This is a genomic window from Staphylococcus sp. SA22 (genome assembly GCF_054165785.1).
The window spans coordinates 298,584-342,954 of record NZ_JBSZQY010000002.1 but is presented as its reverse complement, the minus strand read 5'-3'; the positions used below and the strand labels follow the sequence as shown (position 1 = coordinate 342,954).

Below are 44,371 nucleotides of genomic sequence, written 5' to 3'. Positions count from 1 at the left end.
TGCCCTTTTAGGGCTGGCCAGTAAGGAAGGCTTATAGCCGCAGAACAAACCACCCGTTCACACGGGTGGTTTTGATTATTGATAATACATTAGCACATATATATAAGTTTAAACATACAGATTTCAACTATTTACCAAATCACGTCTTATGTATACGGGAATATACTGAAGATAAACGAAAAATTCCAAGCTTAAACCGATAAGCTTGGAATTTTTTATTAATTTATAAACGTAACAATGTATTAAGAAATCGCAAAGAATTGATCGAATTCGTTTGTGTTAATAATATGTCCTACAAAGAAACTACCGAATTCACCGTATCGTGCTGTTGTTTCATCAAAGCGCATTTCGTATACAATTTTTTTGAATTGTAATACGTCATCTGAGAACAATGTTACGCCCCATTCGAAATCATCAAACCCTACAGAACCAGTAATAAATTGTTTGATTTTGCCAGCATATTTTCTACCAATCATACCATGGTCATACATTAATTTTTGGCGTTCTTCCATAGTTAACATGTACCAGTTATAAGTTTCATTACGACGTTTGTTCATTGGATAGAAACAAATATAATCAGAATGTGGTAATTCTGGGTATAATCTTGCTTTGATATGAGGGTTCTCATAAGGATCTTCATCAGATTTACCAGCTAAATAATTGCTCAATTCAATGACTGATACATATGAATATGTAGGGATTAAGAAGTCAGCAATGCGCAATTTGTTAAATTCATTTTCAATATGATTTAAAGACTTCATTTCAGGACGTAAGAACCATAATAACAAATCTGCTTTTTGACCAGTTATATTATAAATAGCTTGATCACCAGATTTTGATGATCTTACAGTTGCTGTATTTTCTAAAAATGATTGAAATTCAGTGACAAGTGCATCGCGTTCGTCCTTTGGAACTAGACGTAATGATGCCCAATCAACTGCATAAAATAAATGTAGACTATACCAACCATCTAATGTTTCGGCTGCTTGACTCATGTTTATCGCTCCTTTTCAAAAATCATCAGTTCTTTATAAATTTTATCATAAAGCAAAGGGGTAACGATAAAATTATGATTACAAATTGGTGACGTGGCATTATGAAATAAAATGGCGTATAATTATACCGTGAATGATTAATAAGATTTATATTACAGGAGGACATTATGGCTGATTTATTAAATGTATTAAAAGACAAACTTTCTGGTAAAAACGTTAAAATCGTATTACCTGAAGGAGAGGACGAGCGTGTTCTAACAGCTGCAACACAATTACAAGCAACAGATTATGTTACACCAATCGTGTTAGGTGATGAGACTAAGGTTCAATCTTTAGCGCAAAAACTTAATCTTGATATTTCTAATATTGAATTAATTAATCCTGCGACAAGTGAATTGAAAGCTGAATTAGTTCAATCATTTGTTGAACGACGTAAAGGGAAAGCGACTGAAGAACAAGCACAAGAATTATTAAACAATGTGAACTACTTCGGTACAATGCTTGTTTATGCTGGTAAAGCAGATGGTCTAGTTAGTGGTGCAGCACATTCAACAGGCGACACTGTGCGTCCAGCTTTACAAATCATCAAAACGAAACCAGGTGTATCAAGAACATCAGGTATCTTCTTTATGATTAAAGGTGATGAACAATACATCTTTGGTGATTGTGCAATCAATCCAGAACTTGATTCACAAGGACTTGCAGAAATTGCAGTAGAAAGTGCAAAATCAGCATTAAGCTTTGGCATGGATCCAAAAGTTGCAATGTTAAGCTTTTCAACAAAAGGGTCTGCTAAATCAGACGACGTGACAAAAGTTCAAGAAGCTGTCAAATTAGCACAACAAAAAGCTGAAGAAGAAAAATTAGAAGCAATCATTGATGGCGAATTCCAATTTGATGCTGCGATTGTACCAGGTGTTGCTGAGAAAAAAGCGCCAGGTGCTAAATTACAAGGTGATGCAAATGTCTTTGTATTCCCAAGTTTAGAAGCTGGTAATATTGGTTACAAAATTGCACAACGTTTAGGTGGATATGATGCAGTTGGTCCAGTATTACAAGGTTTAAATTCTCCAGTAAATGACTTATCACGTGGCTGCTCAATTGAAGATGTATACAATCTTTCAATTATTACAGCAGCGCAAGCCTTACAATAACGATGGATTTAGCGAGTAAATATTTTAATGGCGTCAACTGGCGATATATCGACCATTCTTCTGGATTAGAGCCTATGCAATCTTTCGCATTCGATGATACATTTTGCGAAAGTGTGGGCAAAGATATATCAGATAATGTTGTGCGTACTTGGATTCATCAACATACTGTTATTCTTGGTATTCATGATTCAAGATTGCCGTTTTTAAAAGATGGCATTGATTATTTAACGAATGAGATTGGTTATAATGCCATTGTTAGAAATTCTGGTGGCTTAGGTGTCGTTCTAGATCAAGGTGTATTAAATATATCGCTGATGTTCAAAGGACAAACAGAAACAACGATTGATGAAGCGTTTACTGTGATGTACCTCTTAATTAGCAAAATGTTCGAAGATGAGAATGTTGATATTGATACGATGGAAATTGAACATTCTTATTGCCCAGGAAAATTTGACTTAAGTATCGATGGTAAGAAATTTGCAGGCATATCGCAACGAAGAGTTAGAGGCGGTATTGCTGTACAAATTTATCTTTGTGTTGAAGGCTCTGGTTCAGAACGTGCATTGATGATGCAAACATTTTATGAACATGCTTTAAAAGGTGAAGTGACTAAATTTAAATATCCTGAAATTGAACCATCTTGTATGGCCTCATTAGAGACATTGCTTAACAAAACGATTACTGTTCAAGATGTAATGTTTTTACTATTATATGCAATCAAAGATCTTGGCGGTGTATTAAATATGACGCCCATTACTCAAGAAGAATGGCAAAGATACGATACGTATTTTGATAAAATGATTGAAAGAAACAAGAAAATGATAGACCAAATGCAATAGTTAAATATTTAACAGCCCCTTTCAAGTTATCGTTTGGGGCTGTTATTTTTGAAAGTATCCATAAATAGCATAAATATGTTATTGACCTAATATTTAAATTGAACATCATTAAATTAAAAGTAATGATATGATTGAAATAATAAATTTAATAAGAAAATTTCATGTTTTACGTATTAAATAGATTGAGAATAGGGTATATATGATGCGTATGACTATGAAAGAACGAACCTTCCATTAAAATGTTCTAATACTTTAGTAGTAAATCTATATATTCCAATTATTATTTGTAGTATTATAGGTAGGGTGGAAAATTATAAATTGTAGGGCTATTTTATAAAAAGATAAAGAATCTGAAATATCACTCGATAAGATTTAAACTTTGAAGTAAACGAAAGTTAGTTTTATACTAATCAAGTTAAGTCAAATATTAATTCAAATTAAAGATTATACATAATATGAATAATGTGAGATAAAGACTGCAATGAAATTTAACGCGAATGCGTATGCAACTTAGAATATGATGTCTTTTACTAATAAATAAAAATAATGAATCAAGTATAGGATAAATATAAAAGGTGATATTGACATGACAAGAAAAGGATATGGGGAATCGACAGGTAAGATTATTTTAATAGGAGAACATGCTGTTACATTTGGAGAGCCTGCTATTGCAGTACCGTTTAACGCAGGTAAAATCAAAGTTTTAATAGAAGCCTTAGAGAGCGGGAACTATTCGTCTATTAAAAGCGATGTTTACGATGGTATGTTATATGATGCGCCTGACCATCTTAAGTCTTTGGTGAACCGTTTTGTAGAATTAAATAATATTACAGAGCCGCTAGCAGTAACGATCCAAACGAATTTACCACCATCACGTGGATTAGGATCGAGTGCAGCTGTCGCGGTTGCTTTTGTTCGTGCAAGTTATGATTTTTTAGGAAAATCATTAACGAAAGAAGAACTCATTGAAAAGGCTAATTGGGCAGAGCAAATTGCACATGGTAAACCAAGTGGTATTGATACGCAAACGATTGTATCAGGCAAACCAGTTTGGTTCCAAAAAGGTCATGCTGAAACGTTGAAAACGTTAAGTTTAGACGGCTATATGGTTGTTATAGATACTGGTGTGAAAGGTTCAACAAGACAAGCAGTAGAAGATGTTCATAAACTTTGTGAGGACCCTCAGTACATGTCACATGTAAAACATATCGGTAAGTTAGTTTTACGTGCGAGTGATGTGATTGAACATCATAACTTTGAAGCCTTAGCGGATATTTTTAATGAATGTCATGCGGATTTAAAGGCGTTGACAGTTAGTCATGATAAAATAGAACAATTAATGAAAATTGGTAAAGAAAATGGTGCGATTGCTGGAAAACTTACTGGTGCTGGTCGTGGCGGCAGTATGTTATTGCTTGCCAAAGATTTACCAACAGCGAAAAATATTGTAAAAGCTGTAGAAAAAGCTGGTGCAGCACATACTTGGATTGAGAATTTAGGAGGTTAATGCGTTGATTAAAAGTGGCAAAGCACGTGCACATACGAATATTGCACTTATAAAATATTGGGGTAAAAAAGATGAAGCACTAATCATTCCAATGAATAATAGCATATCTGTTACATTAGAAAAATTTTACACTGAAACGAAAGTCACTTTTAACGACCAGTTAACACAGGATCAATTTTGGTTGAATGGTGAAAAGGTTAGTGGCAAAGAATTAGAGAAAATTTCAAAATATATGGATATTGTCAGAAATAGAGCTGGCATCGATTGGTATGCAGAAATTGAAAGCGACAATTTTGTACCAACAGCAGCAGGGTTGGCTTCATCAGCAAGCGCATATGCAGCTTTAGCAGCAGCTTGTAATCAAGCACTAGACTTGCAGCTGTCAGATAAGGATTTATCGAGATTGGCGCGAATTGGTTCGGGTTCTGCGTCACGTAGTATTTATGGTGGATTTGCAGAATGGGAAAAAGGGTATAGTGATGAGACGTCATATGCCGTTCCACTTGAATCGAATCATTTTGAAGATGACCTTGCCATGATATTTGTTGTGATTAATCAACATTCTAAAAAGGTACCTAGTCGATATGGTATGTCATTGACACGAAACACATCAAGGTTTTATCAATATTGGTTAGATCATATTGATGAAGATTTAGCTGAAGCAAAAGCAGCGATTCAAGACAAAGATTTTAAACGCCTTGGTGAAGTAATTGAAGAAAATGGTTTGCGTATGCATGCCACGAATTTAGGATCAACACCGCCGTTCACATATCTTGTGCAAGAAAGTTATGATGTAATGGCGCTCGTTCACGAATGCCGAGAAGCGGGGTATCCGTGCTATTTTACGATGGATGCGGGTCCTAATGTGAAAATACTTGTAGAAAAGAAAAACAAGCAACAGATTATAGATAAATTATTAACACAGTTTGATAATAACCAAATTATTGATAGTGACATTATTGCCACAGGAATTGAAATAATTGAGTAAGGAAGAGATAAAATGATTCAGGTCAAAGCACCCGGAAAACTTTATATTGCTGGAGAATATGCTGTAACAGAACCAGGATATAAATCTGTACTTATTGCGTTAGATCGTTTTGTAACTGCTACTATTGAAGAAGCAGACCAATATAAAGGTACCATTCATTCAAAAGCATTACATCATAACCCAGTTACATTTAGTAGAGATGAAGATAGTATTGTCATTTCAGATCCACATGCAGCAAAGCAATTAAATTATGTGGTCACAGCTATTGAAATATTTGAACAATACGCGAAAAGTTGCGATATAGCGATGAAGCATTTTCATCTGACTATTGACAGTAATTTAGATGATTCAAATGGTCATAAATATGGATTAGGTTCAAGTGCAGCAGTACTTGTGTCAGTTATAAAAGTATTAAATGAATTTTATGATATGAAGTTATCTAATTTATATATTTATAAACTAGCAGTGATTGCAAATATGAAGTTACAAAGTTTAAGTTCATGCGGAGATATTGCTGTGAGTGTATATAGTGGATGGTTAGCGTATAGTACTTTTGATCATGAATGGGTCAAGCATCAAATTGAAGATACTACGGTTGAAGAAGTTTTAATCAAAAACTGGCCTGGATTGCACATCGAACCATTACAAGCACCTGAAAATATGGAAGTACTTATCGGTTGGACTGGCTCACCGGCGTCATCACCACACTTTGTTAGCGAAGTGAAACGTTTGAAATCAGATCCTTCATTTTACGGTGACTTCTTAGAAGATTCACATCGTTGTGTTGAAAAACTTATTCATGCTTTTAAAACAAATAACATTAAAGGTGTGCAAAAGATGGTGCGTCAGAATCGTACAATTATTCAACGTATGGATAAAGAAGCTACAGTTGATATAGAAACGGAAAAGCTAAAATATTTGTGTGATATTGCTGAAAAGTATCACGGCGCATCTAAAACATCAGGCGCTGGTGGTGGAGACTGTGGTATTACAATTATCAATAAAGATGTAGATAAAGAAAAAATTTATGATGAATGGACAAAACATGGTATTAAACCATTAAAATTTAATATTTATCATGGGCAATAAATGATTTGATAGGGGAGCAATCATCTAATTTAATTAGAAGATAAATGCTCCATTTTTTATTGCCAGCCGTGTTACGTATCTTGAAAAAAATATTAAAAAGAGTAAAATAGATAGAGTTAACGAAAAAATTAATGAAATCGACGATATAGATATGATAAAGAAAGGTGGGTAGCAATATGAAAAATACATTCCTTATTTGTGATGAATGTCAGGCAGTCAATATTAGAACGTTACAAAAGAAGTTGGAAAAATTAGATCCCGATGCTGAAATCGTGATAGGTTGTCAATCTTATTGTGGACCTGGACGCCGAAAAACATTCACTTTTGTTAATAACCGCCCACTGGCTGCGCTTACTGAAGAAGAATTAATCGAAAAAGTTTCTCAACAATTAAAGAAACCACGTGATCCTGAAGAAGAAGAGCGTTTAAGAAAACGACATGAAGAACGTAAACGTCGTAAAGAAGAACAAGATAGAAAGCTTAAAGAAAAATTAGAAAAGCGAAAAGCACAACAATAAAGCCTGATGGCAGCATCATTCAATGCGTGCCACCAGGTTTTTCTGTTTTGTCTAGAAATTAAATAAATCATTAAATGATTCGGCCATCGTAGGATGCGTATAAATATTATCTCGTAATACGGTATATGGAATGTTTTGATCAATCGCAATTTTAATTATATTAATTAATTCTTCAGATTGCTTACCATATAATGTAGCACCTAAAATCATATTATTTTCATTATTAATGACTACTTTAAATAAACCTCTTGGATCATTGTTAATTTTGTGACGAGGTATAGCACTTACTAAAAGTTGATGTTCAGTGTAATCATAATGTTGAACGGCAGCTTCTTTACTAGTTAATCCAACACGTGATAATGGTGGATCTATAAATACTGTATAAGGTACGCTGCCTCTATTGTCAGTCGTACGTGACTGATTACCATATAACGCTGATTTGATAATTCGATAATCATCTAAAGATATATACGTAAATTGAAGTCCGCCTTTAACATCACCTGCAGCATAAATATGCGGCACAGTTGTTTGAAGATGAGCATTGACTTTAATTTCGCCTTTGTCGCCTAATTCGATATCAGTATTTTCTAAAGCTAAATCCGTATTCGGTTTGCGTCCGATAGCCAAAAGTACTGCATCAGCCTCAAAGTTACCAACGTTAGTATGGACTGTTGTATGATGATCGTCAGATGACAATTCAGTCGTTTCAACATTTGTATACAATGCAATGCCTTTATTTTCTAAGTCAGTAATAGCATGCGCAACGACATCTTGATCTTCGCGTGGCATAAATGATTCACCACGTTCTAATACTGTTACCTTACTACCTAAATTCGCAAACATTGAAGCAAATTCTAAGGCGATATAACCGCCACCTACAATAACGAGGTGCTTAGGTTGATAGTTAATGTTTAATAAACCTGTTGAATCGAAGACATGTTTAGCTTGATCAAGGCCTTTTATGTTAGGAATGACAGAGGTAGCACCGGTATTAATAATGATATGAGGTGCAGTAATACTATCGACGATATCGCCATGCTGATCTAATAAATTCACTTCAGTATTAGATTTAAACTGCGCTTTAAAATCCAGTACATCAATGTTGTTATCGTCTGCTAATAAGTGGTAATTTTTATTGTTTAGCGCATTGACAACATCGTTTTTACGGTTATAACTTGCTTCAAAGGATTTGCCTTCTAATCCATCATGTACAAGTGTTTTCGAAGGTATACATCCTATATTGATACAAGTGCCTCCATACATTTTCGAAGATTGTTCGATAACTGCGACGTGTTGACCTGTTGATGCAGCGTATTTCGCTAAAGTTTTGCCAGCTTTCCCAAATCCTATTACAATTAAATCATATGTTTTCATGACATAAATCCTCCTTTTGAATGTCTTCAATGACATCTTTGATTGTTTTTTCTTTATAAAAATTAATAATGATATTCTGTTCGTCTTGTTGATAATGTGACATGGTAGTTGCAATATTACGAGCAATTTGACAGTGACTGCCTTCGTCGCCAGTAAATAGTCGTGTGTGATGTTCTTTCTCTAAGACAAAATGTTTATATAATGTTGCTAAAGAGACATCAGCGCTACGAGCATTTGCTAAATAACCGCCATCTTTACCTCGTATTGTGTCAATCATTTTTAAATCGACAAGTTGAGTCGTCACGCGTCGTAATTGAACAGGATTTAAACAAGTTAATTCTGCTAATGAACTACTATTGAATTTTTCTGAATGATGCTTAGTTAAAAAAGCTAATACATGCACGGCAATGTTAAATTCTAAATTCAATGTTTCTCACCTCGTAATTGTAACTGTATTAGTTACAATTAAAAATCATTTTGCTCAATGTGTCAATACTTATGTTTGAAAAGTGTTGAATTAGGTGTGTTTATTGTGATGAGTTATTATTTGAAAGTTGTTGCATTAACGGTGAGATTGCACAATTGAAATTTTAATTATGTATGAACTGATAGATATGAAATGAATATTGAAAATAAGGGCAATAAAATTTTGAATGATGATGTTGTATGATTTTGTAAACTTGTTCGTATTTTAGAGACGTTTTGATATTTCGCATGATGAGGAAGTACTTTTAACAACTAGTGACATATTTAAATCGTAAATATATTTTGAGATATTAATATATATTAGGTTAAGGATGTTGTAGCAATAAAATTAAAATATTGAAAGATAATTTTTATTGATTAATTGCGAATATACAAAGACACCATTATATCCATATGCTAAAATAAGAAAAAGGCGACATGTTATCTCAATTTACCTGCATCTAGGCTCCTTTACATAAGAAATAATCATCGCCGAGTTTTAAAATTTTACAACTTTATAGATGTAAAAAGCATTTAATTATAAATAGTTTGAAAATCATATATTTTTGAAAAAGGAGCATGCCGATGAGTATTGACATGTATTTAGACAGATCTCGAAACCAAGCTTCAAGTGTGGGTAATTTGAGTCAAACAATGAATTCAAATTATGATGCGTTGGAAAAAGCAATTACTCAATTTATCAATGATGATGCGCTTAAAGGTAAAGCTTATACGTCAGCTAAGCAATTTTTTAGTACGGTGTTAATTCCATTATCAACAAGTATGAAAACATTGAGTGATTTAACGAAGCAAGCTTGCGATAATTTTGTGTCACGTTATACGAGTGAGGTTGATAGCATATCTTTAAAAGAATCAGAGCTTGAAGAAGATATCAGATCATTAAGTCAACAAATTACGCGATATGAAAATTTGAATAACAATTTGAAAAAGCATGCTTCCGATAATCAGCAAGCCATTTCATCGAACCAACAAATAATACGAACATTAGGTCAACAAAAACATGAATTAGAAGAGAAGCTACGCAAATTGCGTGAGTTTAATCAAAAATCACCAGAAATATTTAAAGAAGTTGAAGAATTTCAAAAAATTGTCCAACAAGGACTTACCCAAGCGCAGAATTTTTGGAACTTTTCAACAAATCAATTTAATATTCCTTCAGGCAAAGAACTTGATTGGGCCAAAGCAAGTCATGAAAAATATTTGAAAGTTGCTATGGGGAAAATTGAACAAAAAGCAGAGAAAGAAACTTTAAATAAAGCAGACTTTGCTGTTATAAAGGCATATGCCAAAGAACATCCAGAAGACGATATCCCGAAAAGTATAATGAAATATATAAATGACAATAAAGATAGTATTAAACGAGATATAGGATTAGATATTACGTCAACACTTTTAGAGCAAGGCGGTATAAATGCAAGTAAATTCGGTGTATTTATCAATACAGCAGGTGAAGTGAAAGGCCCAGCCGGTCCAAATTCATTTGTGGAAGTCAAACGTACATCAGGTAATGTGTTTATAGAAAATGGTAGTAAATTTGCAAAAGGCGGAAAATACCTAGGCAAAGGTGTTGCAGGTGTAGGATTTGGTATAGGTATGTATGATGATCTTGCAAATGATGATAAAACATTTGGTGAGGCGTTGTCGCATAATGCTTTAACTACAGGAATAGGTACTGGTGCTGGAATTGCTATTACTGCAGCACTCGCGACTAATCCGGTTGGATGGACAGTATTAGCTGGTTTTGCTGTAGGTACACTTTTTACATTTATAACAGATTGGGCTTATCAAAATAATATAGCTGGTATAAAGGATAAAGCAGACTGGGTAGGACATAAAATAGACGACGGTATCGATGTTGCTAAAAAATCTACAGAAAAAGCTATAGATAGTGTTGGGAATGTTGTTGGTCAAGCTACAAAAAGTATTTCTGATCATATAAACCCTATGAAATGGAGCTGGTAAATATTGCTTTGTGAAACTGAAAATATTAATAAAAATCCCAAATATAAAATTATCAAATACAAAGATGAATATTTGATGATTGATTTAGTAAGCACATGGTTAGCACTCTTTTTCCCAATGATTAATTGGCTGATTCCAAAAAAGTACGTCAAAATCAGCGAAAAAGATTTTGAAACTTTAAACATTGTGAAGCCAACTAAAATCAATTCTTTTTGGCCAGTGGCAGGAAGTACGGTCTTATTTGGTGTTATGTTAAGAAGGTATTCCCATTTATTTATCGTTAAATATGAATATAGTATAGTAATTTTAATTTGTTGCATCATAATACTAGGTATTTTTCTGTTTTTTCTATATTTAAATCAAAAGTTAAAGTTACAAATCTATAATGAAAACAAAAATAAAAGCAATAAGATAATCATATTTCCCACTTTAAAGAGTCTTTGTTTATCAATAGTTTTATATATTTATTTAGGTGGTGGTTCATTATTTACTATTTATATGTTACTGATGATTGAAGTTCAAAATATAATATTATTTATAACTTTGTTTGTAATATTTCTGTTTTTCTTATTTTTAAATATGTGCTCACTATATGACAATAAAGTTCATGTATTATTTAAATCAAATGAAATTGAAAAATTTTAATAAGAATAATAAACAAAGGAATGGTAGTGATAAGTATTGCTATGCGAATCTAAAATCATCAATAAAAAACCAAAATATAGAATTATTAAATATAATGATGAGTACTTAATGATCGATATAATAAGCACTTGGATTAGTTTATTTTTTCCTTTTATTAATTGGTTCATCCCCAAAAGATACGTCAAAATTAGTAGAGAAGAGTTTGAAAATTTAAATATTGTTAAACCTGCTAAAAAGAATGTTTTTTGGCCAGTTGCAGGTATCTCTACTTTATTCGCAGTTACATTAAGAAAGTATACGCATTTACTTGACACTCAACTTGATAAAAAATTAGTTATTGCCATATGTTGCATCACATTTATAGGGATTTTAATATTTTATGTACGCCTAATTAAAAAATCATCTTTAAATATTTATAATACTAAAAATAAAAGGTCAAAAATTTTTTTAATACCTACACTAAAAAATTTTTGTTTCACATTGTTCGGATATGTTTTTTTAATTTTTTGGACAGTGATTTTCTCATATGCTCTATTATCAATGAGTTACCAAAACATAATAGTATATTTTGCTTGGATTATAATGACAATGCTTTTCTTTCTAGTGAATATGGCTTCGATAGGTAATAAAAATGTTCATGTCATACTTAAAAAGCATTAGCAAACGCTAAATTCAAAGTCAACTGAGTTATAACAGAAACTATAAAAATCCGCATATTATAAAGGATATCAAACAATAATATTTTAACTTAGCAATATATTCAATATTCTAAATTCATGAGATTAGCTGATTAATTGTTTGAACTTAAAAAGGTATGAAGTGGGCGAGATAAAAATGTTATGTGAGTCCTGGAATATAAATAAGAACCCGAGATATAAAATTATAAAATATAAGAACGAGTATTTAATGATTGATGTAACTAGTTCTTGGATTTTCTTTTTCATTCCAATGCTTAATTGGGGTGTACCTAAGAAATTTGCTAAGATTAGTCAAAGTGAGTTTGAAGAATTAAATACATTTACACCGAAAAATAGTAGCTCAGCTGGATGGATAGCAGGTGGGGGATCAGTTTTATTGGCAGTATTGACGAGAAAATATATACAGTTGTTAAATATACAAATTAATCAAATTGCTGTGAATATTTTATGCTGTCTCGTACTTTTGGGGGTTTTCCTTTCAGCTTTATATATTAATTCGAAATCTAAGTTAAACGTTTATGATAGAAATAACTGTGATGAAAAGATAATTTTAATACCAACTTTTAAAAATTTATGCTTAATGCTTCTTTCGTATATTATTTTTGGTGGTATAAGCATACTTGCTTTTTATATGTTTATCACAGAAGGTATTCAAAACATCATTTTATTTATTACTTGGATTATGCTTGTAATAATGTTCTTACTTAGTAATGTAGCTTTGGTAGTCAATAAAAAAGTATATGTTATAAAAAGGTAGAAAAATGACTAACAATATTATGTTAACCGTTCTTCAAATAAAGATTACTAAGTAAAAGTAGGAAGTGATAAACAGTGCTTTGCGAATCTAGAGTCATTAATCAAAACCCTAAATATAGAATTATTAAATACAATAATGAATATTTCATGGTTGATTTAGTAAGTACTTGGATTGCTTATTTTTTGCCCATGATTAATTGGTTTATTCCCAAAAAGTACGCGAAAATTAGTAGAAAAGAATTTGAAAGTTTAAATATTGTCAAACCCGCTAAAAATAATACTTTCTGGCCTGTTGCAGGATTTGCAGTGTTATTAACAACCTTAACAAGAAAATATATTTATTTGCTTAATATCCATTTAGAAAAAGAAATAGTTATATTAACATGCTGTATGATACTTCTAGGTGTTTTCGCATTATTTATATATATAAATACAAAATTGAAGTTACATATTTTTGATAAAAATAAAAGTAATAACGAAAAGATCATATTAATACCTACATTTAAAAATATTTGTTTATCTTTTTTTGCTTATATATTTTTTGGTGGATTGTCAACAATGGCTCTGAGTATGTTAGTAACTTCATCCCCTCAAAATATAATAGAATTTCTTGCTTTAATTGGCATGACTGCATGCTTCTTTCTACTGAATATGTCATCGGTTTTAGATAAAAATATTCATGTTATTTTAAAAACAAATAAGTAGTAAAATTGATTAACTTAGGTAGTATCGGATACTTAAATGTTGGTCCATAAAAAGCAATGATTTTAAATCGAGGAGCTATCTTAGAACAGGGAAATAAAAAAGCCAAAGTTATAAAAAGCGAATTAATAACTAATTATATTATGTTAGCCACTCTTCAAATAAAAAATAATTAGAATAAGGTGGAATTGATAATCAATGCTATGCGAATCTAAAATCATCAATAAAAACCCAAAATATAGAATTATTAAATATCATGATGAGTACTTAATGATCGATATAATAAGCACTTGGATTAGTTTATTTTTTCCATTTATTAATTGGTTCATCCCAAAAGAATATGTCAAAATTAGTAGAGAAGAGTTTGAAAATTTAAATATTGTTAAACCTGCTAAAAAGAATGTTTTTTGGCCAGTTGCAGGTATCTCTGCTTTATTCGCAGTTACATTAAGAAAGTATACACATTTACTTGACACTCAACTTGATAGAAAATTAGTTATTGCCATATGTTGCATCACATTTATAGGGATTTTAACATTTTATGTACGCCTAATTAAAAAATCATCTTTAAATATTTATAATACTAAAAATAAAAGGTCAAAAATTATCTTAATACCAACACTAAAAAATTTTTGTTTCACATTGTTTATATATGTTTTTTTATTTTATGGACAGTTATTTTCTCATATGCTCTATTATCAATGAGTTATCAAAACATAATAGTATATTTTGCTTGGATTGCAGTTATAATGGTTTTTTTCTAGTGAATATAGCTTTAATTATAGATAAAAACATTCATGTCATACTTAAAAACCAATAGAAATTACCAAATTGAATTTGTAATGGCTTTAATGTTGTCGTTCTTAAATGATTTTTCAATTTCTGATTCAAAAGTACATGTAATTTAAAGGCTAACGAGCAATCGCGCTATGTGAATTTCAACTAAAGCAATACTTATTTTAACTGAGTTCTACATAACGTTTTTCTAATACACCGCCTAAATTCAAACCCTAATTCTAACATTTGGAAGTTGTATTAAATCATGGTAGTGTGATAGTGGAAAAGTTATAAAGATAAGGAGCTGGGTCTAATGAAGCAATTTGTAAACTTAGGTAAATCTGATGTTGAAGTGTTTCCAATCGCACTTGGGACGAACGCAGTAGGTGGGCATAATTTATATCCGAACTTAGATGAAGAACAAGGAAAAGATGTTGTTCGTCAAGCCATTAATCATGGTATTAATTTATTAGATACGGCATATATTTATGGACCAGAACGTTCTGAAGAATTGGTTGGAGAAGTTGTTAAAGAATATCCTCGAGAACAAATTAAAATTGCTACGAAAGGGTCTCATGAATTTGATGAAAATCAAGAAGTACATCAGAACAATCAACCTGAATATTTAAAACAACAAGTTGAGAATAGTTTGAAACGTCTACAAACTGATTATATCGATTTATATTATATTCATTTTCCGGATGACAACACTCCGAAAGATCAAGCAGTTGCAGCATTACAAGAGCTTAAGGAACAAGGGAAGATTAAAGCTATTGGTGTATCAAATTTCACATTAGATCAACTTAAAGAAGCAAATAAAGATGGTTACGTTGATGTTGTACAGTTAGAATATAATTTATTGCATCGCGAAAATGAGGCAGTATTACAATATTGTGTTGATCACCAAATCACATTTATTCCATATTTCCCATTAGCATCCGGTATTTTAGCTGGAAAATATGATGAGAACACTAAATTTAGTGACCATCGTACTACACGTCGTGATTTTAAACCAGGTGTATTTGAAGAAAATGTGCGTCGCGTAAAAGCTTTGGAAAGCCTAGCTGCAGCACATCAAACTTCAATTGCGAACATTGTATTAGCATTTTATTTAACGAGACCAGCTATTGATGTGATTATTCCTGGTGCAAAACGTGCAGAACAAGTCATTGAAAATATTAAAGCTGCAGATATCGTTTTATCAGATGATGAGATTCAATATATCGATGAACTGTTTCCAATTGAAGACTAAATGAATTGTATTTAATGGTGACATATGTATCTAATTCATCATGAATTAGCCCCGTATCACAAACGACGTTATATAAGGCATGACGAAATTTCGTCAAATTTATATAAAAGTTGTAAGCGTTTTACTATCCGGTAGGCAAAGCTTATGATAGTATAATTAGGTAACGAAAAGCACAGATATTTATTAATCAAAAGTGAGGTTAGGCTAAAATGATTACTGTTTTGTTTGGTGGGAGTAGACCAAACGGTAATACTGCACAATTAACAAAATTCGCTTTGCAAGATTTAGAGTATCAATGGATTGACGTGACACAACATCAGTTTAAACCGATACGTGACGTGAGACATACAACAGAGACTATTACTTCATATGACGATGACTATTTGCCGATTCTAGATAAAATATTGGCTAGTGATACAATTATTTTTGCATCACCAGTGTATTGGTATAGCATTTCAGCACCATTGAAAGCATTTATCGAACATTGGTCAGAAACATTACAAGATAAACGATATCCTAATTTTAAGGCACAAATGGCTGAAAAGGATTTTAGAGTTATTTTAGTTGGTGGAGATTGTCCAAAAATAAAAGCGAAGCCAGCAATTACGCAAATGAAATATAGTTTAGACTTTTTAGGTGCCACTTTAAATGGTTATATTATTGGAACTGCTGAAAAGCCTGGTGACATCATGAAAGACAACTATGCCTTAGCACGTGCAACTGAGTGGAATAGTATATTGCAATAAGACATACCTCATACTAAACGAAGTGATTTTTTGCTTCGTTATTTTTTTATTTTTAATTTTAACGGAAAATATAAATATATAAATTGAATAGACAATCATTGTTTATTAAGTATTGAGCAAGTTGTGGTATAATGCCGTTATTAAAACTTGTTAATAAGGGGAGAAAGTCATGTTCAAGGTAAGACAAGCAACTGAAAAAGATGTTGTTCAAATTAGAGATGTCGCAACTAAAGCTTGGTTTAATACATACTTAAATATATACGCTGCGACAACAGTTAATCACTTGTTAGAAGCTTCATATAATGAACATCATTTAAAGAAAAGACTTCAAGAACAATTATTCTTAGTCGTTGAAGAAGGTAATGACATCGTTGGCTTTGCTAACTTTATTTACGGTGAAGAATTATATTTATCAGCTCATTATGTTAAACCAGAATCGCAACATACAGGTTATGGTACAGCATTGTTAAATGAAGGATTATCACGTTTTGAAGATAAATTTGAAGGTGTTTACTTAGAAGTAGATAATAAAAATGAAGAAGCAGTAGCTTACTATAAAGAGCAAGGTTTTACAATCTTACGCTCTTATGAGCCAGAAATGTATGGCGAAAAGTTAGACTTAGCACTTATGTACAAAGCATTTTAAGTAAATTAAATATTATATTAAACGAAAAGGAGGGGAATAATGACTAACGCATATGTAGATTTAAAATTAGTAGAAGAAAAAGTTTTTAAAGACCCGATACATCGATATATTCATGTTGAAGATCAATTGATATGGGATTTAATTAAAACTAAGGAATTCCAAAGGTTACGTCGAATTAGACAATTAGGAACACTGTACCTATCTTTTCATACAGCAGAACATAGTCGCTTTGGACATTCTTTAGGTGTGTATGAAATAGTTAGACGATTAATTGATGAGTCATTTATTGGTCATGATGCATGGGACAATAAAGATAGACCGTTGGCATTATGTGCTGCATTATTACATGATTTAGGACATGGTCCATTTTCACATAGTTTTGAAAAAATATTTAATACAGACCATGAAGCATACACACAAGCGATTATTACTGGAGATACTGAGGTGAATGCTGTATTACGTAAAGTGTCGCCTGAGTTTCCAAGAGAAGTTGCGGAAGTAATTAATAAAACGCATCATAATAAATTGGTCATTTCGATGATTTCTTCACAAATCGATGCGGATAGAATGGATTATTTACAACGTGATGCGTATTTCACAGGTGTATCATATGGTGCTTTTGATATGGAACGTATTTTAAGATTAATGCGACCTTCTAAAGATGAAGTACTAATCAAAGAAAGTGGTATGCATGCAGTTGAAAACTTTATTATGAGTCGTTATCAAATGTATTGGCAAATTTATTTCCACCCAGTTAGTCGTGGTGGAGAAGTGCTGCTTAATAATTGTTTGAAACGCGCAAAACAGCTTTATAATGAAGGCTATGAATTTAAGTTGCATCCACATGATTTTATTCCATTTTTTGAAGAGACAGTTACGATTGAACAATATGTTGAACTCGATGAAGCGGTAGTTACGTATTATTTGGAAAAATGGACAAAAGAAGATGATGCTATTTTAAGTGATTTAGCAAGTCGATTTATTAATCGAGACTTATTTAAATATATTCCATTTGATGGCTCAATTATTACAATATCAGAACTGCAAGAACTGTTTGAAGCAGGTGGTATTAATCCAGATTATTATTTTGTGAGTGAAGCATTTTCGGATTTGCCATATGACTATGATCGACCGGGGTCAAATCGCAAACCGATTCATTTATTGAGACAAGATGGTACGATTAGAGAAATAAGCAATCAATCTTTAGTCATTCATAGTATTACAGGCATTAATCGCCAAGACTATAAATTATATTATCCTAGAGAAATGGTTGCAAAGATTAAAGATAAGACAATTAGAGAAGCTATTGAAAATTTGATTAATGAGCTTAATTAAACAGGGCTAAAATTGTTATCGTTAAATATGGAGGTTATATCATTGTCTGAGAAAAAAGGCTTTAATTTTAATATCATAAAAAATGACCCTCTAGATGGTCATAAAGGTACAAATATTGGTTCGATTAGCTTAGACAATATTGCACCAGTTTTTATCGATGTTGCTAACAAAGAAGCATTTATTGATATTGGAGGCATGCATGCTCGCGCCAAAGTTGAAAAAGGCGTGAAATGGATTACTGATAAAGCTGCTGTTGAAGGCGATGAAGCTAAAGAATATTGGTTGTGTTGGGTAACAACAGAACGTAATGAACAAGGACCATATTATGCTGGTTTAACAGCGTGCTATTTATTAGTGAATAAAGCAATTCGTCGTGGTTATAAAAGTATGCCTGAACATGTTAATATGATGGATAAATCAATGAAACATCATATTATCATTGATCAAATTGGTGACGAGAATAAAGCTATTTTAAAAGACTTTTTAATGAACCATGATGAAGGTATGTGGAAGCATTCTTCTGACGCTTTACATCAAGCATTTAATTAAATATTAGAAACTAAAATTTCCCAATTAATCTATAAAGATATGATTCATTTCTCAATGACGACGTAAATCTTGAGGTGAAAATAAAGTCTTAGATTGATTGGGAGTTTTTTTAATTTTTTTGAAATTAAATTAATCTGTAGTTAATAAAAAATTTGAATAACTGACACATTTTTTTGATCATAGCTATATACTTTGTGAATTAATTCACATTATAATAAGAGTGAAGATAAGAGTATTATAAATTATCTTTAAATAAATATATGTGAAGTAAAAATTACACGTTAGCATATCGATTATGTTATTTCTTTTAACATATTAACTAGGGAAACGTTAAAAGTTAACGGTTGATATCTAACTAAAAACAAAGTCACAGTAGTATATTTTAATCTGGCGTCTATTACAAATAAAAATTACATCTATAATTATTCGTTTTCATTTTTGAAAGTAATCGCCAATTAATATCATACATACTGGAGTGACTATAAGGAGGACATTATTATGAGAGCAGCAGTTGTAACGAAAGATCACAAAGTAAGTATTGAGGACAAAAAGTTAAGAGCTTTAAAACCTGGTGAAGCATTGGTACAAACGGAATATTGTGGTGTTTGTCATACCGATTTACATGTTAAGAATGCTGATTTTGGTGATGTTACAGGCGTTACTTTAGGTCATGAAGGTATTGGTAAAGTCATCGAAGTTGCAGAAGATGTAGAATCATTAAAAATTGGAGACCGTGTGTCTATCGCTTGGATGTTCGAAAGCTGTGGAAGATGTGAATATTGTACAACAGGTCGTGAAACACTTTGCCGTAGTGTGAAAAATGCTGGTTATACAGTAGATGGTGCAATGGCTGAACAAGTTATTGTTACTGCAGACTATGCTGTGAAAGTACCTGAAAAATTAGATCCAGCAGCAGCGTCTTCTATTACATGCGCAGGTGTGACAACTTATAAAGCTGTAAAAGTAAGTAATGTAAAACCTGGACAATGGTTAGGTGTTTTTGGTATAGGTGGTTTAGGAAACCTAGCTTTACAATATGCTAAAAACGTTATGGGGGCTAAAATTGTTGCCTTCGATATTAATGATGATAAATTAGCATTCGCGAAAGAATTAGGTGCAGATGCTATTATTAATTCTAAAGATGTTGATCCAGTTGCAGAAGTTATGAAATTAACTGATAACAAAGGATTAGATGCAACAGTGGTAACTTCAGTTGCTAAGACGCCATTTAACCAAGCGGTTGATGTTGTAAAAGCTGGTGCAATAGTTGTTGCTGTTGGTTTACCTGTTGATAAAATGAACTTAGATATCCCAAGATTAGTGCTTGATGGTATTGAAGTAGTAGGTTCACTTGTTGGTACAAGACAAGACTTACGTGAAGCGTTTGAATTTGCTGCTGAAAATAAAGTAACACCTAAAGTTCAATTAAGAAAATTAGAAGAAATCAATGATATTTTTGAAGAAATGGAAAATGGTACTATAACTGGTAGAATGGTTATTAAATTTTAAAAATATCAACTGACTATATAGATAAAGAAGGTAGTGCTCTAAACACTATCATTATAATCAAACACGAGGTTTTCATGTAAGATGGTGAAAATCTCGTGTTTTTTGGTTTTGAGGTGTTGTTTGTATTTTATAAAATGGCTTAAATATATGAAGTATTGATTAAGTATGGAATTGTTAATTAAATGAACCTATTTAGCTTTAAGAAGGCATAACAAGATGACCTTATTTTATGCTATAATATTTCTATTATGCGAAGATTAAGGTGAGTAGTAAATTGGATAAAAAAGTAAATATTCATACAAAGCAAGTGTTGAAACAGCACAACGAAAAAGAAAAATTTGAATTTACTACTGAAGGAACTTGGCAACAAAGGCAATCTAACTTTATTCGGTATGTAGAACAAATTGAGGATGCAACAGTTAATGTTACAATAAAAGTGGATGATGATAGCGTTAAGTTGATTCGTAAAGGCGACATTAATATGAATTTGCATTTTGTTGAAGGACAAACGACAACAACTTTTTACGATATATCGGCTGGACGAATTCCACTAGAAGTTAAAACATTACGCATTTTACATTTCGTAAGTGGAGACGGTGGCAAGTTAAAGATTCATTATGAATTATATCAAGATAATGAAAAAATGGGTTCTTATCAATATGAAATTAACTATAAGGAGATAGGCGAATGAATATTATTGATCAAGTGAAACAAACATTAGTAGAAGAAATTGCAGCAAGTATTAACAAAGCAGGATTAGCAGATGAGATTCCTGATATTAAAATTGAAGTTCCTAAAGATACAAAAAATGGAGATTATGCTACTAATATTGCGATGGTACTGACTAAGATTGCAAAGCGTAATCCTCGTGAAATTGCTCAAGCGATTGTTGATAACTTAGACACTGAAAAAGCACATGTAAAACAAATTGACATTGCTGGTCCAGGATTCATTAATTTTTACTTAGATAATCAGTATTTAACAGCAATTATTCCTGAAGCAATTGAAAAAGGTGGTCAATTTGGATATGTAAATGAATCAAAAGGTCAAAATGTATTGCTTGAGTATGTTTCAGCTAACCCTACAGGAGATTTACATATTGGTCATGCTAGAAATGCAGCAGTTGGTGATGCTTTAGCTAATATTTTAACTGCAGCTGGCTATAATGTAACACGTGAATATTATATTAATGATGCTGGTAATCAAATTACTAACTTAGCGCGTTCGATTGAAACACGTTTCTTTGAAGCTTTAGGTGACAATAGTTATTCAATGCCAGAAGATGGCTATAATGGCAAAGATATTATTGAAATAGGCAAAGATTTAGCAGAGAAACACCCTGAAATTAAAGATTATTCTGAAGAAGCACGTTTGAAAGAATTTAGAAAATTAGGCGTAGAATACGAAATGGCTAAACTGAAAAATGATTTAGCAGAGTTCAATACGCATTTTGATAATTGGTTTAGTGAAACATCTTTATATGAAAAAGGTGAAATTCTTGAAGTTTTAGCAAAAATGAAAGAATTAGGTTATACGTATGAAGCTGATGGCGCTACATGGTTACGTACAACTGATTTTAAAGACGACAAAGACAGAGTATTAATTAAAAATGACGGTACATATACGTATTTCTTACCAGATATTGCGTACCACTTCGATAAAGTTAAACGTGGTAATGACATTTTAATCGATTTATTTGGTGCTGATCATCATGGTTATATTAATCGTTTGAAAGCATCTCTTGAAACGTTTGGTGTAGATAGTAATCGTTTAGAAATTCAAATCATGCAAATGGTTCGTTTAATGGAAAATGGTAAAGAAGTGAAGATGAGTAAACGTACTGGTAATGCGATTACATTAAGAGAAATTATGGATGAAGTTGGCGTTGACGCTGCACGTTATTTCTTAACTATGCGTAGTCCTGATAGTCACTTTGATTTTGATATGGAATTAGCGAAAGAGCAATCTCAAGACAATCCAGTTTACTATGCTCAATATGCACATGCGCGTATTTGTTCAATTTTAAAACAAGCGAAAGAGCAAGGAATTGAGGTAGCTGCTACGAATGATTTTACAACGATTACAAATGAAAAAGCGATTGAATTGTTGAAAAAAGTAGCTGATTTCGAACCTACAATTGAAAGTGCTGCTGAGCATAGATCAGCACATAGAATTACTAATTATATTCAAGATTTAGCTTCTCATTTCCATAAATTCTATAATGCTGAAAAAGTGTTAACAGATGATATTGAAAAAACAAAAGCACATGTTGCTATGATTGAAGCGGTCAGAATTACATTGAAAAATGCATTGGCAATGGTCGGTGTAAGCGCACCTGAATCAATGTAAGAACATTTATATACACTCCAACGTAGAGTTTCTCGAAAGATACTTTGTGTTGGAGTGTTTTTTATTAGGTATGTGACATATTGGGAATGCTTAGTATGTGAATAAGGTTAAAGGAATACAGTTGGCTTGCTTGCGCAGCAACTGCATAAGAGCCCCTAATCGCTAAAGCTCAAGGGGGTTAAAGAATACAGTTGGTTTGCTTGCGCACAACTGCATAAGAGCCCCTAATCGCTAAAGCTCAAGGGGCTCTAAAAGGAGGATGTAAATGTTAGGAACTGATGAATTGTATAAATTGTTATATAGGCATATGGGACCTCAAAATTGGTGGCCTGCTGATAATGACATTGAAATGATGTTAGGTGCAATTTTGGTTCAAAATACTAGATGGCGAAATGCAGAAATTGCATTGAATCAAATTAAAGAGCACACGCATTTTAATGCAAATCATATATTAGAACTACCTATTGAAACGTTACAATCATTGATTCATTCAAGTGGCTTTTATAAAAGTAAATCACTGACGATTAAAACATTATTAACATGGTTAGCACGACATCATTTCAATTATCAAGAGATTAATGAGCGATATAAAGCTGAATTAAGAAAAGAATTATTATCTTTGAAAGGTATTGGAAGTGAAACAGCAGATGTCTTACTTGTTTATATATTCGGACGTATTGAATTTATTCCAGATAGCTATACAAGAAAAATATATGATAAATTAGGATATGAAAACACTAAAAGTTATGATCAATTAAAAAAAGTAGTCACATTACCAAATCATTTTACAAATCAAGATGCTAATGAATTTCATGCTCTGTTAGATGTATTTGGTAAACATTACTTTAGAGATAAAGATATAAAGAATTATGATTTTTTAGAACCTTACTTTAAAAAGTAAACGCTGTGAAGTTAGATAGATGAGTTTATATGAAATATAAAAAATAATTTACTATTTTCTTTTAGTATGTGGACTTATATAATAAATAGAAGCATATAAAGAAAAAAAGTTGTTTGTTTGTGCAGTAACTGCATAAATCCCTCTAATCGCTAAAGATGAAGAGGAACGCAGTTGGATGCTAAGGCACAACTGCATAAAAGCCTCTAATCACTAAAGCGAAGGGGAACGCAGTTGAATGCTACCGCACAACTGCATAAATCCCTCTAATCGCTAAAGCGAAAAGTGGGATTAAAAAGGAGATGTGATAATGTGAAGAAATCGTTAATTGCTTTTATTTTGATTTTTATGCTTGTTCTGAGTGGCTGTGGTATGAAAGATAATGATAAACAAGGTAGCGATGATAATGGCTCGTCTAAATCGCCGTACCATAGAATTGTTTCGTTAATGCCTAGTAATACTGAAATTTTATATGAATTAGGATTAGGTAAATACATAGTTGGTGTTTCAACGGTTGATGATTATCCAAAAGATGTGAAAAAGGGTAAGAAACAATTTGATGCTTTGAATCTAAATAAAGAGGAACTTTTAAAGGCAAAGCCAGATCTAATTCTTGCGCATGAGTCGCAAAAGGCAACTGCAAATAAAGTATTGTCATCATTAGAGAAACAAGGCATCAAAGTAGTGTATGTTAAAGATGCACAATCAATTGATGAAACTTACAACACATTTAAGCAAATTGGGAAATTAACGCATCATGATAAGCAGGCTGAACAACTTGTTGAGGAAACTAAAGATAATATCGATAAAGTCATAGATTCAATTCCTGCTCATCATAAAAAATCAAAAGTATTTATTGAGGTTTCATCAAAGCCTGAAATATATACAGCAGGGAAGCATACATTTTTCAATGATATGTTAGAAAAATTAGAAGCCCAAAATGTTTATAGTGACATTAATGGTTGGAACCCTGTAACGAAGGAAAGTATTATTAAAAAGAACCCAGATATATTAATTTCGACGGAAGCTAAGACAAGATCAGATTATATGGATATCATCAAAAAAAGAGGTGGATTCAATAAAATTAATGCTGTCAAGAATACACGTATTGAAGTTGTAAATGGTGATGAAGTGTCAAGACCAGGTCCACGTATTGATGAAGGATTAAAAGAATTAAGAGATGCAATTTATAGAAAATAAACCATTCTAATTATGCCCCTTATTGCTACATGTAGTAAAAATTACATGTTTGAGATAAGGGGTTTTTAAAATATATTTAGTGAATGATAGCAACGCGAGTATGTGATTGCTATAATAAATGTAATTATCGATGAAAGAAAAGAGAATGCTATGACATTTAATAAAGTATTATTGAGCTGGATAGTCATATTGATTATAACAACTAGCATATATCTATTTTGGCAGTTGGGGGATATCAATGATGTATTTAACCAGTCTATTTTAATCAATGTTAGATTACCGAGATTATTAGAAGCATTGTTGACAGGTATGATATTAACTGTTGCAGGTCTTATATTTCAAACAGTTTTAAATAATGCATTGGCAGATAGCTTTACGTTAGGATTGGCAAGCGGTGCTACATTTGGTTCAGGATTAGCATTATTTTTAGGATTATCAACGTTATGGATTCCTGTATTTTCAATAACATTTAGTTTGATAACATTAATAACTGTATTAGTCATTACGTCGGTATTGAGCCAAGGATATCCAGTTAGAATCTTAATATTAAGTGGTTTAATGATTGGTGCATTATTCAATTCACTTCTATATTTTTTGATTTTATTAAAACCTTGCAAATTAAATACAATTGCCAATTATCTGTTTGGTGGTTTTGGTGATGCAGAATACTCAAATGTATCCATAATAGCAATCACATTTATCATTGCACTGTTTGGTATATTTATCATTCTTAATCAACTAAAGTTATTGCAATTAGGAGAACTAAAAAGTCAGTCGCTAGGCTTAAATGTTCAATTGATTACATATATCGCGTTATGTATAGCTTCTATGATAACGGCGATAAATGTCGCATATGTTGGCATCATTGGATTCATTGGTATGGTGATACCACAACTCATTAGAAAATGGCAGTGGAAACAATCATTAGGTAGACAATTGGCTTTGAATATTGTAATTGGAGGACAAATAATGGTTGTGGCAGATTTTATTGGTAGTCATATATTGTCACCAGTACAAATACCGGCAAGTATTATCATTGCATTAATTGGTATACCAGTGTTATTTTACATGCTAATATCGCAGTCGAAACGGTTACACTAGCACATGACTTTTGCTAAAATAAAAATAACTATAAACATAAAGAGGGCATAAGCGATGGATTTGAATCAAATTAAAGCAGTTGTATTTGATTTAGAAGGTACGTTGTTGGACAGAGTTAAATCTCGAGAGAAATTTATCGAAGAGCAATATGAACGATTTCATGACTACTTAATTCATGTTCAACTAGCAGATTTTAAAAAAGCATTTATTGAGCTAGATGACGATGAAGATAATGATAAACCTGATTTATATAAAGAAATCATTAAACGTTTCCATGTAGATAGGCTAACTTGGAAAGACTTATTTAATGATTTTGAAATGCATTTTTATCGTTATGTATTTCCTTATTACGATACTTTATATACACTAGAAAAGCTATCGCAAAAAGGCTTTCAAATTGGTGTAATCGCAAATGGTAAATCTAAGATTAAACAATTTCGATTACACTCACTTGGTTTGATGCATGTTATTAATTATTTATCAACATCAGAAACAGTTGGTTTTCGTAAACCACATCCTAAAATTTTTGAAGATATGATTGATCAACTAGGGGTATTACCTGAGCAAATTATGTATGTAGGCGATGATGCGTTAAATGATGTAGCTCCAGCACGAGCTATGGGCATGGTTAGTGTATGGTATAAACAAGAAGATGCTGAAATTGAACCACTCGAAGAAGAAGTTGATTTTACAATTACAACAGTGGAAGAATTATTAACCATTTTACCAATAAAAAATGATAATAAAGGAGAAAATTATGGATCTATTTACTAGAAAAGATGGAACATCGATACATTACAGTACATTAGGTGAAGGCTATCCTATCGTATTGATTCATACTGTACTTGATAATTATTCTGTGTTTAATAAATTAGCAGCAGAATTAGCAAAATCATTTCAAGTTGTGTTAATTGATTTACGTGGACATGGCTATTCTGATAAACCTCGTCACATTGAAATAAAAGATTTTTCTGATGACATTGTTGAATTACTTAAATATCTATACATTGAAGAAGTTGCATTTGTATGCCATGAAATGGGTGGAATCATTGGTGCGGATATTTCAGTACGTTATCCTGAATTTACATCATCACTTATGTTGGTAAATCCAACATCTATTGAAGGTGAATTACCGGAAGAACGTTTATTTAGAAAATATGCCCATATTATTCGAAACTGGGATCCTGAAAAACAAGATAAATTTTTAAATAAGCGTAAGTATTATCGTCCGAGAAAAATGAACCGATTCCTCAAACATGTCGTAGATACAAATGAAATTTCAACTAAAGAAGAAATTCAAGCAGTTAAAGAGGTATTCAAAAACGCTGATATTTCTCAAACTTATAGAAATGTCGTAGTACCGACAAAAATTATTGCAGGAGAATTCGGTGAAAGAACAACAAGATTAGAAGCTAAAGAAGTAGCTGATTTAATCCAAAATGTGGACTTTGAAGTATATCAAGAATCTAGTGCATTCCCATTTGTTGAAGAGCAAGAAAGATTCGTCGAAGATACAGCTGCATTTATCAACAAACATCACGATGAAAAGCATGTTTAATTTTTAGTGATAAGTGAAATATAAAAGTAGTAATTATTATTTGTAATATAATTGTAATATGACTGTTGTTTTAGAAATGATTGTTGTATAATGGTTGTGAGCACAAGACGATATAAATAAAAGGAGAGAGTGCTTATGAAAAAGCTACTAACGGCAAGTATAATTGCATGTTCTGTTGTAATGGGAGTAGGCTTAGCGAACACTAGTGCCGAAGCAGCAAGTGGCAACTCTATTGATACTGTTAAACAATTAATTAAGGGTGATCAGTCATTAGAAAATGTGAAAATTGGCGAATCTATTAAAGATGTTTTAACTAAGTACAAAAATCCGATGTATTCTTACAATGAAGATGGAACTGAACATTATTACGAATTCCATACTAAAAAAGGTATGTTATTAGTAACTACTGATGGTAAGAAAAACAATGGTAAAGTAACTCATATTTCAATGATGTATAATGATGCTAATGGTCCAACATATCAAGCTGTTAAAAATTATGTTGGCAAAGCAGTAACACATACGGAATATAGCAAAGTTGCTGGTAATTTTGGATATATTGAAAAAGGCAAAACGACTTATCAATTTGCCTCAGCACCAAAAGATAAAAACATAAAATTATATCGTATTGATTTGGAAAAATAATAATTAAATTAATCGTGCTTAACCGACAAGTTAAATCGCAATACTTGTCGGTTATTTTATTACATGGCATAATACAGTGAATATTAATTTTTATGATTTGCGAAGGGGATATTAAACCAATACAATAAATAAAGATGTTTCATTTTAAAGGAGTACTACCAATGCGTATTAACGATAAAATTTTACTAGAAAATATAGAAGATTACTTTAATCATAAAGGTTTATCACCGCATTTGATTGATGATATTAAAGAGAAAGTAATTACTGATATAAAAAATTCTGAAAAGAAAGATCAAGATTATATTGAATATAAAAGAAAATCTCCAGCACAAATCATATTAATGATTCAAAGGAATTTGTTTGCTTTACAAATGAATCCAGTTATTTTCTTTATTATAAACTTCATTCTCATATCCTATTTATATGATAAACAGTATGTTCAGTTTCAAGCTATTACTGGAATGAGTCTATTTTATTGTTTAGTGATTTTTCCAATGACTATTGTTGTATACCTAAGGGTGTCTCAAAAGAATTACTTGCGGAGTAATAAAATAGAAATGATTATGGGTACAATTATCGCTATCATATCCTTGTTATTAATTATATTACAAGCATTTAATATTACTTGGGGCGTTATACCAATTACAAATTTTGGACATCAATTTTTCTTTTTCATTGGTATTATTTTAGTTATTGCCGGCATATTTTATAAGCGACTTGAGTTTTCAGGAATCGGCTTATTGTTTTGTCAAAAAACCGTCGATGCAATGATTCATAATCCACAATCAGCCCAGATTTTTTCATTAATTATATGGATATTATTAGTAATTCTTGTTATATATTTCACAATTAGATTATCTTCACGTACAAGATTATAAATATGATAAAACTATTCACTTGATTAATTGTATTAATTGAGATGAATAGTTTTTTTATTGTTGGAATAACTTTTTGTAATTTATAAATAATTTTAAAAAATTGTTTATAAAATGGAAGCGTATATAGAATGAAGGTTGGGTATATAGTTTATTGAGGGAGGTGTCACAATGAATAAAGTCACAATTAATCCTCAAATCCAATTAACTTATCAAATTGAAGGTAAAGGGGATCCTATAATATTACTTCATGGCTTGGATGGTAATTTAGCTGGATTTGAAGATTTGCAACATCAACTAGCATCATCATATAAAGTACTTACTTACGATTTAAGAGGTCATGGCAAGTCTTCTAAAAGTGAATCATACGATTTAAACGATCACGTTGAGGATTTAAAAATTCTAATGGAGAAGTTAAATATTCATGAGGCACATATTCTAGGACATGATTTAGGTGGGGTAGTTGCTAAGTTATTTACAGATAAATATGCTTATCGTGTAAAATCATTAACTACCATTGCATCGAAGAAAGATGACTTAATACACAGCTTTACTCAATTGTTAATTCAATATCAAGATGATATAGCGGGTTTTAATAAGTCTGAAGCGTATATTCTTTTATTTTCTAAATTGTTTAGAAATCAAGAGAAGACGATGAAATGGTATCAAAAACAAAGAATATATAGCATTAAGTCTGAGGATGATAGTGCGGTGGCAATTCGTTCATTAATTTTGCATAAAGATGAACCTATGTATTTAAAAAAACGTACATGTGTACCTACTTTGTTAATTAATGGGGAACATGATCCTTTGATTAAAGATAAGAATCATTTTAAATTGGAAGCGCATTTTTTAAATGTAACGAAAAAAATCTTCGAACATTCAGGACATGCACCGCATATTGAAGAACCAGAAGCATTTCTAAGTTATTATCTAAATTTCTTAAAAAGCGTATCATAATATTTGATATATAAACCTAGGGCATAAAGTCCTTAGGCAATGTGAAAAAGCTGATTACTATTAATTATTTGATAGTAATCAGCTTTTTTTGAAATGTATTTGATATATATACTGCTCGTTAAGCGGCTATCTTCCTTATATTAAGTGCCATTAGTGCAAAACCTCTTAACAATTAGGTAAAAAGAGCATAAAAAAAGGAAGTTTAATAGAATGTATCATCTATCAAACTTCACCAAATTGCGCTAAACAAAATTATAGTTCAATTTCGTTGTTTGCTTCAGTGATTCGTTTATTTACTCGACTCAATAATGATTCGATTTTTTTACGTTGTTGTGCATTAACAAGAATTAATACAGTTCTTTCATCATGCTCATTACGTTTTTTATCGAAGTAATCTTCTTGAGATAAAATTTTAACTGCTTTAACAACTTGTGGTTGTTTGTAGTTTAAATGATTAATAATATCTTTAAGATAGTATTCTTTCTCTTTGTTTTCGCTGATGTATGTCAATACAGCGAATTCTTCAAAGCTAATTGAAAATTCCTTTTTAATTAAACTTTTTAATTTGTCAGCATAAGTGACCATTGATAACAACTCAAAGCAATCATTGATTTTTGTAATTGCCATGTTTAAAACCTCCCTATTTGATGCATCTTGCTCGATACATTTGCCCGATAATATATTGATATCTAATCTTTATTTATTATAGATATGTTAGTCATAATTTTGCATTAAATAAGTTTTATTAAATATATTTAATGCTCTATTATTTAGTTAATTATAACTAATTAAAAATGAGAAGTAAACAAAAAAGTGTTTATAAAACAAATTATTCATTAGACACAGTGATTGTATTTCTGGGTTAGCATTTGGTTTAGTCAAAAATATCAGCATTTTTTATAATTTACCTTAATTTAATCGTCAATACAAGGTAATTTATTTAATGAAACGATTTAGCGCAATTAAATGTTTCGATATTCAATGTGTATCTAAAGTGATTCTTTGTCATAGCTTAACGCTTTCAAGTTAACTTCTTCTAATATTTATACCCATTTTTCGAACTTTTATCACTAAAAAAGAAAAATTTTTATAATTTTTTTAATTTAGTAATTCCCAGTGCAGTTTTAATGATAAGGAAAATACACTATTTTAATGACAAAAGTAAAACTATAGCACTTTAAAGTAAATGTATAGTAATCCGATTGATAACAAGTAATCAATATTAGAAAGTACGATTATGGTTCATAATTTAAAGCATCTTCAATCTTTAAAGTCGACTCAATGAATGAATTAAAGTTGTACATTTTGACTTATTTTTAATTAATTTAATAACCAACTATGAAATATTAGCACGAATAACATAATTTTTGCTATTAATTTGGTGTAAATTATTAAAAAATAACATTAATTTAGGTCTTAAGAATGAGTTGACTATCGAATTTGCTAAATTAAAATTTGTTGTGTCAAAGCATACTACCCATATTAATACTTATTAAAACTAATTTAGACCACAAAAAAATAGCTTATCACTTTTAAAAATAATTACAAGTTAAAATGATAAGCTGAATGTTAAATTAAAATAATCTTAAAAGTATAATGCCTGTCAAAATGCATAATAGACCAATAGTTTTTCTGGATGTCATTGCTATTTTAGGTGAACCAAATAATCCAAAGTGATCTATCAATATTCCCATTAGAATCTGGCCAAACATCCCAATAAGTGTTGTTAATGCTGCACCCATATGAGGCATTAAGATAATGTTAGCTGTTACAAAAGCCATGCCAAGTATACCGCCAGTAAAATAGATAGGTTTTAATTTACCGAATTTTAAATGACTTGTTTTTAGTTTTAAAGAACGATTAAAAATAGCGGTTAAAATCAATAGCGTTATTGACCCAATTGTAAATGATACTAATGATGCAAAGGCTGGTGAATGAGTATGACTTGCTAAAGCACTATTGATTGTCGTTTGAATAGGTGGAAAGAAACCAAAAATAAAGCCTAAGAGAAGCCAAAACAGTAAATACCTTTGATCAGTTAGTAATAAATTATTCTTGTTAAATTGATTCATTATGACGATGCCGATAATGAGTAACAATACTCCAATTGCTTTAATTAAATTAAAATCATGAATTGTAGCGCCAAATAAGCCAAATGTATCAATAATGACACCCATAATAATTTGACCCGCAACTGTTGCAATTACAGTTAATGTTGCACCTAATTTTGGCAATAACAATAAATTGCCAGTTAAATAGCCAACACCGAGTAATCCGCCAACGAACCAAGTATAGTCGAATGTTTGATTACTAAAAAAGTGTAATGAGAAAACGTCAGGATTTATAAAAATATTTAAGACGATTAAGCATATAGTACCAACTGAAAATGAAATGAATGAAGTATAGAAAGGCGATTTAGTATACAGTGATAGTCTTGAATTGACAGATGTTTGGATAGGAATAAGCATTCCAACTAGGACACCAATGATATAGAAAAGAAGCATATGAATAAAGTCTCACTTTCCAAAGTTAATAATAAAATCATATGTATACATTATCATTATAGAGAAAATATACAACTCATTTATAATAATGTTGAAAAAAGCAGGACATTAACAAAACAAAATCACCCTAGACAATCATGATGAAAGTCTAGGGTGTTAGTATTTATACTAAATTAATTGCGTTTTCTTTATATCTATTTCTTATCTTCAAATAAAACAGTTGTTGTTTTATCAATAATTTGAGCTGAATGTACTTTGGTGATGGTACCACTATTTGACTTTATAATATTTAAATCTACTAATGCATTCATACTATCACGTGCAACTTGCTCGGTCACTACGTTGTTTAATTGTGGTAATTGCAGTTTTACAGGCTTGTCTAGTGAAGATTTAAAACTTAATTCAAGTGTTTTAGTCATGAATATGTCCTCCTGATTAAATTGATAAAGATTTGATGAGTTCGATATTGCTATATGTTTCCCCAGTAAGTCGCTCAATAAGTTTGCTGAATGTTTTAATTTGGTCGTTTGATGCATCAGGGTTAATGTTGGCGAATCGACGCTTAAATTCTGTTTGTTTGCCGTTAGCGTCTACTTTTGTAAATGATAATACAATAGTGATGTGGTTTATTTTACTCATATTTTAAAACCTCCTTTCACACTATATATCGAAATAAAATAATAAAATGGCTAATTTTATTTTCTATGTTTAAAATCTATAAAAAAGGTAATAGATATATGTAACTAAAATATAAAATAGCTATGATTAAGACACTTAAGGCAAGGGGAGGTTGAGGTATGAATAAAGTAGAAGCGATTAAATTTAATGATGATATTGTTAAAATGTATGAAGCGCTCAAGATAAAATCTGAACGTGACTATTTATTCTTTAAGTTAGCTATACATAGTGGATTGAAAGTATCAGAATTATTAACAATTACAGTCTCTCAAGTTAATAGACTAATTGAAAAGTGTACGTTATCAGAAATGTGTAAAGCACATTTTCATTCGTTGATTAAAATTAAATTACCAGAAACATTATCGAAAGAACTACTTCAATATATAGAGGACAGGAGTCTTTCGAATGAAGACGTTCTTTTTCAATCACTACGAACAAATCAAGTATTATCTAGACAGCAAGCATATCGAATTATTCATCAAGCATCAATTGAAGCTGGCATAGAGAATGTAGGACTAACGACATTGCGTAAGACATTTGCATATCATGCTTATCAAAAAGGTATACCTATACCAGTCATTCAAAAGTATTTAGGGCATCAATCTGCTATTGAAACACTAAATTTTATCGGTTTAGAAAATGAGTGTGAACATAGTATTTATATTTCATTACAATTATAGAAACAAAGGAGGCTAATAATGAGTTTGGTTTATTTATTAATTGCCATACTTGTGATTATGGCGATGATACTTCTAATGTCTAAACGTAGAGCATTGGCTAAATATGCCGGGTACATAGCGTTGATTGCACCTGTAATTTCATCTATTTATTTTTTGATTCAAATACCATCAGTAGCTAAACTGCAATATCTTTCTACCTCTATTCCATGGATTAAGACATTAGATATCAATTTAGATTTACGTTTAGATGGTTTAAGTTTAATGTTTTCTCTTATTATTTCACTTATTGGAATTGCAGTATTCTTCTATGCAACTCAATATTTATCCTCTCGAAAAGACAATTTACCAAGGTTTTATTTTTATTTAACGTTATTTATGTTCAGTATGATTGGTATTGTATTATCAGACAATACGATATTGATGTACATTTTTTGGGAATTAACGAGTGTATCATCATTTTTATTGATTTCATATTGGTATAACAATGGTGACAGTCAATTTGGTGCGATTCAATCATTTATGATTACAGTATTTGGTGGATTGGCGTTATTAGTTGGTTTTATAATGCTGTATATCATGACAGGAACGAATAACATCACTGACATATTAGGACAGGCAGATCATATTAAGAATCATGGATTGTTTATGCCTATGATTTTTATGTTTTTATTAGGTGCATTTACAAAATCAGCACAATTTCCATTTCATATTTGGCTACCTAGAGCAATGGCTGCACCTACACCTGTAAGTGCTTATTTACATTCAGCCACGATGGTAAAAGCTGGTATCTTTTTATTACTTCGATTTACACCATTATTAGGTCTTAGCAATATGTACATATATATCGTAACCTTTGTCGGGTTAATAACTATGTTATTTGGCTCAATCACAGCTTTAAAACAATGGGATTTAAAGGGAATTCTAGCGTATTCAACAATCAGTCAACTAGGAATGATTATGGCAATGGTCGGTATCGGTGGTGGATATGCTCAACACCTACAAGACGCAATAGCATCTATTTATGTATTCGTGTTATTTGCAGCATTGTTCCATCTAATGAATCATGCCATCTTTAAATGTGCGCTTTTCATGGGAGTAGGTATTTTAGATCATGAAGCAGGTTCAAGGGACATACGAATTTTAAGTGGAATGCGTCAACTATTTCCTAAAATGAATCTAGTCATGACGATAGCGGCTCTATCTATGGCTGGAGTACCATTTTTAAATGGATTTTTAAGTAAAGAAATGTTCTTAGATGCATTAACACAAACTGGACAATTATCCCAATTTAGTTTGATTTCAATGATAGCTATCGTGTTTGTTGGTGTTATTGCGAGTGTTTTTACATTCACATATGCACTATACATGGTAAAAGAGGTATTTTGGACAAAATATGATTCTAAGGTTTTTACTAAAAAAAATATCCACGAACCATGGTTGTTTAGTTTACCATCTCTTATATTAATGGTGCTAGTACCTGTAATCTTTTTTGTACCAAATATATTTGGGAAGTGGATTATCGTTCCAGCATTAAGAGCTGTATCAGCTGGTAATCATCAAATTGATCAATTGGCACCACATGTTTCGCAATGGCATGGATTTAACATACCGCTTCTTTTAACCATCATCATTATTTTATTGGGTAGTGTACTAGCAATCAAAGTAGATTGGAAAAAAGTGTTCACGGGTAAAATCAGACAGATTTCAGTTTCAAAAAGCTATGAGATGATATATAGACATTTTGAAAAGTTTGCTACGAAGCGATTTAAACGTGTTATGCAAGATCGTTTAAACCAATACATTATTATGACACTGGGCATATTTATGGTAATCATCGGATACGGTTATATTCGAATTGGACTTCCTAAAGTACATCAGTTACATGTTTCTGAATTTGGGGCATTAGAAATTATATTAGCAATCGTAACTGTCACAATTGGTATTTCTTTAATTTTTATACGTCAACGACTAACCATGGTAATTTTAAATGGAGTCATCGGTTTTGTTGTGACCTTATTCTTTATAGCAATGAAAGCCCCTGATTTAGCATTGACTCAGCTAGTAGTTGAAACAATAACGACGATACTATTTATTGTCAGTTTTTCAAGATTACCAAACGTGCCAAGATCTAACGCTAACAAAAAAAGAGAAATAATTAAAATTTCTGTATCACTCTTGATGGCACTTATTGTTGTATCATTAATTTTTATTACACAACAAACAGATGGTTTATCATCAATATCAGACTTCTATTTAAAAGCTGACAAACTAACAGGTGGTAAAAATATTGTAAATGCGATACTTGGTGACTTTAGAGCATTAGATACATTATTTGAAGGATTAGTGTTAATTATTACTGGGCTAGGTATTTACACATTACTAAATTATCAAGATCGGAGGGGACAAGATGAAAGAGAATGATGTCGTGTTAAGAACGGTCACGAAACTTGTTGTATTTATATTATTGACTTTCGGATTCTATGTCTTCTTCGCAGGTCATAATAATCCTGGTGGTGGCTTTATTGGTGGTTTAATATTTAGTTCAGCGTTTATTTTAATGTTTCTGGCTTTTAATGTTGAAGAGGTTTTAGAAAGTTTACCGATTGATTTTAGAATTTTAATGATTATTGGAGCATTGGTATCATCTATTACTGCGATAATACCTATGTTTTTTGGAAAACCATTTTTGTCTCAATATGAAACAACTTGGATACTTCCAATTTTAGGGCAAATTCATGTAAGTACAATAACACTTTTTGAATTAGGTATTTTATTTTCAGTTGTTGGTGTTATTGTCACAGTGATGTTGTCGCTTAGCGGAGGTCGATCATGAATTTAATATTATTACTAGTTATAGGATTTTTAGTATTTATAGGAACATATATGATTTTATCAATCAATTTAATTCGTATTGTAATCGGAATTTCAATATATACTCATGCCGGTAATCTCATTATCATGAGTATGGGAACGTATGGTTCTAGTAGATCAGAACCATTAATAACTGGTGGAAACCAATTGTTTGTTGATCCCTTGTTACAAGCTATTGTACTAACTGCAATAGTTATAGGGTTTGGGATGACTGCGTTTTTACTTGTACTTGTTTATAGAACTTATAAAGTAACAAAAGAAGATGAAATCGAAGGCCTAAGGGGGGAAGATGATGCTAAGTAACTTATTGATTTTACCAATGTTATTACCATTCCTTTGTGCCTTAATCCTTGTATTTTTAAAAAATAATGACCGTATTTCTAAATATTTATACTTAGGTACAATGACTATCACCACAATTATTTCATTAATGCTATTAATTTATGTTCAGCGTCACCGTCCAATTACGCTAGACTTTGGAGGATGGTCAGCGCCCTTTGGTATACAGTTTTTAGGAGATTCTTTAAGTTTAATTATGGTTACAACCGCTTCGTTTGTGATTACTTTAATTATGGCATACGGATTTGGGCGTGGCGAACATAAAGCAAATCGTTATCACTTGCCATCGTTCATATTATTTTTAAGCGTTGGCGTGATAGGCTCTTTTCTAACATCAGATTTATTTAATTTATACGTCATGTTTGAAATTATGTTACTTGCGTCATTTGTACTCATTACACTTGGACAATCTGTAGAACAATTACGTGCTGCAATTATTTATGTTGTCTTGAATATTATTGGTTCATGGCTATTCTTATTAGGTATAGGTTTACTTTATAAAACAGTAGGTACATTAAACTTTTCACATATTGCAATGCGTTTGAATGATATGGGAGATAATCGCACTGTAACAATGATTTCATTAATCTTCTTAGTCGCATTTAGTGCTAAAGCAGCGCTGGTCCTTTTTATGTGGCTACCTAAAGCATACGCAGTGTTAAATACTGAGCTTGCAGCATTATTTGCAGCGTTAATGACCAAAGTAGGGGCCTATGCATTAATTCGATTCTTCACTCTACTATTTGATCAACATAATGATCTCATACATCCATTGCTAGCAACTATGGCTGCTATAACTATGGTCATCGGCGCTATAGGTGTCATTGCTTATAAAGATATTAAAAAGATTGCAGCTTACCAAGTCATAATATCAATAGGATTTATCATTTTAGGTTTGGGAACAAACACGTTTGCAGGTATTAATGGTGCAATATTTTATTTAGTAAATGATATTGTTGTAAAAACATTGCTATTCTTTATTATTGGTAGTTTAGTTTACATTACAGGCTATCGACAATATCAATATTTGAATGGCTTAGCTAAAAAAGAACCTTTATTTGGAGTTGCGTTTATTATAATGATTTTTGCTATTGGCGGCGTGCCCCCATTTAGTGGCTTTCCGGGGAAAGTACTTATTTTCCAAGGTGCATTGCAAAATGGCAATTATATTGGACTAGCGTTAATGATTATTACTAGTCTAATTGCAATGTACAGTTTATTTAGGATACTTTTTTATATGTATTTTGGAGATAAAGATGGGGAGGAAGTTAATTTTAAGAAAATCCCACTATATCGAAAAAGAATTTTAAGTATTTTAGTAGTTGTGGTTATCGCAATCGGAATTGCTGCGCCTGTTGTGTTAAATGTTACAAGTGATGCAACTGAGTTGAACACGAGTGATCAATTATATCAAAAACTTGTAAATCCGCATTTGAAAGGAGAGGACTAAATGAATCAAATAGTTTTAAATATTATCATTGCATTCTTATGGGTATTATTTCAAGATGAAGATCATTTTAAATTCTCGACTTTCTTTTCTGGATATCTAATTGGTTTAATTGTCATTTATATATTACACAGGTTTTTCAGCGATGATTTTTATGTTAGAAAAATTTGGGTAGCTATTAAATTTTTAGGTGTTTATTTATATCAATTAATAACATCTAGCATTAGCACGATTAATTATATTCTTTTTAAAACAAAAGATATGAACCCTGGATTACTTTCATATGAAACAAGACTAACTAGTGACTGGGCAATAACATTTTTAACAATTTTAATTATTATAACTCCAGGGTCTACAGTAATACGAATTTCTCAAGACTCTAAAAAGTTTTTTATTCATAGTATCGACGTGTCAGAAAAAGAAAAAGATAGTTTGTTAAGAAGTATTAAGCATTATGAAGACTTAATATTGGAGGTGTCGCGATGATACAAACAATAACACATATTATGATTATTAGTTCACTCATTATTTTTGGAATTGCATTAATCATCTGTTTATTTAGATTAATCAAGGGACCTACAACAGCAGATCGTGTCGTTACATTTGATACAACAAGTGCTGTCGTAATGTCAATTGTGGGTGTGTTAAGTGTACTTATGGGCACCGTTTCTTTCTTAGATTCAATCATGCTCATTGCCATTATATCTTTTGTAAGTTCTGTTTCAATATCGCGCTTTATTGGTGGGGGGCATGTGTTTAATGGAAATAACAAAAGAAATCTTTAGTCTTATTGCTGCTGTGATGTTGTTGTTAGGTAGTTTTATTGCTCTTATTAGTGCAATAGGTATCGTGAAATTCCAAGATGTTTTCTTAAGAAGTCATGCTGCAACAAAAAGTTCGACTTTATCCGTGTTATTAACTTTAATCGGTGTATTAATTTATTTTATTGTGAATACAGGATTTTTCAGTGTGCGTTTATTACTATCACTTGTTTTTATTAATTTAACTTCACCCGTCGGCATGCACTTAGTCGCTCGCGCTGCTTATCGCAACGGCGCTTATATGTATCGAAAAAATGATGATCACACACATGCATCAATATTATTAAGTTCAAATGAACAAAACTCTACAGAAGCATTACAATTACGTGCTAAAAAACGAGAAGAGCATCGTAAGAAATGGTATCAAAACGATTGAATTGTTGGCTAAATTGTTAAGCATAACAATGCTTTTGAAGATTTGTTTTCAAAATTAATCATTAAATGAGTACTTTGAAATTGGCTAGTCGATTTTAAGGTGCTCATTTTTTGTATTATAAGTTAATGTTGTTATGTGAAAGCAAGTTGTTTATTTATACAAACAATTAGTGATAAAATAAAATTAAATAATTGCAAATTTAAGTACTGCAATCGTAGACATATATCTATATTAAAGTGCTTTTGTGGTCGCTAACTCAATTTATCCTCTAAAGTATAATTACAACGAGATGTGATACTTAATTTTCAATTAAACAATACTTTTTAGAGAGGTGAAAGTTTGGAAATATTTGAAACAATTCTTATATTTATAGCTGTTGTGATACTAAGTTCGTTTGTCCATACTTTCATACCTAAAGTACCCCTAGCATTTATACAAATTTTCTTGGGCATGTTACTATTTATTACCCCAATCCCTGTTCAATTTAATTTTGATTCTGAATTGTTTATGGTAACAATGATTGCGCCTTTGTTATTTGTAGAAGGTGTTAATGTTTCTAGAGTCCATTTAAGGAAATATATTAAGCCAGTGATGATGATGGCATTAGGATTAGTTATTACTACTGTGATAGGTGTAGGTTTATTTATTCATTGGATTTGGCCAGATTTACCTATTGGAGCAGCATTTGCAATTGCTGCCATTCTTTGTCCTACTGATGCAGTAGCAGTGCAAGCAATCACTAAAGGAAAGGTCTTGCCAAAAGGAGCAATGACAATTCTTGAAGGTGAGTCATTATTGAATGATGCTGCTGGTATTATTTCATTTAAAATAGCTGTTGGAGTATTAGTTACAGGTGCTTTTTCACTTGTTGATGCTGTTCAGTTGTTTTTAATTGCATCAATTGGTGGCGCAGTGGTTGGTTTACTTATAGGTATGGCATTAGTAAGGTTCCGATTAACATTGATGCGTCGAGGATATGAAAACATTAATATGTTTACAATTATTCAATTGTTAACACCATTTGTTACGTATTTAATTGCTGAATTGTTTCACGCATCAGGAATCATTGCGGCAGTAGTTGCAGGACTTGTACATGGTTTCGAACGTGACAGAATTATGCAAGTACGTACACAACTACAAATGAGTTACAATCATACATGGAATATACTAGGTTATGTTTTAAATGGCTTTGTTTTTTCAATATTAGGATTTTTAGTACCTGAAGTTATTATTAAAATTATCAAAACAGAACCGCACAATTTAATCTTTTTAATAGGCATCACTATTGTTGTTGCTTTAGCTGTCTATCTATTTAGATTTGTTTGGGTTTATGTCTTATATCCTTATTTTTATTTAGCCATCAGTCCATTCCAAAAAATGATGACTAAAAATGATGATGATAATCCAACAACTGAGAAACCACCAAAGCGAAGTTTATACGCTTTAATTATGACGTTATGTGGTGTGCATGGAACAATTTCTTTAGCAATCGCATTAACGTTACCGTATTTTTTAGCAGGTCATCATGCTTTTACGTATAGAAACGACTTATTATTTATTGCATCTGGTATGGTTATTATTAGTTTGGTAGTTGCACAAGTATTATTGCCATTATTAACGAAACCTGCACCTAAAACAGTAATTGGCAATATGTCGTTTAAAGTTGCTAGAATTTATATATTAGAACAAGTTATTGATTATCTAAATCAAAAATCTACTTTCGAAACAAGTTTTAAATATGGTAACGTGATTAAAGAATATCATGATAAATTAGCATTTTTAAAAACTGTAGAGAAAGATGATGAAAACTCTAAAGAATTAGAACGTCTACAAAAAATTGCTTTTAATGTAGAAACAAAAACATTAGAGTCTTTAGTAGATGAAGGACAAATAACGAATAGTGTACTTGAAAACTATATGCGTTATGCTGAAAGAACACAGGTATATAGACAAGCATCATTAATAAGAAGAATGATTGTATTATTACGAGGTGCTTTATTAAAACGAAGAGTACAAACGAGAGTGAACTCGGCATCTTCACTTAGTGTTACGGATAACTTAATGGAATTAAACAAAATTAATAAATTAGTCCATTATAATGTGGTTAGTCGTTTGTCTAAGGAAACAACAAAAGATAATACACTTGAAGTTGGAATGGTTTGTGACGGTTATTTAATGCGAATTGAAAACTTAACACCGTCTAATTTCTTCAACTCAGCAAGTGAAGATACGATTACTAAAATTAAATTAAATGCATTGAGAGAACAACGTCGCATTTTACGTGAGTTGATTGATACAGATGAAGTATCAGAAGGTACAGCGTTAAAACTAAGAGAAGCCATCAATTATGATGAAATGGTTATTGTAGATAGTATGACGTAGTTCGTAATTATGCTAAAAGGGATTGATGAAAAACTGAATGGCTTTTCATCAATCCCTTTTATTTTAGGGGAATTGAATAGATAGTTTTAAACTATACGAATTATTAATATTTGAGATTTAATTGAAATAAGTTTTAAAAATTGGAGGAGATAGATTAATCGAAGTCATTTAAAGATGAAGATAAGTGCATTCACAAAAAATAGCCACACTCATATGACATCGGATGAGTGTGGCTTAAGGATCTATGGGGGGAGGAAACCATAGATGTTTACTTTGATAGGCCAGATTAAATATCAAAGTATGCGATTATTTATAGCTTGATGCAAAAGTGGTATGCCTATTAAAAGTTACTGCACATAGCTTTTAATATTCCGTTCAAAGGAAAGGGGCATACAATTGAACAATCTGTATTAGTACTTTTAACCAGCTATGCTAAAAGTCTAGTAGGGAGAACAGTTGTCCAATCACATAAGAACCTCTAACTTCGTTAGTACGATTAAGAAAAGCTTTTTAGTTAGTATGTAATACAATTTATTGACGCGCGTGAATCTCTTTTATAAGAGTGTGTAGGGAATGGCGTTGTATAAATTGTATTAGAAGAACTTCTAACGCATCTCTGTGGTTAAAAGAGATGAAGGGAACGACAGTTTAATTAAAACCACATAAAGCTTTTAACTTTGCTCTTTGATTTAAAGAGTGATAAATGTTTACAGTTTAATTAAAACTGCATAAGAACTTCTAGCTTTTCTCTCTCGCTCAAAGAGAAGTTCTAATACCACCATATCGTGCGATCGGGAACGGTATATATATTAATAGGAGGGTAATATATATTTAACGCACGATATGGGACTATTAGCCTTCGACTTTGTTATGTTGATGTGTGGCCTAAAATATTGGAGATACCAATATTTTAGGTTGCATCAACATCAATTCATCTTACTTCATTAAAACACAGCGTGTTATTTCATGCTTCCGTGTACAGTTTCAATATTTGATTTCATCATTTTGTAGTAAGAGTCACCTTTAGTGCCTTCTTTACCGATTGAATCTGTGTACACTTCACCAAAGATATCTTTCTTCGTTTCTTCAGATAAACTTTCCATTGCTTTCTTATCAACACTTGTTTCTACTAATAAGTGTTTTAATTTGTGCTTTTTAACAAACTCAATAGCTTGTCTCATTTGTTCAGGTGTACCTTGTTTTTCAGTGTTAATTTCCCAAATATAACCTGGTGTAATACCGTATTGTTTTGAGAAGTACTTGAAGGCACCTTCACTTGTAATCATGGCACGTTGTTCTTTTGGAATGTCATTAAATTTGTCTTTACTGTCATTATTTAATTTTTCCAATTGAGCAATGTATTTGTTACCTTGCTTTTCATAATCTGCTTTATGTTTTTTGTCGTTATCGATAAATGTTTGTTGAATTGTTTTTACGTATTTAATACCGTTATCTAAACTTAACCATGCGTGTGGATCTTGTTTATCTTTGTTGCCTTCTTCACCGTTTAAATAGATAGGTTTAACATCTTTTGATACTGCGATAACTTTTTTATCTTTTAATGATTTACCAGCCTGTTCTAAGGCTTTTTCAAACCAACCGTTACCAGTCTCTAAATTTAATCCGTTGTATAAAATAACGTCAGCGTCAGTTAACTTTTTAATATCTTTAGGTTTAACTTCATATTCATGAGGATCTTGACCAACAGGTACAATACTATGAATATCGACGTTGTCTCCACCAACATTTTTAGCCATATCATATAAAATTGAATTCGTCGTTACTACTTTTAATTTGCCATTTGACTTATCACTGCTTTGTTTACCACCAGTACCACATGCAGCAACTAAAAGTAATAAGGCTAATAATAAAGGTACTAATTTTTTCATGTTAAACTTCCTCGTTTCTTTCTATTCGTAAATTTTGTGAAAAATAATGTGATGATATAAATTACAAACGTACAAAGTACGATTGTCGCACCACTAGGAATGTTGTAAATATAGCTGTAATAAAGTCCGACAATTGAACTTATGACACTTATTAAACTTGCTATAATCATCATTGAGTATAGTTTTTTACTAATTAAAAATGCTGTAGATGCAGGTGTAATTAATAGTGCAACTACAAGAATAATACCTACCGTTTGAATACTTGCTACTGTTA

General features: G+C 31.4%; 46 protein-coding genes and 2 pseudogenes (1 of these 48 running past the window's edge). 39 read left to right on the top strand and 9 right to left on the bottom strand.

Annotation, left to right across the window (positions count from 1 at the left end):
• Window positions 1-242 precede the first annotated feature (242 nt).
• Entirely contained in the window at window positions 243-995 is a 753-nt protein-coding gene (hemQ, locus tag ACXQH5_RS03850) for a hydrogen peroxide-dependent heme synthase (RefSeq protein ID WP_000075712.1), read from the bottom strand.
• A gap of 167 nt (window positions 996-1,162) precedes the next feature.
• Here hemQ and pta point away from each other — a divergent pair, with 167 nt between their 5' ends.
• From pta to ACXQH5_RS03820, 6 genes are all read left to right on the top strand, one after another.
• Window positions 1,163-2,149, top strand: coding sequence for a phosphate acetyltransferase (gene pta, locus ACXQH5_RS03845; RefSeq protein ID WP_000774287.1), 987 nt, complete (start codon window positions 1,163-1,165; stop codon window positions 2,147-2,149).
• A gap of 2 nt (window positions 2,150-2,151) precedes the next feature.
• Window positions 2,152-2,988, top strand: coding sequence for a lipoate--protein ligase family protein (locus tag ACXQH5_RS03840; protein WP_000362356.1), 837 nt, complete (start codon window positions 2,152-2,154; stop codon window positions 2,986-2,988).
• A gap of 586 nt (window positions 2,989-3,574) precedes the next feature.
• The gene (gene mvk / locus ACXQH5_RS03835) at window positions 3,575-4,495 is read left to right on the top strand and encodes a mevalonate kinase (RefSeq protein WP_000197034.1); all 921 of its coding nucleotides are present in this window, start codon (window positions 3,575-3,577) and stop codon (window positions 4,493-4,495) included.
• A gap of 4 nt (window positions 4,496-4,499) precedes the next feature.
• Complete coding sequence (mvaD, locus tag ACXQH5_RS03830) at window positions 4,500-5,483, top strand: diphosphomevalonate decarboxylase (RefSeq protein WP_000597332.1); 984 nt, start codon at window positions 4,500-4,502, stop codon at window positions 5,481-5,483.
• A 12-nt stretch (window positions 5,484-5,495) separates the two neighbouring features.
• On the top strand, window positions 5,496-6,572 hold the full coding sequence (locus ACXQH5_RS03825) for a phosphomevalonate kinase (protein WP_000616885.1): 1,077 nt from the start codon (window positions 5,496-5,498) through the stop codon (window positions 6,570-6,572).
• A 176-nt stretch (window positions 6,573-6,748) separates the two neighbouring features.
• Entirely contained in the window at window positions 6,749-7,090 is a 342-nt protein-coding gene (locus tag ACXQH5_RS03820) for a YuzB family protein (protein WP_000798967.1), read from the top strand.
• Window positions 7,091-7,141: 51 nt separating this feature from the next.
• Here ACXQH5_RS03820 and merA read toward each other — a convergent pair whose 3' ends face one another.
• Window positions 7,142-8,464, bottom strand: a complete 1,323-nt coding sequence (merA, locus tag ACXQH5_RS03815) for a hypothiocyanous acid reductase MerA (protein WP_000860593.1) — start codon at window positions 8,462-8,464, stop codon at window positions 7,142-7,144.
• A complete protein-coding gene (hypR, locus tag ACXQH5_RS03810) occupies window positions 8,451-8,891 on the bottom strand; it encodes a redox-sensitive transcriptional regulator HypR (RefSeq protein ID WP_001047236.1) in 441 nt (146 codons plus the stop codon). Before hypR ends, merA begins: the two co-directional genes overlap by 14 nt.
• Window positions 8,892-8,948: 57 nt before the next feature.
• On the opposite strand from hypR, the gene ACXQH5_RS03805 reads away from it, so the two are divergent.
• The 24 genes and pseudogenes from ACXQH5_RS03805 to ACXQH5_RS03690 all read left to right on the top strand — a co-directional run bounded on the left by ACXQH5_RS03805 (window position 8,949) and on the right by ACXQH5_RS03690 (window position 30,110).
• Window positions 8,949-9,050 (top strand): hypothetical protein, encoded by a 102-nt coding sequence (locus ACXQH5_RS03805; RefSeq protein WP_031845073.1) that lies wholly within the window; start codon window positions 8,949-8,951, stop codon window positions 9,048-9,050.
• 464 nt (window positions 9,051-9,514) lie between these two features.
• Window positions 9,515-10,912, top strand: a complete 1,398-nt coding sequence (locus ACXQH5_RS03800; RefSeq protein ID WP_000020806.1) for a T7SS effector LXG polymorphic toxin — start codon at window positions 9,515-9,517, stop codon at window positions 10,910-10,912.
• A gap of 3 nt (window positions 10,913-10,915) precedes the next feature.
• Entirely contained in the window at window positions 10,916-11,557 is a 642-nt protein-coding gene (locus tag ACXQH5_RS03795) for a DUF443 family protein (RefSeq protein ID WP_000882172.1), read from the top strand.
• Between the two features lie 36 nt (window positions 11,558-11,593).
• On the top strand, window positions 11,594-12,217 hold the full coding sequence (locus ACXQH5_RS03790) for a DUF443 family protein (RefSeq protein WP_001838664.1): 624 nt from the start codon (window positions 11,594-11,596) through the stop codon (window positions 12,215-12,217).
• A 174-nt stretch (window positions 12,218-12,391) separates the two neighbouring features.
• Window positions 12,392-13,012 carry a DUF443 domain-containing protein gene (locus ACXQH5_RS03785; protein WP_000882160.1) on the top strand — a complete coding sequence of 207 codons (621 nt, stop codon included), beginning with the start codon at window positions 12,392-12,394 and terminating at the stop codon, window positions 13,010-13,012.
• A gap of 74 nt (window positions 13,013-13,086) precedes the next feature.
• Window positions 13,087-13,716, top strand: coding sequence for a DUF443 domain-containing protein (locus tag ACXQH5_RS03780; protein ID WP_000882152.1), 630 nt, complete (start codon window positions 13,087-13,089; stop codon window positions 13,714-13,716).
• Window positions 13,717-13,772: 56 nt separating this feature from the next.
• A complete protein-coding gene (locus ACXQH5_RS03775) occupies window positions 13,773-13,889 on the top strand; it encodes a hypothetical protein (RefSeq protein ID WP_031845074.1) in 117 nt (38 codons plus the stop codon).
• A gap of 22 nt (window positions 13,890-13,911) precedes the next feature.
• Window positions 13,912-14,533, top strand: a pseudogene (locus ACXQH5_RS03770) (DUF443 family protein).
• 270 nt (window positions 14,534-14,803) lie between these two features.
• Window positions 14,804-15,742, top strand: coding sequence for an aldo/keto reductase (locus ACXQH5_RS03765; protein ID WP_000808897.1), 939 nt, complete (start codon window positions 14,804-14,806; stop codon window positions 15,740-15,742).
• A 209-nt stretch (window positions 15,743-15,951) separates the two neighbouring features.
• Window positions 15,952-16,488, top strand: a complete 537-nt coding sequence (locus tag ACXQH5_RS03760) for a flavodoxin family protein (RefSeq protein WP_000633786.1) — start codon at window positions 15,952-15,954, stop codon at window positions 16,486-16,488.
• 169 nt (window positions 16,489-16,657) lie between these two features.
• Window positions 16,658-17,134 (top strand): GNAT family N-acetyltransferase, encoded by a 477-nt coding sequence (locus ACXQH5_RS03755; RefSeq protein WP_000477504.1) that lies wholly within the window; start codon window positions 16,658-16,660, stop codon window positions 17,132-17,134.
• Window positions 17,135-17,173: 39 nt separating this feature from the next.
• On the top strand, window positions 17,174-18,469 hold the full coding sequence (locus ACXQH5_RS03750; protein ID WP_000180234.1) for an HD domain-containing protein: 1,296 nt from the start codon (window positions 17,174-17,176) through the stop codon (window positions 18,467-18,469).
• A gap of 27 nt (window positions 18,470-18,496) precedes the next feature.
• Complete coding sequence (locus ACXQH5_RS03745) at window positions 18,497-19,018, top strand: YwhD family protein (RefSeq protein ID WP_001788287.1); 522 nt, start codon at window positions 18,497-18,499, stop codon at window positions 19,016-19,018.
• 498 nt (window positions 19,019-19,516) lie between these two features.
• A complete protein-coding gene (gene adhP, locus ACXQH5_RS03740) occupies window positions 19,517-20,527 on the top strand; it encodes an alcohol dehydrogenase AdhP (RefSeq protein ID WP_057504531.1) in 1,011 nt (336 codons plus the stop codon).
• A 274-nt stretch (window positions 20,528-20,801) separates the two neighbouring features.
• A complete protein-coding gene (locus ACXQH5_RS03735; RefSeq protein WP_000359043.1) occupies window positions 20,802-21,218 on the top strand; it encodes a YwiB family protein in 417 nt (138 codons plus the stop codon).
• The gene (gene argS, locus ACXQH5_RS03730) at window positions 21,215-22,876 is read left to right on the top strand and encodes an arginine--tRNA ligase (protein ID WP_001021155.1); all 1,662 of its coding nucleotides are present in this window, start codon (window positions 21,215-21,217) and stop codon (window positions 22,874-22,876) included. Before ACXQH5_RS03735 ends, argS begins: the two co-directional genes overlap by 4 nt.
• A 265-nt stretch (window positions 22,877-23,141) precedes the next feature.
• The gene (locus tag ACXQH5_RS03725) at window positions 23,142-23,777 is read left to right on the top strand and encodes an endonuclease III domain-containing protein (RefSeq protein WP_000901752.1); all 636 of its coding nucleotides are present in this window, start codon (window positions 23,142-23,144) and stop codon (window positions 23,775-23,777) included.
• A 417-nt stretch (window positions 23,778-24,194) separates the two neighbouring features.
• Window positions 24,195-24,974, top strand: a pseudogene (locus tag ACXQH5_RS03720) (ABC transporter substrate-binding protein); the annotation flags it as partial.
• A 150-nt stretch (window positions 24,975-25,124) separates the two neighbouring features.
• Complete coding sequence (locus ACXQH5_RS03715; protein WP_000143689.1) at window positions 25,125-26,075, top strand: FecCD family ABC transporter permease; 951 nt, start codon at window positions 25,125-25,127, stop codon at window positions 26,073-26,075.
• Window positions 26,076-26,129: 54 nt separating this feature from the next.
• Window positions 26,130-26,849, top strand: coding sequence for an HAD family hydrolase (locus tag ACXQH5_RS03710; protein WP_000365354.1), 720 nt, complete (start codon window positions 26,130-26,132; stop codon window positions 26,847-26,849).
• Entirely contained in the window at window positions 26,833-27,633 is an 801-nt protein-coding gene (locus tag ACXQH5_RS03705; protein ID WP_000362965.1) for an alpha/beta fold hydrolase, read from the top strand. The genes ACXQH5_RS03710 and ACXQH5_RS03705 overlap by 17 nt, the downstream gene beginning before the upstream one ends.
• A 135-nt stretch (window positions 27,634-27,768) precedes the next feature.
• Window positions 27,769-28,275: an SA0570 family protein gene (locus ACXQH5_RS03700; RefSeq protein WP_000735555.1), complete on the top strand. Its 507-nt coding sequence runs from the start codon at window positions 27,769-27,771 to the stop codon at window positions 28,273-28,275.
• Window positions 28,276-28,436: 161 nt separating this feature from the next.
• Entirely contained in the window at window positions 28,437-29,153 is a 717-nt protein-coding gene (locus ACXQH5_RS03695; protein WP_001222132.1) for a hypothetical protein, read from the top strand.
• Between the two features lie 168 nt (window positions 29,154-29,321).
• On the top strand, window positions 29,322-30,110 hold the full coding sequence (locus ACXQH5_RS03690) for an alpha/beta fold hydrolase (RefSeq protein WP_001045420.1): 789 nt from the start codon (window positions 29,322-29,324) through the stop codon (window positions 30,108-30,110).
• A 252-nt stretch (window positions 30,111-30,362) separates the two neighbouring features.
• On the opposite strand, the gene sarA is transcribed toward ACXQH5_RS03690, so the two are convergent.
• From sarA to sroA, 4 genes are all read right to left on the bottom strand, one after another.
• Window positions 30,363-30,737, bottom strand: a complete 375-nt coding sequence (gene sarA / locus ACXQH5_RS03685; protein ID WP_001018677.1) for a global transcriptional regulator SarA — start codon at window positions 30,735-30,737, stop codon at window positions 30,363-30,365.
• A gap of 947 nt (window positions 30,738-31,684) precedes the next feature.
• Window positions 31,685-32,614, bottom strand: coding sequence for a DMT family transporter (locus tag ACXQH5_RS03680; protein WP_001824079.1), 930 nt, complete (start codon window positions 32,612-32,614; stop codon window positions 31,685-31,687).
• 194 nt (window positions 32,615-32,808) lie between these two features.
• Entirely contained in the window at window positions 32,809-33,033 is a 225-nt protein-coding gene (locus ACXQH5_RS03675; RefSeq protein WP_000169042.1) for a DUF2922 domain-containing protein, read from the bottom strand.
• 16 nt (window positions 33,034-33,049) lie between these two features.
• Entirely contained in the window at window positions 33,050-33,253 is a 204-nt protein-coding gene (gene sroA / locus ACXQH5_RS03670; protein WP_000036088.1) for a sigS mRNA-stabilizing protein SroA, read from the bottom strand.
• Window positions 33,254-33,411: 158 nt separating this feature from the next.
• On the opposite strand from sroA, the gene ACXQH5_RS03665 reads away from it, so the two are divergent.
• The 9 genes from ACXQH5_RS03665 (at window position 33,412) to ACXQH5_RS03625 (ending at window position 42,208) form a co-directional block, all read left to right on the top strand.
• Window positions 33,412-33,972: a tyrosine-type recombinase/integrase gene (locus ACXQH5_RS03665; protein ID WP_001044917.1), complete on the top strand. Its 561-nt coding sequence runs from the start codon at window positions 33,412-33,414 to the stop codon at window positions 33,970-33,972.
• An 18-nt stretch (window positions 33,973-33,990) separates the two neighbouring features.
• Window positions 33,991-36,393, top strand: a complete 2,403-nt coding sequence (mnhA2, locus tag ACXQH5_RS03660) for a Na+/H+ antiporter Mnh2 subunit A (RefSeq protein WP_000060760.1) — start codon at window positions 33,991-33,993, stop codon at window positions 36,391-36,393.
• Window positions 36,380-36,805, top strand: a complete 426-nt coding sequence (gene mnhB2, locus ACXQH5_RS03655) for a Na+/H+ antiporter Mnh2 subunit B (RefSeq protein ID WP_000661906.1) — start codon at window positions 36,380-36,382, stop codon at window positions 36,803-36,805. The genes mnhA2 and mnhB2 overlap by 14 nt, the downstream gene beginning before the upstream one ends.
• Complete coding sequence (gene mnhC2 / locus ACXQH5_RS03650) at window positions 36,802-37,146, top strand: Na+/H+ antiporter Mnh2 subunit C (RefSeq protein ID WP_001048985.1); 345 nt, start codon at window positions 36,802-36,804, stop codon at window positions 37,144-37,146. Before mnhB2 ends, mnhC2 begins: the two co-directional genes overlap by 4 nt.
• Window positions 37,136-38,632, top strand: a complete 1,497-nt coding sequence (gene mnhD2 / locus ACXQH5_RS03645; RefSeq protein ID WP_000950548.1) for a Na+/H+ antiporter Mnh2 subunit D — start codon at window positions 37,136-37,138, stop codon at window positions 38,630-38,632. Before mnhC2 ends, mnhD2 begins: the two co-directional genes overlap by 11 nt.
• Entirely contained in the window at window positions 38,633-39,115 is a 483-nt protein-coding gene (mnhE2, locus tag ACXQH5_RS03640; RefSeq protein ID WP_001071971.1) for a Na+/H+ antiporter Mnh2 subunit E, read from the top strand.
• A complete protein-coding gene (mnhF2, locus tag ACXQH5_RS03635; RefSeq protein WP_000616642.1) occupies window positions 39,112-39,414 on the top strand; it encodes a Na+/H+ antiporter Mnh2 subunit F in 303 nt (100 codons plus the stop codon). The genes mnhE2 and mnhF2 overlap by 4 nt, the downstream gene beginning before the upstream one ends.
• A complete protein-coding gene (gene mnhG2, locus ACXQH5_RS03630; RefSeq protein ID WP_000406615.1) occupies window positions 39,389-39,826 on the top strand; it encodes a Na+/H+ antiporter Mnh2 subunit G in 438 nt (145 codons plus the stop codon). The genes mnhF2 and mnhG2 overlap by 26 nt, the downstream gene beginning before the upstream one ends.
• 339 nt (window positions 39,827-40,165) lie before the next feature.
• Window positions 40,166-42,208, top strand: coding sequence for a cation:proton antiporter (locus ACXQH5_RS03625; RefSeq protein WP_000402172.1), 2,043 nt, complete (start codon window positions 40,166-40,168; stop codon window positions 42,206-42,208).
• Window positions 42,209-43,167: 959 nt separating this feature from the next.
• Here ACXQH5_RS03625 and mntC read toward each other — a convergent pair.
• Together mntC and ACXQH5_RS03615 are read right to left on the bottom strand one after the other, a co-directional pair.
• A complete protein-coding gene (gene mntC, locus ACXQH5_RS03620; RefSeq protein ID WP_000737654.1) occupies window positions 43,168-44,097 on the bottom strand; it encodes a manganese ABC transporter substrate-binding lipoprotein MntC in 930 nt (309 codons plus the stop codon).
• Window positions 44,094-44,371: the end of a metal ABC transporter permease gene (locus tag ACXQH5_RS03615; RefSeq protein ID WP_000889250.1), read on the bottom strand. Its footprint extends 559 nt past the window's final position; only the last 278 of its 837 coding nucleotides appear in the window; its start codon lies off the right edge, out of view; it ends in the stop codon at window positions 44,094-44,096. The genes mntC and ACXQH5_RS03615 overlap by 4 nt, the downstream gene beginning before the upstream one ends.

Excerpts from the sequence above, each read along its gene's own strand:
- hemQ (WP_000075712.1), bottom strand. The coding sequence starts at position 995 with ATGAGTCAAGCAGCCGAAACATTAGATGGTTGGTATAGTCTACATTTA.
- pta (WP_000774287.1), top strand. The coding sequence starts at position 1,163 with ATGGCTGATTTATTAAATGTATTAAAAGACAAACTTTCTGGTAAAAAC.
- ACXQH5_RS03840 (WP_000362356.1), top strand. The coding sequence starts at position 2,152 with ATGGATTTAGCGAGTAAATATTTTAATGGCGTCAACTGGCGATATATC.
- mvk (WP_000197034.1), top strand. The coding sequence starts at position 3,575 with ATGACAAGAAAAGGATATGGGGAATCGACAGGTAAGATTATTTTAATA.
- ACXQH5_RS03825 (WP_000616885.1), top strand. The coding sequence starts at position 5,496 with ATGATTCAGGTCAAAGCACCCGGAAAACTTTATATTGCTGGAGAATAT.
- ACXQH5_RS03820 (WP_000798967.1), top strand. The coding sequence starts at position 6,749 with ATGAAAAATACATTCCTTATTTGTGATGAATGTCAGGCAGTCAATATT.
- merA (WP_000860593.1), bottom strand. The coding sequence starts at position 8,464 with ATGAAAACATATGATTTAATTGTAATAGGATTTGGGAAAGCTGGCAAA.
- ACXQH5_RS03805 (WP_031845073.1), top strand. The coding sequence starts at position 8,949 with ATGTGTCAATACTTATGTTTGAAAAGTGTTGAATTAGGTGTGTTTATT.
- ACXQH5_RS03800 (WP_000020806.1), top strand. The coding sequence starts at position 9,515 with ATGAGTATTGACATGTATTTAGACAGATCTCGAAACCAAGCTTCAAGT.
- ACXQH5_RS03785 (WP_000882160.1), top strand. The coding sequence starts at position 12,392 with ATGTTATGTGAGTCCTGGAATATAAATAAGAACCCGAGATATAAAATT.
- ACXQH5_RS03775 (WP_031845074.1), top strand. The coding sequence starts at position 13,773 with ATGATTTTAAATCGAGGAGCTATCTTAGAACAGGGAAATAAAAAAGCC.
- ACXQH5_RS03765 (WP_000808897.1), top strand. The coding sequence starts at position 14,804 with ATGAAGCAATTTGTAAACTTAGGTAAATCTGATGTTGAAGTGTTTCCA.
- ACXQH5_RS03760 (WP_000633786.1), top strand. The coding sequence starts at position 15,952 with ATGATTACTGTTTTGTTTGGTGGGAGTAGACCAAACGGTAATACTGCA.
- ACXQH5_RS03755 (WP_000477504.1), top strand. The coding sequence starts at position 16,658 with ATGTTCAAGGTAAGACAAGCAACTGAAAAAGATGTTGTTCAAATTAGA.
- ACXQH5_RS03750 (WP_000180234.1), top strand. The coding sequence starts at position 17,174 with ATGACTAACGCATATGTAGATTTAAAATTAGTAGAAGAAAAAGTTTTT.
- ACXQH5_RS03745 (WP_001788287.1), top strand. The coding sequence starts at position 18,497 with ATGGAGGTTATATCATTGTCTGAGAAAAAAGGCTTTAATTTTAATATC.
- adhP (WP_057504531.1), top strand. The coding sequence starts at position 19,517 with ATGAGAGCAGCAGTTGTAACGAAAGATCACAAAGTAAGTATTGAGGAC.
- argS (WP_001021155.1), top strand. The coding sequence starts at position 21,215 with ATGAATATTATTGATCAAGTGAAACAAACATTAGTAGAAGAAATTGCA.
- ACXQH5_RS03725 (WP_000901752.1), top strand. The coding sequence starts at position 23,142 with ATGTTAGGAACTGATGAATTGTATAAATTGTTATATAGGCATATGGGA.
- ACXQH5_RS03715 (WP_000143689.1), top strand. The coding sequence starts at position 25,125 with ATGACATTTAATAAAGTATTATTGAGCTGGATAGTCATATTGATTATA.
- ACXQH5_RS03710 (WP_000365354.1), top strand. The coding sequence starts at position 26,130 with ATGGATTTGAATCAAATTAAAGCAGTTGTATTTGATTTAGAAGGTACG.
- ACXQH5_RS03705 (WP_000362965.1), top strand. The coding sequence starts at position 26,833 with ATGGATCTATTTACTAGAAAAGATGGAACATCGATACATTACAGTACA.
- ACXQH5_RS03700 (WP_000735555.1), top strand. The coding sequence starts at position 27,769 with ATGAAAAAGCTACTAACGGCAAGTATAATTGCATGTTCTGTTGTAATG.
- ACXQH5_RS03695 (WP_001222132.1), top strand. The coding sequence starts at position 28,437 with ATGCGTATTAACGATAAAATTTTACTAGAAAATATAGAAGATTACTTT.
- ACXQH5_RS03690 (WP_001045420.1), top strand. The coding sequence starts at position 29,322 with ATGAATAAAGTCACAATTAATCCTCAAATCCAATTAACTTATCAAATT.
- sarA (WP_001018677.1), bottom strand. The coding sequence starts at position 30,737 with ATGGCAATTACAAAAATCAATGATTGCTTTGAGTTGTTATCAATGGTC.
- ACXQH5_RS03680 (WP_001824079.1), bottom strand. The coding sequence starts at position 32,614 with ATGCTTCTTTTCTATATCATTGGTGTCCTAGTTGGAATGCTTATTCCT.
- ACXQH5_RS03675 (WP_000169042.1), bottom strand. The coding sequence starts at position 33,033 with ATGACTAAAACACTTGAATTAAGTTTTAAATCTTCACTAGACAAGCCT.
- sroA (WP_000036088.1), bottom strand. The coding sequence starts at position 33,253 with ATGAGTAAAATAAACCACATCACTATTGTATTATCATTTACAAAAGTA.
- ACXQH5_RS03665 (WP_001044917.1), top strand. The coding sequence starts at position 33,412 with ATGAATAAAGTAGAAGCGATTAAATTTAATGATGATATTGTTAAAATG.
- mnhA2 (WP_000060760.1), top strand. The coding sequence starts at position 33,991 with ATGAGTTTGGTTTATTTATTAATTGCCATACTTGTGATTATGGCGATG.
- mnhB2 (WP_000661906.1), top strand. The coding sequence starts at position 36,380 with ATGAAAGAGAATGATGTCGTGTTAAGAACGGTCACGAAACTTGTTGTA.
- mnhC2 (WP_001048985.1), top strand. The coding sequence starts at position 36,802 with ATGAATTTAATATTATTACTAGTTATAGGATTTTTAGTATTTATAGGA.
- mnhD2 (WP_000950548.1), top strand. The coding sequence starts at position 37,136 with ATGCTAAGTAACTTATTGATTTTACCAATGTTATTACCATTCCTTTGT.
- mnhE2 (WP_001071971.1), top strand. The coding sequence starts at position 38,633 with ATGAATCAAATAGTTTTAAATATTATCATTGCATTCTTATGGGTATTA.
- mnhF2 (WP_000616642.1), top strand. The coding sequence starts at position 39,112 with ATGATACAAACAATAACACATATTATGATTATTAGTTCACTCATTATT.
- mnhG2 (WP_000406615.1), top strand. The coding sequence starts at position 39,389 with ATGGAAATAACAAAAGAAATCTTTAGTCTTATTGCTGCTGTGATGTTG.
- mntC (WP_000737654.1), bottom strand. The coding sequence starts at position 44,097 with ATGAAAAAATTAGTACCTTTATTATTAGCCTTATTACTTTTAGTTGCT.